General features: G+C 64.6%; 34 protein-coding genes, 1 tRNA gene and 6 pseudogenes (1 of these 41 running past the window's edge). 22 read left to right on the top strand and 19 right to left on the bottom strand.

All coding sequences use genetic code 11. From position 1 onward, the window contains the following. The 5 genes and pseudogenes from IDM28_RS24245 to IDM28_RS14415 form a co-directional block, all read right to left on the bottom strand. On the bottom strand, nt 1-2178 hold a 2178-nt coding region (locus IDM28_RS24245), incomplete at its 3' end, for an AMP-binding protein (protein ID WP_410524674.1). Nucleotides 2179-2310: 132 nt separating this feature from the next. Next, nucleotides 2311-13536 (bottom strand): annotated as a pseudogene (locus IDM28_RS14400) (amino acid adenylation domain-containing protein); the annotation flags it as partial. Nucleotides 13537-13560: 24 nt separating this feature from the next. Further along, a pseudogene (locus tag IDM28_RS24250) lies at nt 13561-16275 on the bottom strand (amino acid adenylation domain-containing protein); the annotation flags it as partial. Continuing rightward, nucleotides 16242-20798, bottom strand: coding sequence for a non-ribosomal peptide synthetase (locus IDM28_RS14410; RefSeq protein ID WP_188036288.1), 4557 nt, complete (start codon nt 20796-20798; stop codon nt 16242-16244). The pseudogene IDM28_RS24250 and the gene IDM28_RS14410, both read right to left, overlap by 34 nt. Before the next feature lie 167 nt (nt 20799-20965). Next, nucleotides 20966-27334, bottom strand: a complete 6369-nt coding sequence (locus tag IDM28_RS14415; RefSeq protein WP_188036289.1) for a non-ribosomal peptide synthetase — start codon at nt 27332-27334, stop codon at nt 20966-20968. Nucleotides 27335-27749: 415 nt separating this feature from the next. Between IDM28_RS14415 and IDM28_RS14420 the strand changes: the two genes are divergently transcribed. Together IDM28_RS14420 and IDM28_RS14425 are read left to right on the top strand one after the other, a co-directional pair. Then, the gene (locus tag IDM28_RS14420; RefSeq protein WP_150569940.1) at nt 27750-28532 is read left to right on the top strand and encodes a helix-turn-helix transcriptional regulator; all 783 of its coding nucleotides are present in this window, start codon (nt 27750-27752) and stop codon (nt 28530-28532) included. 17 nt (nt 28533-28549) lie between these two features. After that, on the top strand, nt 28550-29980 hold the full coding sequence (locus IDM28_RS14425; RefSeq protein ID WP_188036290.1) for an efflux transporter outer membrane subunit: 1431 nt from the start codon (nt 28550-28552) through the stop codon (nt 29978-29980). Nucleotides 29981-30181: 201 nt separating this feature from the next. Here IDM28_RS14425 and IDM28_RS14430 read toward each other — a convergent pair whose 3' ends face one another. Both IDM28_RS14430 and IDM28_RS14435 read right to left on the bottom strand, forming a co-directional pair. Beyond that, on the bottom strand, nt 30182-30580 hold the full coding sequence (locus IDM28_RS14430) for a TonB family protein (protein WP_188036291.1): 399 nt from the start codon (nt 30578-30580) through the stop codon (nt 30182-30184). Nucleotides 30581-30854: 274 nt separating this feature from the next. Further along, a pseudogene (locus tag IDM28_RS14435) lies at nt 30855-31138 on the bottom strand (terminase gpP N-terminus-related DNA-binding protein); the annotation flags it as partial. Between the two features lie 202 nt (nt 31139-31340). Here IDM28_RS14435 and IDM28_RS14440 point away from each other — a divergent pair. The 6 genes and pseudogenes from IDM28_RS14440 (at nt 31341) to IDM28_RS14460 (ending at nt 33575) form a co-directional block, all read left to right on the top strand. Next, a complete protein-coding gene (locus IDM28_RS14440) occupies nt 31341-31502 on the top strand; it encodes a phage holin family protein (protein WP_401183262.1) in 162 nt (53 codons plus the stop codon). Continuing rightward, complete coding sequence (locus tag IDM28_RS14445; protein ID WP_188036292.1) at nt 31499-32332, top strand: N-acetylmuramidase domain-containing protein; 834 nt, start codon at nt 31499-31501, stop codon at nt 32330-32332. The genes IDM28_RS14440 and IDM28_RS14445 overlap by 4 nt, the downstream gene beginning before the upstream one ends. Next, nucleotides 32329-32571 carry a hypothetical protein gene (locus tag IDM28_RS14450; RefSeq protein ID WP_150569937.1) on the top strand — a complete coding sequence of 81 codons (243 nt, stop codon included), beginning with the start codon at nt 32329-32331 and terminating at the stop codon, nt 32569-32571. The genes IDM28_RS14445 and IDM28_RS14450 overlap by 4 nt, the downstream gene beginning before the upstream one ends. Beyond that, a pseudogene (locus IDM28_RS23905) lies at nt 32568-32939 on the top strand (LysB family phage lysis regulatory protein); the annotation flags it as partial. The gene IDM28_RS14450 and the pseudogene IDM28_RS23905, both read left to right, overlap by 4 nt. After that, the gene (lysC, locus tag IDM28_RS23760) at nt 32860-33126 is read left to right on the top strand and encodes an Rz1-like lysis system protein LysC (RefSeq protein ID WP_220633983.1); all 267 of its coding nucleotides are present in this window, start codon (nt 32860-32862) and stop codon (nt 33124-33126) included. The pseudogene IDM28_RS23905 and the gene lysC, both read left to right, overlap by 80 nt. Continuing rightward, a pseudogene (locus IDM28_RS14460) lies at nt 33110-33575 on the top strand (phage tail protein). The gene lysC and the pseudogene IDM28_RS14460 overlap by 17 nt, the downstream one beginning before the upstream one ends. Before the next feature lie 218 nt (nt 33576-33793). Here IDM28_RS14460 and IDM28_RS14465 read toward each other — a convergent pair. Next, nucleotides 33794-33881: transfer RNA gene (locus tag IDM28_RS14465), tRNA-Ser, on the bottom strand. Between the two features lie 120 nt (nt 33882-34001). Here IDM28_RS14465 and IDM28_RS14470 point away from each other — a divergent pair. The 8 genes from IDM28_RS14470 (at nt 34002) to IDM28_RS14505 (ending at nt 39761) form a co-directional block, all read left to right on the top strand. Further along, entirely contained in the window at nt 34002-34673 is a 672-nt protein-coding gene (locus tag IDM28_RS14470) for a Bax inhibitor-1/YccA family protein (protein ID WP_101320786.1), read from the top strand. A gap of 185 nt (nt 34674-34858) precedes the next feature. Then, entirely contained in the window at nt 34859-36238 is a 1380-nt protein-coding gene (locus IDM28_RS14475; RefSeq protein ID WP_188036295.1) for a nucleobase:cation symporter-2 family protein, read from the top strand. A gap of 73 nt (nt 36239-36311) precedes the next feature. Beyond that, a complete protein-coding gene (tusD, locus tag IDM28_RS14480; protein WP_150569909.1) occupies nt 36312-36704 on the top strand; it encodes a sulfurtransferase complex subunit TusD in 393 nt (130 codons plus the stop codon). Nucleotide 36705: 1 nt separating this feature from the next. Next, a complete protein-coding gene (tusC, locus tag IDM28_RS14485; protein ID WP_188036296.1) occupies nt 36706-37065 on the top strand; it encodes a sulfurtransferase complex subunit TusC in 360 nt (119 codons plus the stop codon). Next, nucleotides 37065-37361, top strand: coding sequence for a sulfurtransferase complex subunit TusB (gene tusB, locus IDM28_RS14490; protein WP_188036297.1), 297 nt, complete (start codon nt 37065-37067; stop codon nt 37359-37361). The genes tusC and tusB overlap by 1 nt, the downstream gene beginning before the upstream one ends. Beyond that, a complete protein-coding gene (locus IDM28_RS14495) occupies nt 37358-37693 on the top strand; it encodes a TusE/DsrC/DsvC family sulfur relay protein (protein WP_101320796.1) in 336 nt (111 codons plus the stop codon). The genes tusB and IDM28_RS14495 overlap by 4 nt, the downstream gene beginning before the upstream one ends. Then, nucleotides 37690-38703: a glycosyl transferase family protein gene (locus tag IDM28_RS14500; protein WP_188036298.1), complete on the top strand. Its 1014-nt coding sequence runs from the start codon at nt 37690-37692 to the stop codon at nt 38701-38703. The genes IDM28_RS14495 and IDM28_RS14500 overlap by 4 nt, the downstream gene beginning before the upstream one ends. A gap of 95 nt (nt 38704-38798) precedes the next feature. Next, nucleotides 38799-39761, top strand: a complete 963-nt coding sequence (locus IDM28_RS14505; protein WP_188036299.1) for a glutathione S-transferase family protein — start codon at nt 38799-38801, stop codon at nt 39759-39761. 36 nt (nt 39762-39797) lie between these two features. Here IDM28_RS14505 and IDM28_RS14510 read toward each other — a convergent pair whose 3' ends face one another. Beyond that, nucleotides 39798-40580 (bottom strand): SDR family NAD(P)-dependent oxidoreductase, encoded by a 783-nt coding sequence (locus tag IDM28_RS14510; RefSeq protein WP_188036300.1) that lies wholly within the window; start codon nt 40578-40580, stop codon nt 39798-39800. A gap of 90 nt (nt 40581-40670) precedes the next feature. Further along, nucleotides 40671-41711 (bottom strand): sigma-54-dependent Fis family transcriptional regulator, encoded by a 1041-nt coding sequence (locus IDM28_RS14515; protein WP_150569904.1) that lies wholly within the window; start codon nt 41709-41711, stop codon nt 40671-40673. A gap of 158 nt (nt 41712-41869) precedes the next feature. Between IDM28_RS14515 and IDM28_RS14520 the strand changes: the two genes are divergently transcribed. Further along, a complete protein-coding gene (locus IDM28_RS14520) occupies nt 41870-42793 on the top strand; it encodes a LysR family transcriptional regulator (RefSeq protein WP_101320804.1) in 924 nt (307 codons plus the stop codon). Nucleotides 42794-42796: 3 nt separating this feature from the next. On the opposite strand, the gene IDM28_RS14525 is transcribed toward IDM28_RS14520, so the two are convergent. The 3 genes from IDM28_RS14525 to IDM28_RS14535 are packed head-to-tail and all read right to left on the bottom strand — an operon-like array spanning nt 42797 to nt 46515. Next, the gene (locus IDM28_RS14525) at nt 42797-43591 is read right to left on the bottom strand and encodes an SDR family NAD(P)-dependent oxidoreductase (protein ID WP_101320806.1); all 795 of its coding nucleotides are present in this window, start codon (nt 43589-43591) and stop codon (nt 42797-42799) included. 12 nt (nt 43592-43603) lie between these two features. Continuing rightward, nucleotides 43604-45484, bottom strand: coding sequence for a TRAP transporter large permease subunit (locus IDM28_RS14530; protein WP_202883886.1), 1881 nt, complete (start codon nt 45482-45484; stop codon nt 43604-43606). Beyond that, nucleotides 45484-46515: a TRAP transporter substrate-binding protein gene (locus tag IDM28_RS14535; protein WP_188036301.1), complete on the bottom strand. Its 1032-nt coding sequence runs from the start codon at nt 46513-46515 to the stop codon at nt 45484-45486. Before IDM28_RS14535 ends, IDM28_RS14530 begins: the two co-directional genes overlap by 1 nt. A 391-nt stretch (nt 46516-46906) precedes the next feature. Here IDM28_RS14535 and IDM28_RS14540 point away from each other — a divergent pair, with 391 nt between their 5' ends. The 5 genes from IDM28_RS14540 (at nt 46907) to IDM28_RS14560 (ending at nt 52014) form a co-directional block, all read left to right on the top strand. Next, complete coding sequence (locus IDM28_RS14540; RefSeq protein WP_188036302.1) at nt 46907-48076, top strand: acetyl-CoA acetyltransferase; 1170 nt, start codon at nt 46907-46909, stop codon at nt 48074-48076. Beyond that, on the top strand, nt 48073-49650 hold the full coding sequence (locus IDM28_RS14545; RefSeq protein WP_188036303.1) for an acyl-CoA synthetase: 1578 nt from the start codon (nt 48073-48075) through the stop codon (nt 49648-49650). Before IDM28_RS14540 ends, IDM28_RS14545 begins: the two co-directional genes overlap by 4 nt. Further along, the gene (locus IDM28_RS14550; protein ID WP_181108605.1) at nt 49647-50198 is read left to right on the top strand and encodes a hypothetical protein; all 552 of its coding nucleotides are present in this window, start codon (nt 49647-49649) and stop codon (nt 50196-50198) included. The genes IDM28_RS14545 and IDM28_RS14550 overlap by 4 nt, the downstream gene beginning before the upstream one ends. After that, on the top strand, nt 50195-50593 hold the full coding sequence (locus IDM28_RS14555; protein ID WP_101320816.1) for a PPC domain-containing DNA-binding protein: 399 nt from the start codon (nt 50195-50197) through the stop codon (nt 50591-50593). The genes IDM28_RS14550 and IDM28_RS14555 overlap by 4 nt, the downstream gene beginning before the upstream one ends. A 110-nt stretch (nt 50594-50703) precedes the next feature. Further along, nucleotides 50704-52014 carry an OprD family porin gene (locus tag IDM28_RS14560; protein WP_150569899.1) on the top strand — a complete coding sequence of 437 codons (1311 nt, stop codon included), beginning with the start codon at nt 50704-50706 and terminating at the stop codon, nt 52012-52014. Between the two features lie 90 nt (nt 52015-52104). Here the strand turns inward: IDM28_RS14560 and cysG are convergent, their stop codons facing one another. The 6 genes and pseudogenes from cysG to ftsK form a co-directional block, all read right to left on the bottom strand. Then, entirely contained in the window at nt 52105-53493 is a 1389-nt protein-coding gene (gene cysG / locus IDM28_RS14565; protein ID WP_150569898.1) for a siroheme synthase CysG, read from the bottom strand. After that, on the bottom strand, nt 53494-54774 hold the full coding sequence (gene serS, locus IDM28_RS14570) for a serine--tRNA ligase (RefSeq protein ID WP_150572326.1): 1281 nt from the start codon (nt 54772-54774) through the stop codon (nt 53494-53496). It lies immediately after the preceding gene. 32 nt (nt 54775-54806) lie between these two features. Beyond that, nucleotides 54807-55178, bottom strand: a pseudogene (gene crcB / locus IDM28_RS14575) (fluoride efflux transporter CrcB); the annotation flags it as partial. Further along, nucleotides 55175-56500, bottom strand: coding sequence for a replication-associated recombination protein A (locus IDM28_RS14580; protein ID WP_101320827.1), 1326 nt, complete (start codon nt 56498-56500; stop codon nt 55175-55177). The gene IDM28_RS14580 and the pseudogene crcB, both read right to left, overlap by 4 nt. A 12-nt stretch (nt 56501-56512) precedes the next feature. Then, on the bottom strand, nt 56513-57136 hold the full coding sequence (gene lolA / locus IDM28_RS14585; protein WP_101320829.1) for an outer membrane lipoprotein chaperone LolA: 624 nt from the start codon (nt 57134-57136) through the stop codon (nt 56513-56515). Nucleotides 57137-57198: 62 nt separating this feature from the next. Then, nucleotides 57199-57671: the end of a DNA translocase FtsK gene (gene ftsK, locus IDM28_RS14590; RefSeq protein WP_178080833.1), read on the bottom strand. 1894 nt of this gene lie beyond the right edge of the window; only the last 473 of its 2367 coding nucleotides appear in the window; its start codon lies off the right edge, out of view; the stop codon is at nt 57199-57201.

Raw genomic sequence — 57671 nt, forward strand, 5'->3', positions numbered from 1 at the left:
TTCGCCACTGCACAGAACGCGCTTCAACGAAGCCGCCGAAGCGTCACCGTGCGCCAGGAACACATCCAGCATCGAGGGCACGAAGTGCAAGGTGGTGACGTCTTCGCTGCGGATCACCTGACGCAGGTACTCCGGATCGCGATGGCCGCCGGAACGCGCCATGACCAGGCGAGCGCCGGTTTGCAGCGGCCAGAGGAACTCCCATACCGACACGTCGAAGCTGAACGGGGTCTTCTGCAAGACCACGTCGTCAGCGCCGAGGTTGTAGGCGTCCTGCATCCACAGCAGGCGGTTGACCACGCCGGCGTGCTCGTTCATCACGCCTTTCGGCAAGCCGGTGGAACCTGAGGTGTAGATCACGTAGGCCAGGTGACGCGGGGTCAAACCGGAGACAACCGGGTTGCTGGACGGCTGGGCGTTCCAGGTCGGCTGATCCAGGTCGATGACCTGGGCCGAATCCGGTACGTGCCGCGTAGCGCTATGCACCAACACTGCAACAGGCGCGCTGTCGCTGAGCATATGCCGCACGCGCTCAGCTGGGTAATCCGGGTCAACCGGCACATAGGCGCCGCCAGCCTTGAGGATGGCCAGCAGGCCAACCACCATCGACAGCCCACGCTCAACGCAGATCGCCACCCGATCGTCAGGTTTGACCCCCAGATCGATCAGGTGATGCGCCAGTCGGTTGGCCTGCTCATTCAGCGCGCGATAGCTCAACTCGCCTTCTTCGGCCTTGACCGCGACCGCATCCGGCGTACGCAGCACCTGCGCCTCGATCATCCCGTGCAGGGTCTGCTCGAGGTCATAATCCACCGCCGAATCGTTGAAGCCCAGCAGCACACGCTCACGCTCCTGCGCTTCCAGCACCGGCAAGCGCTGCAGCGGCAGTTCCGGCGTCTGCTCCAGCGCCTCGACCATGGCCTGCAACACCTGGTTCATCTGCCCACAGATACGCGCCGCGCCTACGTCAGCGGGGGTCATGGCAACCAGACGGAAGCCCTGCCCAAGGTCGTCGACGTTCAACCCCAGCGGGTAGTTGCTGCGCTCCTGGCTTTCCAGGTTGTCGATACCTTGCGTTGCCTGCCGCTGGCTATCAGTGACCTGCGTGCTGTGCCGATAGTTGAGCATCGCGCTGAACAACGGCAAGGGCGCAGCCACGCCACTGCAACGCTGAGCCAAGGCCAGCGAAGCATGCTCGTGGGCCAGCAAGGCACTGAGGCGCTGATGCACGGCCCGTGCCCCTTCGCGCAGGCTCACTGCGCCCAGATCGACCCGCAGCGGCAAGGTGTTGATGAACATGCCCAGCGCCCGCTCGGCGCCTTCACCGCCTTGCAGACGGCCCAACAGCACGGTGCCGAACACCACGCTGTCCTGGCCACTGGCGGCCGCCAGCAGGCGCGCCCAGGCCAGGTGGAACAGGCTGGCGACGCTGATACCCAATTGCCGGCCTTGCTGGCGCAGGCGTTGTGCCAGGTCATCACGTAGCCACAGCTGAGCCTCCTCGATGTCACGCCCGTCACCCTGCACATCGCTTAGACCGAACGGCAGCGTCGGCTCGTCGATGTCCGCCAGTTGCTCGCGGAAGAACGCTTCATGCTCGGCCTGACTGATACCCAGTCGCGCCTGGGCCACGTAGTTGCGATACGGCACCGGTGCCAGCGCCGGCTCGGCCGCACCCTGCAGGTAACCGATCAGCTCCTCGCCGACCACTTCCATTGCGGTGTGGTCGAGCACGATGTGGTGGAACTGCAAGGTGGCTTCGATGCGTGCCGTACCCGGCTGCTGCGTGTACAGCAGGCGAATCAGCGGTGCCTTGCTCAGGTCAAGCATTGCCTCGCCGTCGCTATCACGCTTCATGACCACCAGCGGCGCCTGCCGCCAGACCACCTGCACTGGCTGCGGCAAGCCTTCCCAGAGCACCGCTGTGCGCAGTACGTCGTGGCGGGCGATGACCTTGTCCAACGCTGCCGCAAAATTGTCCAAGTGTTCGCGGCTGGCAAACCCGAAGCGCGACTGCAGCACATAAGGGTCGTGCCCCTGCGCGCTGAGGTGGTGGTAGAGGATCCCTTCCTGCAAGGGTGCCAACGGATAGATGTCCTGCACATTGCGGGCACCGCCAGGTATCTGGGCAATGATACGGTCGATGGCCGCCTGCTCCAGGGCCACCAGCGGCAGCATGCCGGGGGTGATATGCGAGCAACCGGCAGGGATCAGGTTGTCCGGCACCTGCACCTGATGCGCCTGGCCCAGGGTCGTCGCCAGTGCCGCCACCGTCGGCTGGCCAAACAGCGTGCGCACATCCACCTGCACACCATCGCGGCGCAAGCGCGCGGTCAGGTTCACCGCCAGCAACGAATGGCCACCCAACTCGAAGAAGTTATCGTGCCGGCCCACCCGCTCGACGCCCAGCATGTCGGCCCATACCGCGGCCAAGGCCATTTCCACTTCGCCCTGCGGCGCGACATACGCCTGGCCTGCAAGCAGCGCCGGATCCGGCTCGGGCAACGCCTTGCGGTCCAGCTTGCCATGGCTGGTCAACGGCAGTGCTGGCAGGCAGGTGAACGCCAACGGCACCAGGTGGGCGGGCAGGCTTGCCTGCAAGGCCTGGCGCAGTGAGTCCACTGCCACCGGTGAGGTTTCAGTGAACCAGGCCAGCAGCCGCTCGCCACGCACCAGCACAACTGCATCAGCGATACCAGGCTGGGCGGCGAGTACGCTTTCGATCTCGCCAAGCTCCACCCGTACGCCGCGGATCTTCACCTGATCGTCGTTACGGCCCAGGTAATCCAGGGTGCCGTCAGGGTTCCAGCGCACCAGGTCACCGGTGCGGTACAGCCGCGCGTGGCGTTGGGCGTTGAACGGATCGGCAATGAAGCGCTCCTCGGTCAGTTCCGGGCGCTTGAAGTAGCCGCGGGCCACCCCGGCGCCGCCAATGTACAACTCACCTACGGCGCCCACCGGTACCGGCTGGCGGCCCTGGTCGAGCACATACACCTGGGTGTTGGCCAGAGGCTTGCCGATGTGCAGCGCGCCCCCAGCTACCAGTTGCCCAGACGTGGCCACCACGGTCGCTTCGGTCGGGCCATAGTTGTTGACCAAAGCAAAACCTGGGTCGCGCTCGAACTGGCGCAGGCGATCGCCGCCGACCAGCAGCGTGCGCAGGGTCGGGTGCTGACGCTCGCGGCGCAGCGCTTGCTCGGCCACTGGCGTGGGCAGGAAGCTGACAGCCAATGGCTGCTCCAGCCACCAGTCGAGCAGTTCGTCGACGTGCTCACCGGCGATGCGTGCAGGTGGCAGATGCAGCACTGCCCCCGCGCACAGCGCCGGCCAGACCTCCCAGGCCACCGCATCGAAGCCGAAACCGGCCACCGTGCTGGTATGGCTGCCGGCGTTCAAGGCAAACGCCTCACAGTGCCAGTGCACCAGGTTGGCCAGGGTCGCATGCTCGACCATCACCCCTTTCGGCTGGCCGGTGGAACCGGAGGTGTAGATCACATACGCCAGTTGGCGATCATCCAGGCCTGCCACGCAGGGATTGCTGTCGGGCGCGTCTTGCCAGGCATCGCGGTGCAGCTCGACCCGCAGGGTTTCCCCCACCAGCGCCAGAGTCGTCGCATCGACCAGCACCAACGCCGGCGCGCTGTCTTCCAGCAGGTAGGCGATGCGCTCGCCAGGGTATGCCGGGTCAATCGGCACATAGGCCGCGCCGGCCTTGAGGACGGCCAGCAGGCCGACCAGGCGCTCCAGGCTGCGCGGTAAGCACAATGCCACCCGGTCGCCGACCTTCACCCCGCGACTGATCAGGTAATGCGCCAGGCGGTTGGCGCGGCAGTTCAGCTCGCCGTAGCTCAGTGTCTGGCCATCCTGCACCAGCGCTGTCGCTTGCGGCGCGCGGGCCGCCTGGGCCTCGACCAGGGCGTGCACGGTCTGCCCTTTCGGGTAGTCGCGTGCGCTGGCATTGAAGGTTTCCAGCACTTGCTGGCGTGCTAGCGGGTCCAGGATCGACAGCGCCTCGACCGGCTTGACTGCTGACTGGTTCAGCGCCTGCAGCAGCTCGATCAGGGCCTGGTTCATCCAGCCAGCGACCCGCTCAGCCCCCATGCCTGCCTGAGCCAACACACTCAAGGCAAAGCCTTCGCCCAGGTCGTCGACACTCAGGGTCAGTGGGTAGTTGCTGCGTTCCTCGCCGCCCAGCAGGCGAACACCCTGGTGGTCGGCATCCGCGTCGGCAGGCCCCCCTGCCGTGCTGTGGCGGTAGTTGAACAAGGCGCTGAACAACGGCGTGGACGCCGCCACGCCACTGCAGCGCTGGGCCAAGGCCAGCGAAGCATGCTCGTGTGCCAGCAACGCCGAAAGCCGCTGATGGGTGGCACGCACCGCCTGCGCCACCGGTGCGGTAAGGTCGATGCGCAGCGGCAAGGTGTTGATGAACACGCCCAACGCCCGGTCGGCCCCTTCACCGCCCTGCAAGCGCCCCATCAACACGGTGCCGAACACGACATCAGTGCGGTTGGCGAGCACACCCAGCACGCGTGCCCAGGCCAGGTGCGCCAGGCTCGCGGCACTCACCCCAAGCTGCCGAGCCTGTTCGCGCAGGCCACGGGCCAGGCTGGCGTCGAGGGCCAGGTGGGCCTCTTCGATGGCGTGCCCATCACCCTGCACGTCGCTCAGGCCAAACGGCAAGGTCGGGGCATCAAGGTCGCCCAGCATCTCGCGGAAGAACGCTTCATGGCCGGCATCGTCGGCCCCAAGGCGAGCTTGGGCCACATAGGTGCGATAAGGCACAGGCGCGGGCAAGCGTTCGCCCTGGCCCGCCAGCAGCAGCTGCATCTCGCGGGCGATGACTTCCATCGCGGTATGGTCCAAGGCCAGGTGATGGAATTGCACAATTGCCACCACGCGCTGGTTGGCCGGGTCATCGGCATGCAGCAGGCGCAGCAAGGGTGCCCGCGACAGCTCGAGGCGCTGGTGACGGGCGTCGAAGCGCGCCTGCAAGGCGTCGATCACCGAATCGCCAGCCAGGCCGTCGATTGCGCTGACCTGCATCCGCGCTTGCCGCCAGACCACCTGCACCGCGTGAGCCAGCCCTTCGCTGACCACGGCGGTACGCAGAATGTCGTGACGGTCGATGACCTGCTGCAAGGCGCCCGCCCAACGCTGCAAATGCGCCAGGCTATCGAAGGCCAGGCGCGACTGCAGCAGGTACGGATCGCCCTGTGCGGCGCTCAAGTGGTGGTACAGGATGCCCTCCTGCAGCGGGGCAAGGGGGTAGATCTCCTGCACGTTGGCAGCACCGCCGGGCACCGTGGCGACGACACGGTCGATACTGGCCTGGTCGAGCTCGATCAGGCTGAGCATGTCCGGAGTGATGTGGCGGGCAGCGTGCGGCACACGGTTGGCCGGCACCTGCACTTCGCGACCGGTGCCCACGGCCGCAGCCAGCGCCGCCAGGGTGGGCTTGGCGAACAGCACGCGCACATCGGCGCTGAGGCCGGCCTTGCGCATGCGTTCGACCAGGCTCACAGCCAGCAACGAATGGCCGCCCAGCTCGAAGAAGTGATCGTGCCGACCGATCTGCGCGACCTTGAGCAGGTCGGCCCAGATTGCCGCCAGGGTGGTTTCGACCTCGCCCTGTGTCGCCTCGAAGGCGCGGCTGAGTAGCGCCTCGTTGCCCGGTTGCGGCAGGGCACGGCGGTCGAGCTTGCCGTTGCCGGTCAGCGGCAGTGCATCGAGGCAAACGTAGGCCGCTGGCAGCATGTAGTCCGGCAACTGGCCTTGTAGCTGCTGGTGCAGCTCGCCCAGGCCGGGGGCCGGGCTGTTGGCGGTGAAGTAGGCCACCAGGCGCTTGTCACCCGGCGCGTCTTCACGTACCACCACGGCCGTGTCACGGACACCGGCACAGGCGCCCAGGCGCGCTTCGATTTCACCGAGTTCGATGCGGAAGCCGCGCAGTTTGATCTGCTGGTCGGCGCGGCCCAGGTAACGCAACGTGCCGTCAGCCTGCCAGCAAGCCAGGTCGCCACTGCGGTACATGCGCGCACCCGGCTCACGGCTGAACGGGTCGTCGAGGAAGCGCTCGGCGGTGAGTGCCGGCTGGCCGAGGTACCCCAGTGCAACGCCAGCGCCGCCGATGTACAGCTCACCGACCGCGCCAACGGGCAGCGGCTGCTGACGGGCGTCGAGCACATAGCAACGGGCATTGCCGATCGGCCTGCCAATCGGGATGCTGCCCTCGCCGACCGTGACGATCGGGTGGGTGGTGCTGAAGGTAGTGGCTTCAGTCGGGCCATAGCCATTGAGCAGATGTTGCGGGGCGCCTTCGCGCAGCACCCGACCGACGATGGCCGGGTCCAGCACATCGCCGCCCACCATCAGGTAGCGCAGCCTGGCGAATGCCGGCAGCAGGTCATCGGCAAATTGATGGAACAGGCCGGCAGTCAGCCACAGCACGCTGATGCGTTGCTCCAGCAACACATCACGCAAAGCCTCACGCGACAGCACCTGGTCCTGGTCGATGACCACCACCGTGCCGCCGTTGAGCAGCGGCGCCCAGACTTCCAGGGTACTGGCATCGAACGCAGGGTTGGAGGCGAACGCGACGCGGTCCTGGCAGGTGAATTCAGCAAAGCCGTTGTTGACCACCAGGCGCACGATGGCCCGGTGCGGCACTTGCACGCCCTTGGGGGTGCCGGTAGAGCCGGAGGTGTACATGATGTAGGCGGCGCTTTCGGCAGCTACCTCCAGGCCCGGCGAGTGTTGCGGATACCCGCTGAGGTCGAGGTGGTCCAGTTCGACGCGCATGGCATCGCCTACCTGCGGTTCGCTGCTGAAGGTGAGCATGACCCGCGCCTGGCTGTCTTCGATCATGAAGGCCTGGCGCTCGACAGGCGCGTTGCTGTCCAACGGCACGAACACCGCTGCGCATTTGCTGGCCGCCAGTTGTGCGGCCAATAAGGCGACGCTGCGTGGCAGCAGCAGAGCTACACGATCGCCAGGGCGCACGCCCAGGGCCAACAGGTGATGGGCCAGGCGGTTGGCGTGCTGTTCGAGCTGCTCATAGCTCCACTGCCGATCACCGTGCACCACCGCCGTTGCAGCAGGGCTGAGCGCGGCATGGCTGCCAAACAGGGTATGCAGTGCATGGTCCCGTGGGTAATCGCGGTAGGTGGCATTGAAACCTTGCAACACCCGCTCGCGCTCGGCAGGCGCCAGTTGGCTAACGTGATGCAAGGCCTTGGCCGGTGCCTGCGCAAGGGCCTGCGCCAGTTGCTCAAGGGCGGTGCTGAGCAGGCGACAAACCTGTGCGCCATCGACTTGCGCCACCGCTTGCACGGTCAGCACAAAGGCCTCGCCCAGGTCATCGACGTTGACCACCAAGGGGTAGTTGCTGCGCTCATGCGCGGCCAGTTGCTCGATACCCTGCCAGGCCTCGCGCAGCTCAGCCTTGGCGGGTGCACTGTGGCGATAGTTGAGCAGGCTGGTGAACAGCGCCTGGGACGCCGGCACTGCGCTGCAGCGCTGAGCCACTGCCAGCGAGGCTTGCTCATGGGCCAGCAAACGGGCCAGCCGTTGGTGGGTCAGGCGTACGCCTTCAGCCACGGCCATGGCGCCCACGCTCACCCGCAGCGGCAAGGTGTTGATGAACATGCCCAGGGCCCGGTCAGCGCCCTCGCCGCCTTGCAGCCGGCCGAGCAACACCGTGCCGAACACCACTTCTTCGCGTCCTGACAGTTGCGCCAGCACCTGCCCCCAGGCCTGGTGCACCAAGCTGGCAACGCTGATGCCCAGCACACGGGCCTGCTCGCGCAAGCGGCCGGCCAACGCCGGCTCCAGGGCCAGACGGCTGTCCAGTACAGGGCTGGCATCACTGTGTGCATCGCGCAGGCCAAATACCGTGGTGGGTTCGTCGATGTCGCCCAGCAGCTCGCGGAACAGTGCTTCGTCAGCCTGGGTATCGGCACCCAGGCGTGCCTGCGCCACATAGTTGCGGTAGGGCACGCTGGCCTGCGACAGGGCCTGGCCTTGCAGCACAGCAGTGATCTCGGCCACCAGCTGTTCGACGGCGGCGTGGTCAAGGATGATGTGGTGGATCAGCAGCGTAGCTTCCACGCGACCCTCGCCGTGGCCAGGGATCAGGCGGATCAAGGGGGCCTTGTTCAGGTCGAGCGTGGTGCTCCGCTCATCGCCGCGCAAGCTTGCACCGGCGCCAGGCACGCTGCGCCAGACGACCTGCACGGGCTCCTCCAGGCCCTGCCAATGGATGCTGGTGCGCAGGATGTCGTGACGGGCGATGACCTGGTCGAGCGCTGCGGCAAAGGCATCGAGCTCGGCCTGCGTCGGGAAGGCGAAGCGTGCTTGCAGCACGTACGGGTCTGCGCCTTCGCTGGCGAGGTGATGGTAGAGGATGCCTTGTTGCAGGGGCGCTAGCCCATAGACATCCTGGACATTGGCTACGCCACCGGGGATCTGCGTGACCAGGTTGTCGATGGCGCTCTGGGACAGCTCGGCGAGCGGCAGCATGTCCGGAGTGATGCGTGTGACCTCTGCCGAAATGCGGTTGGCGGGCACGCTGATGCGGGTTTCACCGCCTACCGCAGCGGCGAGCGCTGCCAAGGTCGGCTGGCCGAACAGTACGCGGATATCGGCATGCAGGCCCTGTTGGCGCAGGCGCGAAGTCAGGGTCACGGCCAGCAGCGAATGGCCGCCCAGTTCGAAGAAGTTGTCATGCCGCCCTACCCGCTCCACCCCCAGCAGCTCGGCCCAGATCGCGGCCAGCAGGGTTTCGGTTTCGCCTTCTGGGGCTTCGTAAACGCGGCTTTGCAGGGCTTCGGTATCCGGGAGTGGCAAAGCCTTGCGGTCGAGTTTGCCGTTGGGGCTCAGCGGCAGTGCCTCCAGATGCAGGAACAGCGCGGGCACCATGAACTCCGGCAGGTGGGCCAGCAATGCCGTGCGCAGAACGTCTGCGCCCTGCTGCTCACCGGTGTAATACGCAACCAAACGCTGATCGCGAGCCACCACCACGGCTTCCTTCACGCCGTCGATGGCCGTCAGGCCTGCCTGGATTTCACCCAGCTCGATGCGCAAGCCACGCAGCTTCACCTGATCATCGTCGCGGCCCAGGTATTCGATGTTGCCATCGGCCAGGTGCCGAGCCAGGTCGCCGGTACGGTACAGGCGTGCATCTGGGCGGATGCTGAACGGGTCGTCGAGGAAGCGTTCAGCAGTGAGTTCGGCGCGGTTCAGGTAGCCACGGGCGACTTGCACGCCGCCGATGAACAGCTCGCCGGTCACGCCTTGCGGGACCGGCTGGCCTTGGCTGTCGAGCACGTACAGCGTGGTGTTGGCGATGGGTTTGCCGATGGGGGTGTTGTCCGGTGCCGTCACGCAGTGCCAGGCACTGACGTCTACCGCCGCTTCGGTCGGGCCGTACAGGTTGTGCAGCTCGACCGTCGGCAGTTGCGTGTGGAAGCGTCGCACCAGGCTGCCCGGCAAGGCTTCGCCACTGCACAGAACACGCTTGAGACCATCAGCCGATAATTGGCCGTGCGCCAGGAACACATCCAGCATCGAGGGCACGAAGTGCAACGTCGTGACATTTTCGCTGCGGATCACCTGACGCAAGTACTCCGGATCGCGGTGGCCGCCGGGGCGCGCCATGACCAAGCGAGCGCCGGTTTGCAGCGGCCACAGGAACTCCCATACCGAGACGTCGAAGCTGAACGGGGTCTTCTGCAAGACCACGTCGTCTGCGCCTAGGTTGTAGGCCTCCTGCATCCACAGCAGGCGGTTGACCACGCCGGCGTGCTCGTTCATCACGCCTTTCGGCAAGCCGGTGGAGCCTGAGGTGTAGATCACGTAGGCCAGGTGACGCGGGGTCAAGCCGGAGACAACCGGGTTGCTGGACGGCTGGGCGTTCCAGGTCGGCTGATCCAGGTCGATGACCTGGGCCGAATCCGGTACGTGCCGCGTAGCGCTATGCACCAACACTGCAACAGGCGCGCTGTCGCTGAGCATATGCCGCACGCGCTCAGCTGGGTAATCCGGGTCAACCGGCACATAGGCGCCGCCAGCCTTGAGGATGGCCAGCAGGCCAACCACCATCGACAGCCCACGCTCAACGCAGATCGCCACCCGATCGTCAGGTTTGACCCCCAGATCGATCAGGTGATGCGCCAGTCGGTTGGCCTGCTCATTCAGCGCGCGATAGCTCAACTCCCCTTCTTCGGCCTTGACCGCGACTGCATCCGGTGTACGCAGCACCTGCGCCTCGACCATCCCGGGCAGGGTCTGCTCAAGGTCATAGCCCACCGCCGTATCGTTGAAGCCCAGCAGCACACGCTCACGCTCCTGCGCTTCAAGCACCGGCAAGCGCTGCAGCGGCAGTTCCGGGGTCTGTTCCAGCGCCTCGACCATGGCTTGCAACACCTGGTTCATCTGCCCACAGATACGCGCCGCGCCAACCTCGGCGGGGGTCATGGCAACCAAACGGAAGCCCTCCCCAAGGTCGTCGACGTTCAGGCTCAACGGGTAGTTGGTGCGTTCCTGGCCCTCCAGTACGTCAATGCCTTGCCACGCCTGCCGCTGTTCAGCGCTGGCTTCTGCGCCATGGCGGTAGTTGAGCATGGCGCTGAACAACGGCAACGGCGCAGCCACAGCGCTGCAGCGCTGGGCCAACGCCAGGGAGGCGTGTTCGTGCGCCAGCAGCGCACTGAGGCGCTGATGCACGGCCTGCGCCCCTTCGCGCAGGCTCACTGCGCCCAGATCAACCCGCAGCGGCAAGGTGTTGATGAACATGCCCAGCGCCCGCTCGGCACCCTCACCACCTTGCAGGCGCCCCAGCAACACAGTGCCGAACACCACACGGTCGTTGCCGCTGGCAGCGGCCAACAGGCGCGCCCAAGCCAGGTGGAACAGGCTGGCGACACTGATGCCCAGGTGCCGTGCCTGGCGCCGCAGCCCTGCGGCCAGTTCGGCCGACAGCGCCAGCTTGGCTTCTTGCATGCCAAGGCCATCGCCTTGAACATCGCTTAGGCCGAACGGCAGCGTTGGCTCGTCGACATCCGCCAACTGCGCGCGGAAGAACGCCTCATGCTCGGCCTGGCTGATACCCAGGCGCGCCTGGGCTACGTAGTTGCGGTACGGCACAGGGATCTGGACCGGCGGCGTGCCCTGCAGGAAGCCCAGCAACTCCTCACCGACCACCTCCAGCGCGGTGTGGTCGAGGACGATGTGGTGGAACTGCAAGGTAGCTTCGATGCAATGGCTGCCCGGTACCTGACGATGAAGCAGACGAATAAGCGGCGCCTGGCCCAGGTCCAGGCCAGCGTCAGTTGCATCGTCGTCGCGCACTACCTGTAACGACGCCCGACGCCAGACCACTTGCACAGCCTGCGGCAGGCCGTCCCAGAGCACGGCGGTACGCAGCACATCATGGCGGGCGATCACCTGGTCCAGTGCGCTGGCGAAGGCTTGCAGGCGCTCGCCGTTGTCGAAACGCAGGCGGGAATACAGCACATAGGGATCGTGCGCGGCGCTCAAGTGATGGTAAAGGATACCTTCCTGCAGAGGCGCCAGCGGGTAGATGTCCTGCACATTGGCCGCACCACCCGGCACGCGCGCGACGATGCGATCGATCGCGGCTTGGTCGAGCTCGATCAGGCTCAGCAGGTCTGGGGTGATATGGGTGCAATCGGCAGGGATGCGGTCTTCCGGTACCAGCACTTGCAGGTTACGCCCCAAGGTCTCGGCCAGGGCCGCGACGGTAGGCTGGCCGAACAGGGTCCGTACATCGACTTGCAGCCCTTCCAGGCGCAGCCGTGCGGTCAGGCTTACTGCCAGCAGCGAGTGGCCGCCCAGCTCGAAGAAGTTGTCGTGTCGACCTACTCGCTCGACGCCCAGCAGTTGCGCCCACAGTTGCGCCAGCAGGGTTTCGGTCTGCCCCTGCGGCGCTTGGTAGGGGCGCTCATGCAATGCGGCATCCGGCGCGGGCAGCGCTTTACGGTCCAGCTTGCCATTGGGCGTCAACGGCAGCTGATCGAGGTGGATGTACTGTGCCGGCAGCATGTATTCCGGCAGGTCCTGCAGCAGTGCCTGACGCAGGCTGTCCGCCTCGGCCTGCTCACCGGTGAGGTAGGCGACCAGGCGCGGCCCACTGGCCGGGGCGTCGTAAGCCAGCACTACGGCCTCGTGCACACCGGGCACACGCAGCAGGCAGGCTTCGATCTCGCCGAGCTCGATGCGCAGCCCGCGGATTTTGACCTGGTGGTCGTTACGGCCGAGGAAGACCAGCTTGCCATCTTCGCGCTGGCGCACCAGGTCACCGCTGCGGTACAGGCGATCGCCGTCAACGAAGGGGCTGGCGATGAAGCGTTCGGCCTGTTGTTCGGGCAAACCCAGATAACCCCGGGCGACACCCGCGCCGCCGATATGCAGGTGGCCGACCACGCCCCACGGTACCGGTTGGTCGTAGTGGTCGAGTACATACAGCCGGGTATTGTCGATGGCCGTGCCGATCGGCAATGCCCCGTGCGGCAGGTCTGCGCCCGGCTCCAGCGTCCAGGCGCTGCAATCGACGGTGGTCTCGGTGGGGCCGTAAACGTTATGCAGGCGTACACCCGGCAAGCGCTTGCGCACTTGGGCGGCCAGTGCCTGGCTCAACTCGCCGCCACCGCAGACGATATCGCTGAGGCTGACACAGCGAGCGCTGGCAGGTGCTTCCAGGAACTGCTGCAGCAACGCCGGCACGAATTGCACCACGCTGACATGCTGCGCCTGGATCAGTTGCGCGAGGTAGTGCGGGTCACGCTGGCCGTCCGGGCGCGCCAATACCAGGCGCAGGCCGCTGCACAAAGGCCAGAACAGTTCCCACACCGAGGCATCGAAGCTGACCGGGGTTTTGTGCAGCACGGCGCCTGGGCCAGGCACCTGGCAAAGGCGCTGGCTCCAATGCACCAGGTTGACCACGTTGCGGTGTTCGACCATCACCCCCTTGGGCTGGCCTGTGGAGCCGGAGGTGTAGATCACATACGCCAGGTGGCTCGCTGTCAGTGCGACTACGCGAGGGTTGCTGATCGGCTGGGCCTCCCAGCCAGGCTGATCGAGGTCGATCAACTGCACCGGGGTGCCTTGTACGACATCTCGGGTAGCGCCGTGCACCAGTACGGCCAGCGGCGCGCTGTCGCTCAGCATGTGGCGAATGCGTTCTGCCGGGTAACCCGGGTCAACTGGCACATAGGCGCCGCCTGCCTTGAGGATGGCCAGCAAGCCAACCACCATCGACAGCCCGCGCTCGACGCAGATCGCGACACGGTCATCCGGTTTGACCCCCAGGCCGAGCAAATGATGGGCAAGCCGATTGGCCTGCTCGTCGAGCTGGCGATAGCTGAGCTCGCCCTCCTCGGCGACCAGGGCAATGGCAGTCGGCGTGCGCCGGACCTGGGCCTCGAACAGCCCATGCAGCGTTTGCGTCAAGTCGTGAGGCGTTTGCGGGGCATTGGCCAGCAGTCGCAGCCGCTCATCAGGCGTCACTACCGGCACCTGCTGCAACAACGTGTCAGGCGCGTGCTCAAGCGCATCCAGCAAACCGTGCAGCACCTGCAGCAGTTGCTCGCAGACCCGCTGCGCGCCCACCTGGGCACTGACCTGGGCCGTCAGCCGCAGGCCATCGCCCAGGTCGTCCACGTTGACGCTCAACGGGTAGTTGCCATGGCCGCCGCTGGGCAGTGCCTGGATGCCTTCCAGGGCTTCGCGGTGCGCTTGCTGCGCGGGCTGGCTGGCGCCATGCCGGTAGTTGAGCATGGCACTGAACAACGGGGTCGGCGCAGCCACGCCGCTGCAACGCTGGGCCAAGGCCAGCGAGGCGTGCTCGTGCACCAGCAAGGCACTCAGCCGCTGGTGCGTCAGGCGCACCCCAGCGCGCACGCCCAGCCCGTGCAGGTCCAGGCGCAGTGGCAAGGTGTTGATGAACATGCCCAGACCGCGATCAGCCCCGGCGCCCCCTTGCAGGCGGCCCAGCAGCACGGTGCCGAACACCACACGGTCTTGGCCACTGGTGGCGGCCACCAGCCGTGCCCAGGCCAGGTGCAGCATGCTGGCAGCGCTCACGCCCAGCTGCTGGGCCTGGCTGCGCAGGCGCCGGTACTGCTCGGGCGCCAGTTGCACCGTAGCCAATTCGAAGGTACTGGCCTGGCCCTGCAGGTCGACCAGGCCATAGGGCAAAGTCGGCTCGTCGATGTCGGCCAGCTCTGCGCGGAAGAACGCTTCGTGCTCGGCCTCGCTGATGGCCAAACGCGCCTGGGCCACGTAGTTGCGGTACGGCACGGGCGGTTGGCTGGGCTGCTCGCCGCGCAGGTGGTCGCGGATCTCTTCCAGCACCACCTTCATGGCCGTGTGGTCCAGGGCGATGTGGTGGAACTGCAGGGTGGCTTGGAGGCCTTCGCTGCCTGCCTGTGGGGTTTGCAGCAGACGGATCAATGGCGCATGGCTGAGGTCGAGCGGGCCAGGGGCTTCGCTGCTATTGACCAGCACCGAACCCGGCACGCTGCGCCATACCACCTGCACAGGCTGCGCCAGACCGTCCCAGAGCACGGCAGTACGCAGAATATCGTGGCGTGCGATGACCTTGTCCAAGGCCACGGCAAAGGCCTGCAGACGGGCCTGGCTGTCGAATGCGACGCGCCACTGCAGCAGGTAGGGGTCTTCGTCTGCAGCACTCAGGTGATGGTAGAGAATGCCTTCCTGCAGCGGTGCCAATGGGTAAATGTCCTGCACGTTGGCAGCGCCACCTGGCACCGTGGCGACGATGCGCTCAACCGCGCTGGCGTCCAACGTCAGCAAAGGCAGCATGGCTGGGGTGATGTGGGTGCAGCCCGCTGGAATGCAGTTCTCGGGCACGCTGACCTGGCGCCCCTTGCCTAGCGCGGCAGCCAGGGCAGCCACGCTGGGCTGGCCGAACAGCACCCGCACGTCGGTCTGCAGGCCCTGTTGGCGCAAACGTTCGATCAGCGTCACGGCCAGCAGCGAGTGGCCGCCCAGCTCGAAGAAGTTGTCGTGCCGCCCTACCCGTTGCACGCCCAGCACGTCGGCCCAGACGCTGGCCATGGCCGCTTCTGTTTCGCTGGCCGGGGCTTCATAGCCCTGGCAGATCAGTTGGGCCGGGTCCGGTTCAGGCAGGGCCCGGCGGTCCAGCTTGCCATGGCTGGTCAACGGCCATTGGTCCAGGCGCATGAACGCCTGCGGCACCATGTGCCCCGGCAAGCTGGCCTGCAGCGCTTGACGCACAACCTCTAGCGCGACCGGCGCCTGTTCGGTGAACCAGGCCAGCAGACGCTCGTCGCGGACCAGTACCACGGCATCGGCGATACCGGCCTGAGCCGTCAGCGCGGCCTCGATTTCACCCAACTCCACACGCACGCCGCGGATCTTCACCTGGTCGTCATTACGCCCGAGATATTCCAGGGTGCCGTCAGTGTTCCAGCGCACCAGGTCGCCAGTGCGGTACATGCGCGCGCCGGGCTTGCGGCTGAACGGGTCGGCGACAAAGCGCTCTGCGCTCAGCTCAGGGCGATTGAAGTAGCCCCGCGCTACCTGTGCGCCACCGATGTACAGCTCACCCACCACGCCCACCGGCACCGCTTGGCGATGGCCGTCGAGCACATAGACGCGGGTATTGGCGATCGGCTTGCCGATGTGCAACGCCGCGCCCGGCAAGACCTGGCCAGACGTGGCGACAACCGTGGTCTCGGTCGGCCCATAGTTGTTGACCAGGGCGAAGCCTGGATCGCGGTCGAACTGGCGCAGGCGGTCGCCACCGATCAGCAAGGTGCGCAACGTCGGGTGTTGCCGTTCGCGGCGCAACGCCTGTTCGGCCACTGGCGTGGGCAAGAAACTGACGGCCAGCGGCTGTTCGAGCCACCAGTCGAGCAGTTCATCGACATGTTCATTGCCGATGTGCGCGGGTGGCAAGTGCAACGTGGCACCGCCACACAGCGCCGGCCACACTTCCCAGGCCATGGCGTCAAAGCCAAAGCCGGCAACGCTCGAGGTGCGCACACCGGCCTCCAGCGCGAACGCGTGGCAGTGCCAATGCACCAGGTTGGCCAGGGTGTGATGCTCGATCATCACGCCCTTGGGCTGGCCGGTGGAGCCGGAGGTGTAGACAAGGTAGGCCAGCTGCTGCGCATCCAGCCCCGGTACGTGCGGGTTGCTGCCCAGAGAGTCATCGGCTGCGGCCTGGTCGAGGTTCAGCCGGGGTATGCCACCAGGCAGGCCTCCCAGATGGCCTCGCCGGTGGCCTCGTCGGCGCTGTGCCGATAGTTGAGCAAGGCACTGAACAACGGCGCGGACGCGGCCACGCCACTGCAGCGCTGGGCCAACGCCAGCGGCGCGTGCTCATGGCCCAGCAAGGCCGAGAGGTTGCGGTGGGTGGCGCGCACGGCAGCACGCACGGCCAGCGTGGTGTCCACCCGCAGTGGCAGGGTGTTGATGAACATCCCCAACGCCCGGTCGGCGCCCTCGCCGCCTTGCAGGCGACCCATCAGCACCGTGCCAAACACCACATCATCGCGGTTGGCCAGCACGCCCAATACGCGCGCCCACGCCAGGTGCATGAGGCTGGCGGCACTGACGCCCAGTTGCCGGGCCTGGGTGCGCAAACCGTGGGCAACCTCCCCGTCCAGTGCCTGGAACGCCGTTTCGATGCCGCGCCCATCACCCTGTACATCGGCATAGCCCAGCGGCAAGGTCGGTTCTTCGACATCCGCCAGCATCTCGCGGAAGAACGCCTCATGGCCCGCCTGGTCACCCAGCCGAGCCTGGGCCACGTAATTGCGGTAAGGCACCGCCGCCGGCAGCGTGTGCCCTTGGCCGAACAGCAAAGCGCGCATTTCGCGAGCGACCACGTCCATGGCCGTGTGATCGAGGGTCAGGTGATGGAACAGCAGAATCGCCACCACCTGCTGGTTGGCGGGGTCCAGGCTGTAATACAGGCGGGTCAATGGCGCCTGAGTCAGGTCCAGCCGGTGATGCCGCGCATCGAAACGGGCATGCAACTGCTCGACCCGCGCCCGACCATCGTCATCGGCCAGGTCGTCGATTTCGCTGACCAGCAGCTCGGCCTTGCGCCAAACCACTTGCAGCGGCTGCGCAAGCCCTTGCCAAAGCACGGCGGTGCGCAGGATATCGTGGCGGTCGATGACCTGTTGCAAGGCACCAGCCCAGGCCAGCAAGCGCTCGACACTATCGAAGGCCAGGCGGGTCTGCAGCAGGTAAGGGTCGCCCTGCTCGGCGCTCAGGTGGTGGTAGAGAATGCCTTCCTGCAGCGGCGCCAGCGAGTAGATTTCCTGCACATTGGCGGCGCCACCCGGCACGGTTGCGACGATGTCGTCGATGGCTGCCTGGTCCAGCTCGATCAGGCTGAGCATACTCGGGATGATGCGTTCGGCCTGCGCAGGCACGCGGTTGGCCGGCACTTTCACTTCGTGGCCGATGCCCGCCGCGCCGGCCAGGGCGGCCAGGGTCGGTTGGGCGAACAGCACCCGCACATCAACCAGCAGGCCAGCCTTGCGCAAGCGCTCGACCAACGTTACCGCCAGCAGCGAGTGGCCACCCAGTTCGAAGAAGTTATCGTGGCGCCCTACCCGCTGCACGCCCAACACGTCGGCCCAGATCGCCGCCATCGTCGCTTCGGTTTCGCCACTGGGCGCCTCAAAGGCCTGGCCGAACAACTGCGAGGCGTCCGGGTCAGGCAGCGCACGGCGGTCGAGTTTGCCATGACTGGTCAGCGGCAGCTCATCGAGGCGCACCAACGCCAGCGGCACCATGTGCGCCGGCAAACGGGCCTGCAGGGCCTGGCGCAAGGCGTCGAGGGCGACGGGGGCGGTCTCGCTGAACCAGGCCAGCAAACGCTCGCCGCGCACCAGCACCACGGCGGCGTCGACCCCCGGCTGCGCCGCGAGGGTGGCCTCGATTTCGCCAAGCTCCACCCGCACACCGCGGATCTTCACCTGGTCGTCAGTGCGGCCGAGGTAGTCGAGGGTGCCGTCGGCGTTCCAGCGCACCCGATCACCGCTGCGGTACATGCGTGCATTGGGCTGCTCGCTGAACGGGTCGGCGAGAAAAGCCTGTTCGGTCAACGCCGGGCGATTGAAGTAACCCCGCGCCACTTGCGCGCCGCCGATGAACAGCTCACCCGCGACACCGATCGGTACCGGCTGCAGGCCTTCGTCCAGGACATAGACGCGGGTGTTGGCGATTGGCCGGCCGATGTGCAGTGCGCCGCTGGGCAAGACCTGCCCAGAGGTCGCGACCACGGTGGTTTCGGTCGGCCCGTAGTTGTTGATCAAGGCAAAGCCCGGCGCTCGCTCGAACTGACGCAGGCGGTCCCCGCCCACCAGCAAGGTGCGCAGGGTCGGGTGCTGATGTTCGCGGCGCAGGGCCTGTTCCGCTACCGGAGTGGGCAGGAAGCTGACCTTCAGTGGCTGTAGCAGCCACCAGTCGAGCAGTTCATCAACATGCTCGTTGGCGATGTGCGCGGGTGGCAGGTGCAGCGTGGCACCGGCGCACAGGGCTGGCCAGACCTCCCAGGCCATGGCGTCGAAACCGAAGCCGGCCACGCTTGAGGTATGCGCATCGGCGTCCAGCGCAAAGGCCTGGCAGTGCCAATGCACCAGGTTGACCAGCGTATGGTGCTCGATCATCACGCCCTTGGGCTGGCCAGTGGAACCGGAGGTGTAAACCACGTAGGCCAGTTGCTGCGCGTGCAGCCCAGGTCGCTGTGGGTTGCTGTCGTGCGCAGCGCAGGTGTTGATCTGATCCAGGTCCAGGCGCGGCACCTCGGCCGGCAGCCCGGTCACCACAATCTCGCTCACAACCAGTGCCGGGAGGCTGTCAGCCAGCAAGTAGGCAATACGCTCGGCTGGGTACCCCGGGTCCACCGGCACATAGGCCGCGCCCGCTTTAAGCACTGCCAGCAACGCAACCACGCGCTCGCTGTTGCGCGGCAGGCACAGCGCCACGCGGTCGCCCACCTGAACGCCGCGTTCGATCAGCTGGTGAGCCAGTTGGTTGGCACGCCGGTTCAGTTCGTCGTAACGCAGCGCCTGGCCATCCTGCAACAGCGCGACCGCGGCCGGTGCAGTGGCAGCGCGGGCCTCGACCATGGCGTGTACGGTCTGCCCCTGCGGGTAAAGCTGAGCGCTGCGGTTGAACCCTTGCAGTACCTGATCACGCTCGGCTGGCGGCAATACCTGCAACCCTTGCAGCGCTGCTGTGGGGGTGTACTCCAGGGCATCGACCAGGCTTGCCAATACCTGTTCGAACTGGACACACAGGCGCGCCGCGCTCCACTCCGGCAGGCTTTGTACCGTAAGGCGCAGCGCGTCGCCCAGGTCGTCGACGCTCACAGTCAGCGGGTAATCGGTGCGCTCCTCGGCACCGACGATATCGATGCCAGCGGCCACCGGGATGACCTCGGCGGCATCACCGGCGTCACTGTGCCGGTAGTTGAGCAGGCTATTGAACAGCGGCGCCGGCGCGGCCACGCCGCTGCAGCGCTGGGCCAAGGCCAGCGAAGCCTGTTCGTGGCCGAGCAAGGCGCTGAGCCTGCGGTGGGTGGCCAGCAGGGCATCACGCACGCTGATTGAGCCCAGGTCGATGCGCAACGGCAGGCTGTTGATGAACATGCCCAGCGCCTGCTCGCTGCCGTCGCCGGTGGTCATGCGGCCTAGCAGCACGCTGCCGAACACCACCTGCTGGCGGCCCGACAGCTGCCCGATCAGGCGGCCGAAGCCCAAGTGCAAGACGCTTGCCGGGCTCACCCCGAGTTGCCGTGCCTGGCTGCGCAGGCGCAGGCACAGCGCAGGCGGCAGGGTCAGGCGTGCTTGTTCCAGTTGCGCATCACCTTTGTCCTGCAGGGCGAAGGCAAGCGTGGGCTCATCGATGTCGCTCAGCATCTCGCGGAAGAAGCGCTCATGGGCGTCCTCATCCAGTGCCTGGCGAGCGGCGGCCAGCACGTTGCGAAACGGCATGGGGGCAGGCAGAAGGTCGGACTGGCCGGCGATGTGCGCCTGGATTTCCCGGCGCACGATATCCAGGGCGGTATGGTCCATCACCACGTGGTGGAACATCAGCAGCGCCACCCACGTCTCGCCCTCGCCTTGCGCGTGCATCAGTTGCATCAGCGGTGCCTGACGCAGGTCGACGCGATACTGGCGCGGGTCGAAGCGCGCGCACAACTCGGCCAGGGCCGTACTGCCCGCCACCGGCACGGCTTCGCGGACCAGCGTCGCTTCTTGCCAGACCACCTGCACCGGTTGGTCGAGGTATTCCCAGTGCAGCGCGGTGCGCAGGATGTCATGGCGCTGGATCACCCACTGCAGCGCCTCGGCGAAGGCTTCCAGGTGGGTTTTGCTGGCGAAGCGCAGTTGCACCTGCGCTAGGTACGGGTCGCCCTCGGTGGCGGACAGGTGCTGGTACAGCATGCCCTGCTGCAGCGGGGCGAGCGGGTAGATGTCCTGAACGTTGGCCGCACCGCCTGGCACACTGGCGACGATGCGGTCGATGGCTTGCTGGTCCAGGGTGACCAGCGGCAGCATGTCGGGGGTAATCCGGAAGGCTGGGCTCAGCCAGTCGTCATCGCGTTCGGCGAGCATCTTCAGCAGCGCCGGCTTGTGCCGTGACAACGCCTCCCACAAGCTGTCGTCCAGGGTATCGTCATCGCCGAGGACGATCAGGTCCTGGTCTTCACGCTGGAGTCGGATCGCATGGGTGGAAAGAGCAGCCATCAGTTCGCTGAAGTGCATCGGTAAACATCCTGCTTTGCCTGGAATGGGAATCGGGTACACGCTAAAGGAACGTGACCGGTCGGTCTGACATGGGAAGCGGGGACAACAGGCGCACGCCTGGGGTGCAGGATCGGCCTTGCCGGGCCGCTCCTGCACTCGCTGCAAACGCAAATGGCAGTAGCCGGTTAGATGCGCCTGCGCTTGCCCAGGCTGGGGATGGTGGTCTGCGGTATGACCACCTCGATGTGCTCAAGCCGGGTGCTGGCGGCCAGCGCGGCCAGGGTCGGCTGGCTGAACAAGGTGCGGGCATCTACATGCAACCCAGCCTGACGCATGCGTGCCACCAGGCTGACCGCCAGCAGTGAATGGCCGCCCAGTTCGAAGAAGTTGTCGTCGCGCCCAACCTGCTCGATCTTCAGCACATCGGTCCAGATCTCGGCCAGCGCTGTTTCCAGCTCGCCGCGCGGGGCTTGGTACTGGCGGCTGATCACCGACTCGGTCCCGGGCGCTGGCAAGGCCTTGCGGTCGACCTTGCCGTTGGTGCTCAACGGCAGCTCGGCCAGGGCGACGAACGCCTGCGGCACCATGTAGTCGGGCATGCGGCCCACCAGGTGGCTGCGCAGCACTTCAAGCGCCGGAGCGCTGCTGCCCTCGCGGCAGGTGAAGTAAGCCACCAGGCGCTCTTCGCGCATCAGCACCACGGCTTGCCCGATGGCCGGATGCGCCGTTAGCGACGCTTCGATCTCTCCAAGTTCAACCCGCAACCCACGCAGCTTGACCTGGAAGTCGTTGCGACCGACAAAATCCAGCTCACCGTCCAGGCGGTAGCGCACCAAGTCGCCGGTGCGGTACAGGCGGTCGCCTTCGACGAACGGGCTGGCGATGAAGCGCTCAGCCTGCAACGCCGGTAGCCCAAGATAACCACGGGCGACGCCGACGCCGCCAATGTGCAACTGGCCCACTGCGCCGAGTGGCACCGGGCGGTCATGCGCATCGAGCACATACAGGCGGGTATTGGCGATCGGCCGGCCAATCGGTGGTGCGATAAGCGGCAGCGGTTCATCGGGCTGCAGAGTCCAGGCGGTGCTGTCTACCGTTGCTTCGGTCGGGCCATAGACGTTGTGCAGGCGCACCGCGGGTAGGCGTTCACGCAGGCGTTGCACCAAGGCCAACGTCAGTTCACCGCCGCCGCAGAAGATGTCGGTCAGGCTGGTGCAACGTTCAACACCCGGTTCTTCAAGAAACTGATGCAGCAGCGCCGGGACGAATTTGATTGTGGTCACCTGCCTGGCCTGCACCAACTGCACCAGGTACGCAGGGTCACGGTGCCCGTCAGGGCGTGCCAGGACCAGGCGCAAACCGGCGGTCAGCGGCCAGAACAGCTCCCAGACCGAACCGTCGAAGGTGAACGGCGCCCGTTGCAGCAAGGCATCGCCCGGGCGTGGCGGGCAGATGCGCGAACCCCAATGCATCAGGTTGCACAGGCCACGGTGTTCGACCATCACCCCCTTCGGGGTGCCAGTGGAGCCCGAGGTGTACATCACATAAGCCAACTGGTCCGGCCCCAGACCCGGCACGTGCGGGTCGGCTGCCGAGCAGGTCTGCCAATCGCCACGGTCAAGGTCGAGTACAGGAACCGGCATTTGCTCGAACAGGCCCAGGGTAGCGCCGTGCACCAGCAGCACCGACGGCGTGCTGTCTTCGAGCATGAAGCGCAGCCGTTCGGCCGGGTAAGCGGGGTCGAGTGGCACGTAGGCGCCGCCTGCCTTGAGCACGCCCAGCAGCGCGACCATCAGTGCAACGCCTCGTTCGACACACACCGCCACCCGTGCGTCTGGCCTTACTCCCTGAGCGATCAGGTGGTGGGCCAGGCGGTTGGCCTGGGCGTTGAGGGCCTGGTAATCGAGGCAGCCGTCCTCGGCCTGCAGCGCGATGGCATGGGGTGTGCGTCGCACCTGAGCCTGGAACAGCGCAGGCAAGGTATGCCTGATCGGGCTTTGCGGGTCTTCGGTGGCGTTGAAGCCATGCATCATGCGGTCCAGTTCGCCGTCAGGCACCGCGCAGAGTGCCTCCAGGCGGGTGCTGCGGCGCTCGGCCAGGGCATTGCCCAGTTGGCGCAAGGTGGTCATCAGGTAGCTCAGCACCCGCTGCGGGCCAATCGCACGCGGTGCGCGCAGGGCGAGCTGGAGCCCGTCGGCATGGTCGTCCACCGTGAGCACCAGGGCATGGCTTTGTACTTCACTGGCTTCGGCCAGCTCCACGCCCGGCAATACCGGGCCGAACGTCACTGCCCCTTGGCGGTAGTTGATCAGGCTGTCGAACAGCGGCGTGCCAGCGGGCAAGCCACTGCACTGCTGGGCGAGGATCAACGGCGCATCTTCATGGCCGAGCAAGGCGGCCAGCCGCGCATGGGTCTCGCTCAGCGCCTGGTCGACCGAGCGGTTCACAAGGCCTATCCGCAAGGGCACGCTGTTGATGAACATGCCCAGCGCACGATCAGCCCCGTGGCCAGCCATGCTGCGGCCCAGCAACACGGTGCCCAGGGTGACCTCATCACGCCCGCCGAGGGCGCCAAGCACCTGAGCCCAGGCCAGGTGTAGCAAGCTGGCGATGCTCGCGCCATGTTGCCGGGCCTGGCTACGCAACAGGCCCGCCAGCGCCGCGTCGATGGCCTGGCTGTGGCTGTGCAGGTCCCGCTCATCGACCGGCTCGCCCCCAAGCCCGGCAATCGGCGTTGGCGGTTCGATGCCTGCCAGTTGCTCGCGGAAGAAGGCTTCGTGCTCGGCCTGGCGCTCGCGGGCAGCGCTCAGCGCAACGTAATTACGATACGGTACAGGCGCCGGCAACTGCTCGCCGCGCCCCGCCATGAAGGCTCCCAGCTCGCCCAACAGCACCTGCAGCGAAACGGCATCGTTGACCAAGTGATGGAAGCGCAGCAAGCCCAACCAACGCCCCTGCTGGGCATCCTCGGCGCAGGCCAGCGCCATCATCGGTGCCTGGCGCAGGTCCAAGGGCCGTTGCTGCGGGTCGAAATGGCTGCGCATTGGCCCGGCAATGCTGCCGTCGTGTGCCGCCCCCGCCCAGTTATCCACTGTCAGCAGCGCCTGGCGCCAGACCACCTGCTGGGGCTGCTCAAGCCCCTCCCATGCCAGGCTGGTGCGCAGGATGTCGTGACGGTCGATCACCTGCTGCAACGCTTCGGTGAAGGCCTGCAACTGCCCGTGGCTGGCAAAGGTAAACAACGCCTGCTGCTGGTACGGGTCGCGTGCATCAGTGACGTGGTGGTAAAGCAGGCCCTGTTGCAGCGGCGCCAGCGGATAGATTTCCTGTACGTTGGCTGCGCCGCCCGGCACCGTGGCAACGATGCGGTCGATGTCGGCTTGCGACAGTTTGCCGAGGGTGAGCATGCCAGGCGTGATGTGCTGGCACCCTGACGGAACGCGGTTGGCCGGTACGCTCGCGGCTTCACCGACCACGGTGCTGGCGGCAAGGCTGGCCAGCGTCGATTGGCCGAACAGCACCTGCACGTCGGCTTGCAGGCCTTGCTGGCGCATGCGCTCGATCAGTTGCACGGCCAACAGCGAGTGGCCGCCCAGCTCGAAAAAGTGATCGTGGCGCCCTACCCGCTCGACCTGCAGCAGTTCGGCCCAGAGCAACGCCAGGCGCTGCTCGAGGTCTCCCTGCGGCGCCTCGTGTTCACGGCGCACCTTGGCGGTTTCGTCCGCTGTCGGTAAGGCACGGCGGTCGAGTTTGCCATTGGCGGTCAATGGCCAGCTGGCCAGGTTGACATAGGCCACCGGCAACAAGGCGACTGGCAGCCGCTCGCGCAGGTGGTCATGCAGCGCCGTGGGCAACACTGCCGCCTCGCCAATGAACCAGGCCTGCAACTGACCTTCGCGCAGCATCACCACACACTCGCGCACCGCCGCATGGCTGCTCAGGGCAGCCTCGATTTCGCCCAACTCCACCCGCACACCGCGGATCTTGACTTGGTCGTCATTGCGCCCGAGGTACTCCAGCGTACCATCGGCCAGCCAGCGCACCAGGTCGCCCGTGCGGTACATGCGCGCGCCGGGCAGCGAGCTGAAGGGGTCGTCGAGAAAGCGCTCGGCAGTCATCTGTGGCCGGTTGAGATAGCCTCGGGCCACGCCCTTGCCGCCCACATACAATTCGCCTGGGGCGCCGATCGGCAGCAGACGACACTGCTCATCAAGCACATACACCTGGGTGTTGGCCACCGGGCCGCCGATATGCAGCGCGCTGCCAGGGGTCACTTCGCCCGACGTCGCGACCACGGTAGCTTCGGTCGGGCCATAGTTGTTGATGACACGGTAGCGCCACTCGCGCGCCAGGCGCCGCAGACGGTCGCCGCCAATCAGCAGGGTCTGCAAGGTTGGGTGCAGCTCGCCCTGTGCGAAGGCGTATTCGGCCACCGGGGTGGGCAGGAAGCTGACATCCAGCGGCTGCGCGCGCCACCAGCAGAGCAAGGCGTCGATGTCTTCAGCACCGTCACGCACCGGCGCCAGGTGCAGGGTCGCGCCACTGCACAGCGCCGGCCAGACCTCCCAGGCCATGGCGTCGAAACCGAAGCCGGCCAGGCTCGACTGGTGGCGCCCGGGGCCCAGGTTGAAGGCATGGCAGTGCCAGTCGACCAGATTGGCCAGCATGTGGTGTTCGACCATCACGCCCTTTGGCTGGCCCGTGGAGCCGGAGGTGTAGATGACATAAGCCAAGTCGCTTGGTTGCGGGTGCACAGGCGCGAGCTGGGCGACGGGTGCCGTGTTCCAGTCCCAGCAGTCCAGCGTAATCTGTGGCAGACCATGGGGCGGAAGGCGGTCCAGCAGCCGCGACTGGGTCAGCACCACAACCGGCGAGCTGTCTTCCAGCAGATAGGCCAGGCGCTCCTGCGGGTGGGCCGGGTCGATCGGTACGTAGGCGGCCCCGGCCTTGAGCACAGCCAGCAGGCCAACCAACGTGTCCAGGCCGCGCTGGGCGACCACCGCTACCCGCTGTTCAGGCTTGGCGCCAAGGGCTGCCAGGTGCAGTGCCAGCGCATCGGCACGTCGATCGAGCTCGCCATAGCTCAGGCGCTGGCCGTCGTGCAGCGCCGCCACTGCGTGTGGCGTGGCGCTGGCCTGGGCCTGGATGCGACGATGGATCAACCCCTCACCTTGTTCAGGCGCTGCTTGCGCGGTTGCATTCCACTGGCGCAGGCGGGCGTGTTCGCGGGCGGTCAGCAGGTCGAACGCCGCGATGCTTTGCTCGGGCTGCTCCAAGCCTTGCTCCAGCACATGCAGCAGGCGCTCAGCCAGCGCCGAAACGTCCTCTTCGCTGAACCAGGCGCGGTTGTGCACCAGGTGCAGGCACGCGCTGTTACGTTGGCTGTTGCACCGCAGGTGGATACTCAAGGGCGTGGGCTCGTGGCCATTGCAGATCATCACCGTGTGGCCGGGCACGTCAGCGAAACGCAGGTCGTTGCCATCCTCCTCGAACGACACCATCAGCTCGAACAGTTGCGGCCGCTCTTCACGCAATGCGCCGAGGTTGCGGTTGAGTTCGCTGAGGGCGAACCGCTGATGGCGAAAGTCCTGCTTGAGCGCATCGCGGATCCCCTGCACCAGCGCCGCAAACGAGCGTTCACGGCCAAAATCCATGCGCAGTGCGCTGACTTGGGTAAACAGCCCAAGGGTTGACTTGAACTGGGCGTTGCCACGGTTGCGCACCGGCAGGCCAACCACCCATTCGTCACGCTGCCAGGTCCGTGCGCTGCACACATGCAGCGCTGCCAACAGCACATGGAATGGCGAGGCCTGCAAGGCGGTGCCCAGGGCCCGCATACGCGCCAGCAAGTGGCTGTCGAAGGGCTGTTCAAGTGCCGCACTGGGCGGCGACAAGTGCTGCGCATTGCGTTCGCGGGGCGCCAGCAAGGCGTCGGGTAACTGCTGATACTTCGCCAGCCAGTAATCGCGGTCGCGGTCATGGCGTGGCGAACCCTGGTACTGCGCATCGTCCTCGATGAACGCGCGGTAGGACGGTGCGCTGTCTGGCAATGCCAGCCCCTGTTCAAGCAAGCGGTAATGCTCGGCAATCTGCTTGAACCACTGGTCCACGCCCCAGCCATCGAGCACCAGGTGATGGGCCTGCACGGCTAACAGATAGCGTTGTTCGCCCAGGCGGATCAATGTCGCCCCCCACAGCGGGCTGGCGTCCAGGCGGTACGGCGTCTGCATCTGTGTTTGCAACAGGCCTTGGGCAGCGCCGAAGGGGTCATCCACACCGCGGACATCATGCTGCACCAACTGCACATCGAGGGATTCGGCGAAGTACTGACGGGCTATCCCACCCTGGCCCGCTTGCATCACCAGCACTGAGCGCAGGCCATCATGCTGGGCGACCAAGTGCGCCAGTGCCCGGCTCAGGCGCTCGGCATCCACCCCGCCGGCCAGTTCGACGTAGGCGCCGATGTTGTACAGCGGCGAGTCGCCGTGGCTGATCTGATCCAGCCAGATGTCGCGCTGGGCAACGGTCAGGGCAAAGGTTTGGGCGGCAGGCATGATTCGGCAGGTCCTTCTGGTTGATCATCCGCGGATTCAAGCACTCCACTTTCAGACTGTATGGCCCCCGAAACCCGGACACGCATCCGCGCTGTCGCTGGTTGCTGAAAAACATGTAGGACATTCGCCACAGCGGCTGCCCGGCTTGGCCTACGCCAGGGGTAATCGGTAGAGATCAGGCGTTGATCGCCACGATTACGACGTCAATTTGCTGGCCTACCCGCTCATGCGCAGCGTCAGCGCTGTGAGTCAGCTGACCCGCTGATCCGCAATCGGTGGCACCTTCTGTCCCTGTTTTCCATTACAGACGCTCCTCCCAGGCCGCGCTTGAATACCGCCACAACCCGCTCCTTACCCGGAGGACTCCCCTGCGCCACCACCGGCCGTAACGCTTTGGATCAAGGATGATGACCCTATGAAGCTTACCGACAGCCTCGTACACCTCCCCGACCCCCAACTGTATCTGCAACTGGGTGAACTGATCGCCAGTACCGGCGCCGAAGGCTTTGCCGAACAGATGTTGCACCTGGTCGATGCCCAAGTGCCGATCCACAGGCTCGAGCTCAGCGAATGGACCCTCGACCCACGCGGGGCCAGCATCAGCCGCATCAGGGTACTCGGCAGCGCCGGCCCAGCACCCGAACTGCCCGCCATCGACCCTCTGCACCACCCACTGCTGCAGAGCATCATGCAGATGGACGACCCGCTGTTGATCGAGTTCAAGGCCCCCCCGGTCACTGCCCACCAGCGCCACAGTGCCCACCAGTGCAACCTGGTGTCTTGCAGCGGTGCCCGGCGCTGGGTCATTTGCTTTCATCGCCTGCCCAGCCAGCGTGGCTTTTCATTGGGCGAGTTGTCGCAGTTGAAAAGCCTGTCCGACACCTTGCTGCCCCTGGCGGAACACCACGGCCAGTTGTTCCACCAAAGGGCTGCGCGACATATCGGGTCGCCGCTGTGCGATCTGCAGGCAGGCACGCTACGGCAGTCCTTTGGCAAACGACTGATCCAGGCAGACGTGCGGCTTTCGACGCGTGAGCAGGAAGTCTGCCTAGGCCTGCTGACCGGCGGAACGGTGCCAGAAATGGCTCAACGGCTGAACGTGAAGAACAGCTCGATCGAAACCTACCTCAAGCGCGCCACCGCCAAGCTGGGGGTCAGTGGCCGCCATGGCTTGACCAAATGGATGGCCGGCGCCTGACCCTGCGAGACCCTCTGATGCCCCGATTCAACCTTCTCCTGTGCGCTGCGCTGTTGTGCGGCTGCTCGTTGGCCCCTGACTACCAGCGCCCAGGCCTACCCGTCGCCCTCCACTACCCGCAAGGGCCGGCCTACCCCGGCGATGTGCACAAGCACCCGGCCGTCGAGGACTGGCGCCAGGTGTTCCACGACCCAGCGCTGCGCCAACTGATCGACAGCGCCCTGGCCAATAACCGCGACCTGCGCAGCGCGGCGCTCAATGTCCAAGCCTACCGCGCCCAATACCGCATTCAGCGCGCCGAGCTGCTGCCAAAGGTCTCGGCCAATGGCCAGGGCCAACGCGAGTACCTGCCGCGGCGCATGACCGGTGCCGATCAGGGCATGATCCGTTCCACCTCGGCGGCGACGCTCGGCGTGAGTGCTTATGAGCTGGACCTGTTCGGTCGCTTGCGCAGCCTCAGTGACCAGGCGCTGCTGACCTACCTGGCCAGCGACCAGGCCCGCCGCAGCACCCAATTGAGCCTGATAGCCAGTGTCGCCAGCGTGTACCTGACCTGGCGTGCCGACCAGGAACTGCTGCTACTGGCCAACCAAACCCTGGCTGCAGACGAGCGCAGCCTGCGCCTGACCGCCAACCAGCGCCGCGCCGGCACGGTGTCGGCCCTGGACCAGATCCAGGCGCGGACCAGCGTCGACAGTACCCGCGCGGCCGTCGCCCGCTACAAACGCCAAGTCGCCCAAGACCTCAACCAACTGACGTTACTGGTGGGCGCCCCTGTGGCCGACGACCTCGGCGCCTTGCCGCTGGCCGACGAACAAATCGCCGGCTTGCAGGCCGGACTGCCGTCAGACCTGCTGCAACGGCGCCCGGACATCCTCCAGGCCGAGTATCAGCTGCGCGCCGCCAACGCCGATATTGGCGCCGCCCGTGCGGCATTCTTCCCGAGCATCAGCCTGACCGCCAATGCCGGCAGTACCAGCCCAGCGCTCGGCGGGCTGTTCGACGCAGGATCAGGGACCTGGTTGTTCCAGCCACAGATCAACCTGCCGATCTTCACCGCCGGCAGCCTGCGCGCCAGCCTGGACTATGCCAAGTTGCAGAAGGACATTCAGGTGGCGCAATACGAAAAAGCAATCCAGGGCGCTTTCCAGGAAGTGGCAGACGGCTTGGCGGCGCGAGCGACTTATCAGCGGCAGTTGCAGGCACAGCGCGACTTGGTGACCTCTAGCCAGCGTTACTACAACCTTGCTGAACACCGCTACCGGATCGGCGTGGACAGCAGCCTGACCTTTCTCGATGCGCAACGCTCGTTATTCAGTGCCCAGCAGGGGTTGATCAATGACCGCCTGGCGCAGTTGGTGGCAGAGGTGAATCTGTATGCGGCGTTGGGAGGTGGGTGGCGAGAGAACTTGGACTTGCGGGGGGCTTCGGCTGTGAGGGCGAACTAAGCGGCGCTGGCGGTGCGTACGTGGGTCTTAGACTAAATAGGCCGCGTTTTGTTGTTCCAAGGACAATGCGACTCAAGAAATCGGGAGCACATCCAGAGTGGATAGAGTGGATGCAGAGCGGCTCAGGGTAACGCAGTGGCGACAGTGCGCATGCAAACAGCCCAGCGCGAGGCTGGGCTATGGCGTTTCAGCCTACACGGTCTACAGGCAGAGGCCGCAAGGATCTTTACCAGGAACGAAAACAAAGGGCGCTACCACTTCAATCTCGCCGTTTTCCAACACCCATGAAGGGGGGGCAGGCATAGGCGATGCATCTGTGACAATCTGCTGCGCGACTGCGAGAAAAAAAGGTGAACCTGAGTGCTCAGTTATTCTTTGTCGCAACAGATTGCCCTTGGCATCGAGGACAAAAGCAACCTTGACGATTCCGCGTAAATTTCGAACACGCGCCTCTTCCGGGAACGTCTTGAATAGAGCAATTTGGTGTAGTACCTGGCTTACCCACAGGTTTTGCTCGGCCTGCTCCTGTGGGCTCGGCCCGCTTTGGCACCCTGCGAGTACGGCCACCATCAAGGCTAGAGCTGGTATCAAGTTGCGCATGCGTTCTCATTTTCCCTAAAAGTCACAGAGTAACTCTGCTCCAAGTGTTGCGAGCGTCCGGTGAACCCACCTCGTGTAAGGCAGGCCGGCCCCAGTGTAACGTGATAGCAATCGCAGGATCCCACTTGACCGAGCCCACGCAGGCAAATCATTACATCCTCCAGCGCGCTCTGCTGCGGAGTGACCCATGCGGGTAAACGAGTGACCACGTCGATGCTACGCCACAGTTGGGATGACGCGCGCGCGGAGGCAGTCAGGAGGCGACCGAAGCGGGGGCTATATTCGGATTCAGCTCGGTTTCGGTACCGCCACCCTGGAAGCGCTGAATCCTGGCTTGGCGCTCAACTGGCGGCGCAGCAGATCGATTTCCTTGAAGTCCCCGGCACTCTTACCGTCCTTGAGGATCAGCTGCACGAGTCGGGCTTCCAGGGCGCCGCCGATGCGCTCTACGTTGTCTGCCCGGTCCCACTCGTCTCGGGCCTTCCAGCTGTGGACGGTCTTCTCCTTCTCGTCCAGGTAATCGGCAATATCAGTGATGCGCCAACCGGTCCAGTACAGGAACTTGGCGTGTCGGCGCTAGTCGGTGGTCGGTTGGGCTGTAGTGTTCATGGCGCCGATGCTGACGCTCACGCGCGCGCTGCCCCACTGGCGCACCCTGTAGCCCACCCTCCTACAAAGCCGCCGCGTTGCCGTACAGCAGCGCTTTGCGGACCATGCCCTCATCGCTAGGCACAACGCCACTGCACTGAGGACAGCCCGAATGGCCGCAAGCACCGCACCCGCCAAGAAACTTCGTTCCGACTGGTTCCGCATCCCAATCAGTGCTGCTCCGTTTTCCGGCGGTGTCATTGGCCTGCTGGGCGTCGAGTTCACCCGCGCCACCGCGAAGAAGTTCTTCACACGCAAAGAGGGAACCGCATGACCACACTTCGACACGGCGATCGCTCACAGGCTGTTCGCGAGCTGCAGCGCCTGCTCAACGCCAACGGCGCCGAATTGGACGCCGACGGTGCCTTTGGCGATGCAACCGAGGCGGCAGTCCGGACCTACCAGGGGAAGGTCGGGCTCGTCTCCGACGGCAAAGCCGGCCCGAAGACCATGGCCAGTCTGCAAGGCCTGGACATACGCAAGCTCCTCAAACATTCGGATCTGCTGCAGGCCTCCGCTCGCCTCGGCGTGCCGGTCGCGGCTGTGTACGCCTTGAACGAAGTTGAATCGAAGGGCCGCGGCTTCCTGGACAATGGAAAGCCGGTGATCCTCTTTGAGCGCCACGTCATGTACAAGCGTCTGCAACTGGCTGGTTCGCCGGGCGATGACCAGGAGCAGTTGCTCCACCGCGCCGATCTGCTGGCCAAGCAGGCGCCGAACCTGGTCAATCCAAAAGCCGGCGGCTACATCGGCGGAAGCGCCGAGCATCAGCGCCTTGCTCAGGCCCGGCAGCTGGATGAAGTAGCGGCACTGGAGTCCGCGAGCTGGGGTGGCTTCCAGGTAATGGGCTACCACTGGCAGCGTCTGGGTTACTCCAGCGTGCATGATTTTGTCGACGCAATGATCCGCAGTGAAGCAGACCACCTGGAAGCCTTCGTCCGCTACATCGAAGCCGACGCCAATCTGCTCAAAGCCTTGAAAGCCCAGAAGTGGGCAACGGTAGCCAAGCTCTACAACGGCCCGGACTACCAGCGGAACCTGTACGACGTGAAGCTGGAGCGCGCTTTCGAGCGGCACCAGAACCGCGCTTTGGTGGCGGCATGAGCGAGCGAGGGCAGAAACATCGCTTCCCATATCGAGAACTTATCCAGCGCATGACGAGCCTGTCACCAACTGGGGGATGCAGGGCTGTGCTTCTGCCGGCGGGGACTGACATCGAGGAATGTCAGAAGATCGCCGACGCACTAAAACAGGTGATGCCTACCCCGCCATTGGTGATCTGCGGCGATCTGCAGGCTCTCGATGAAGCAGACATGAACGCAGCCGGCTGGTATCGAAAATGATTGGCTTGCGCGAAGGGCTGTTGGCCGGAGCTTTGTTTGCTGCGGTTTCGGCTGGCCTGTGGGGGTGGGGCCAGCAGGTCTTGCTAGGGACTGAGAAGGGAAAATCAAAGGCCCTCCAGGACCAACTCACCACAGCCCAGGGCGAAGCCCGCGACAACCTGGCCGCTGCCAACACATTGAAAACCACCCTGGAGCGTGAACGCGAGAGCCAAGCCAAGCTGCTGCTGATACAGGGCGAGCTCCGCGCAGGGCTGGCGAACCGCGAAAGCCAGATCGAGGACCTCAAGAATGAGAACGAAGAACTTCGCAACTGGGCTGGTCAGCCTATTCCTGGTGCTGCTCGCCGGCTGCGGCAGCGTCCTGCGATCACCGGAGCCGCCGCCTACCGTCAGTGGCTGTCCCGTGGTGGTCCCTTGCCAACTGCCGGCGACGAAGCCAGCCCGGAACGGCCATCTACTGACTGATCAAGAGCGTACCGAGCTGGCCTGGGCCGAATGCGCTGCCCAAGTCGACGCGGTATTCCAGTACCAGGTGACCCATGAACAAACCCGATAGTCTTCGTGACCTCCTGCTGCAGGCCGTGCCCGGGCTGAGGAAAAACCCCGAGCGTCCGTTGATGTTCATTGATCAAGGCAAGGTCCGCTGCGCGGCGGCTGCGAGTCTGTCGTTCGAATACAGCTACACCCTGCAGATGATCTTGACCGACTTCGACGGGCACACTGACAGTGTGATGATCCCAATCCTAGACTGGCTGCGGGTCAATCAATCCGAATTGCTCGTAAACACGGACAAGTCTGCCGAGGGTCTCAAGTTTGAGGCCGATATGCTTGACCGCAGTAAGGTGGATCTCAGCCTCACCCTGCCATTAACTGAGCGCGTGATCGTGACTCGCAGAGGTGGCGGCGGCTTTTGATGTCGCGCACGCCGCCGAGCCCCAATACGAGGGCTACGCCGAGCAGGGGTCTGTCACTCTATTTGCGGATGGCGAACCGATCACCACCTGACATCGACGGCGATGATCTTCAAGCACTACGCGAAGTGGATCAGCGAGGACGGCCCTGATGTGGTGGGGTTGTTGAATCAGACGCTCAGGTTGACCTGAGCGCACAAAAAAGGGGCCGCAAGGGCCCCTTTCTTCTGCCTGTCATTCCCAAAGTGTTCCCAAAACGCTCCCATTTGCGGGTTCAGCGGTGGCGAACATCAATGAAATCAAGCACTTGTGTGGCGGAAGCGTAGAGATTCGAACTCTAGGATAGTTGCCCATCGACGGTTTTCAAGACCGTTGCCTTAAACCACTCGGCCACGCTTCCGGATACAGCGGGCGCCATAATACCGTAATGAAACACGCTGTCAAACTCTCTGTGTCGCGGCCTGCGGTGGCTCTGGTATGCTCTCAGCATCCATAGGTTTCTACCCACAGGAGTGTCGCCATGCGCGAACAGGATTATGCCCTACAACACGGCCAGCAGGCCGAGCAGCTGGAGGTCAGCAAGGTCCTGCGTAACACCTACAGCTTGCTGGCGCTTACCCTCGCATTCAGCGGTCTAATGGCGTTCGTTGCGCAGCAGATGCGTGTCGGCTACCCGAACATCTTCGTGGTGCTGATCGGCTTCTACGGCCTGTTCTTCCTCACTGCCAAACTGCGTGACTCGGTCTGGGGCCTGGTCTCGACCTTCGCTTTGACCGGCTTCATGGGCTTCATCCTTGGCCCGATCCTCAACCGCTACCTCGGCATGGCCGGTGGTGCGGAAGTGGTCAGCTCGGCATTTGCCATGACTGCACTGGTGTTTGGTGGTCTGTCGGCCTACGTGCTGATCAGCCGTAAAGACATGAGCTTCCTCAGCGGTTTCATCACTGCTGGCTTCTTCGTCCTGCTGGGCGCGGTGGTTGCGAGCTTCTTCTTCCAGATCAGCGGCCTGCAGCTGGCGATCAGCGCTGGTTTCGTGCTGTTCTCGTCGGTCTGCATTCTGTTCCAGACCAGCGCGATCATTCACGGCGGCGAGCGCAACTACATCATGGCGACCATCAGCCTGTATGTATCGATCTACAACCTGTTCATCAGCCTGTTGCAGCTGTTCGGCATCATGGGTCGTGATGACTGATCGTTGATTGACCGGTAACGCAAAAAAGCCCGCTTCGGCGGGCTTTTTTGTGGGCGACGTTTGGCGGTGGCCGACATTACCAGCCGTATCCAGCCAGACGCTGGGCTGAACCGCTGCATTTAGGCTACCCGAATCAGCCAGCGGCCCTTAGAATGCGCTCCTTTTTTCTTCCGGGGCAGCTACCCATGAGTTCGATCGAACAAGGGCCCGGCGCGGCAGCGCCTGACAATGAACTGGTCCTTGACCTGGAGGACAAGCCACGGCCGCTGATTGCCATGCTCGCTGCCCTGCAGCATCTGCTGGCGATCATCGTGCCGATCGTTACCCCGGGCCTGCTGATCTGTCAGGCGCTGGGCGTTTCAGCGCGGGATACCAATCTTATCGTATCCATGTCGCTGGTGATTTCGGGGATTGCCACCTTTGTTCAGTGTCGGCGCTTCGGGCCGTTTGGTGCGGGGCTGTTGATCGTACAGGGCACCAGTTTCAACTTTGTCGGGCCGTTGATTGCCGGTGGTGCATTGATGGTCAAGCAAGGCACGCCGGTTGAGGGTGTGATGGCGGCGATCTTTGGTGTGGTGATTGCCGGCTCCTTCGTCGAGATGGGCGTGTCGCGCATTCTGCCGTTCATCAAACGCCTGATCAGCCCGCTGGTGACCGGCATCGTGGTGCTGATGATCGGTCTGACCTTGATCAAGGTCGGCTTGATCAGCATGGGCGGTGGCTTCACGGCAATGGCCAATGGCACTTTTGCCAACGGCGAAAATCTGCTGCTGTCGGGCGTGGTGCTGGCGATCATCGTGCTGCTCAACCGCATCCCGGTGGTGTGGATGCGCAGTTGCGCCATCGTCATCGCGCTGGCGGCGGGCTATGCCCTGGCCGGTTACATGGGCCGGCTGGACTTTACCGGAATGCATGAGGCGGCACTGTTCCAGGTACCGACGCCGTTGCACTTTGGCCTGAGTTTCTCGTGGGCGTTGTTCATTCCGATGCTGGTGATCTATCTGGTGACGTCGCTGGAAGCCATAGGTGACGTAACGGCGACCAGCAAGGTTTCGCGTGAGCCGGTCGAAGGCCCGGTTTGGATGCAGCGGATCAAGGGTGGCGTGCTGGTCAACGGCGCCAACTCGCTGCTGGCTGGGGTGTTCAATACCTTCCCGAGTTCGATCTTTGCGCAGAACAATGGCGTGATTCAGCTGACCGGGATTGCCAGCCGCCACATTGGTATCTGGATCGCTGCCATGCTGGTATTGCTGGGTTTGTTCCCGAGCGTTGCCGGGGTGATTCAGGCAGTGCCGGAGCCGGTGCTCGGTGGCGCAGCGATGGTGATGTTTGGCGCCGTTGCTGCTTCGGGGATCAATATCCTCGCCAGCACGCGGCTGGACCGGCGTGCCCTGCTGATCATCGCGGTATCGCTGGCCTTGGGCCTGGGCGTGGCGCAGGTGCCGGAGTTTCTTGCGCACATGCCGTCGGCGCTGCGTAACGTGCTGGAATCGGGCGTGGCCACCGGTGGCATCTGCGCGCTGGTACTGAACTGGTTCTTGCCCGAGAGCAAGGCGCAACAGTGAGCATTGCCCCGCCGGTAGCGGTGGCGGGGTTGTTTTGCTTTATCATGGTCGGATCACGTTGCAAGAGCCTCCCATGAAATTCGCCATCGCGGTTTTTTCCCCGGCCCATGCGCCCTCCTCGCGTCGCGCCCTGCGCTTCGCCGAGGCGACGCTGGCCGGCGGGCATCAGATTGCCCGCCTGTTCTTCTATCAGGACGGGGTGCACAGCGCCTCGGCCAACGTTGTCACGCCGCAGGATGAACTGGATGTGGCTGCGCAGTGGCGTGCGTTCATCGAAGGCAACCAGCTCGACGCGGTGGTGTGCATCGCTGCCGCCCTGCGCCGCGGCGTGCTGGATGCGACCGAAGCCAACCGCTACCAGCGCCCTGCCGTGAACCTGCCGGCACCCTGGGAGCTGTCGGGGCTGGGCCAGTTGCACGAGGCGGCGCAGGTTGCCGACCGTCTAGTCTGTTTTGGAGGCGATTGAAGTGGCCAAATCCTTGTTGATCATCAGCCGCCAGGCACCGTGGAGCGGCCCGTCCGCACGCGAAGCGCTGGACATCGCCCTGGCTGGCGGCGCCTTTGATCTGCCGCTGGGCATGCTGTTCATGGATGACGGCGTGTTCCAGCTCGCCGCTGCCCAGCAGCCGGCCTCGCTGCAGCTCAAAGACCTCGCCGCCAACCTGCAGGCGCTGCCGATGTTTGGCGTAGAAGAGCTGTTCGTCTGTGCCCACAGTGTGGCTGAACGCGGCCTGGACCCGGCCAGCCTGAGCTTGCCGGTCGAGCTGCTGGATGATGCAGCGCTGGCGGCATTGATTGGCCGTTATGACCAGGTGGTAACGCTCTGATGACGACCCTGCATGTACTCAGCCATTCGCCCTTTGGCGACAATCGCCTGGCCAGCTGCCTGCGTTTGCTCGGCGCCAACGACGCCATCCTGCTCTGCGGCGATGCGGTTTACGCACTGCGCGCAGGCACCGCGCCGCAGCAACTGTTGCAAACGGCACGGTTGCAGCACCGCCTGTTCGCCCTCGCTGAGGATGTCCAGGCGCGTGCCATCGACAGCACCTTGGCCGAAGCGGTGGACTACCCCGCCTTCGTCGAGCTGTCGTTGCGCTTCGACAAAGTGAACAGCTGGCTATGAACGCATTGACTGTCGGCGAGCATCACATCGCCCTGGACAAGGACGGCTTTCTGCTCGACCTGCAAGACTGGTCCCCCGCCGTCGCCGAGGCTCTGGCCGAGCGCGAAGGTATCGCGCTCAGCCCCGAGCACTGGGAAGTGCTCGAGGTGCTGCGTGGGTTTTACCAGGAATACCAGCTGTCACCGGCCACGCGCCCGCTGATCAAGTACACCGCGCTCAAGCTGGGCGTGGAAAAAGGCAACAGCCCGCACCTCAATCGCCTGTTCAATGGCACTCCCGCCAAACTTGCCGCCAAGCTGGCGGGCCTGCCCAAGCCGACCAATTGCATATGACCGAGCAACTCCCCGAACCGCGCCCGCTGACCCTGCATACCCCTGCCGAGCACCCGTTCGCCGAATTCGTGCGCATCCTCGGCAAAGGCAAGCGCGGCGCCCGCGGCCTGAGCCGTGAAGAAGCCCGTGCGGCGATGACCTTGCTGCTTGAAGGCAAGGTCGAGGACACCCAACTGGGTGCCTTTCTCATGCTGCTGCGGCACAAGGAAGAAAGCGCTGAGGAGCTCGCCGGCTTCACCGAAGCCCTGCGCGCGCAACTGCAAGCCCCGCAGATCGCGGTCGACCTGGACTGGCCGAGCTATGCCGGCAAGAAGCGTCACCTGCCGTGGTACCTGCTGGCCGCCAAGTGCCTGGCAGGCAATGGCGTGCGCATCATGCTCCACGGTGGCGGCGCGCATACCGCCGGGCGTATGTATACCGAGCAGGTGCTGGACCTGCTGGAGATTCCGCTGTGCCGCGACTGGGCATCACTCGCGCGCGCCTTGGACGAGCAACAGTTGGCGTTCTTCCCACTGCAGGACTGGGCGCCGCAGTTGCAGCGCATGATCGACTTGCGCAACACCCTTGGCCTGCGTTCGCCGATCCACTCACTGGCACGGGTGCTTAACCCACTGGCGGCGCGCTGCGGCCTGCAGAGTATCTTCCACCCGGGTTATCAGGCCGTGCACCGTGAAGCCAGCCGCTTGCTTGGCGATCACGTGATTGTGGTCAAGGGCGATGGTGGTGAGATCGAGATCAACCCGGACGTGGCCAGCCACCTGTACGGCACCAGCGGCGGCGAGAACTGGGACGAAGAATGGCCCGCCATGAGCGCCCAGCGCCATGTCAAACCGGCCTCCCTGCAACCCGAGCATCTGCTGGCGGTCTGGCGCGGCGAGGCGCAGGACAGCTATGGCGAAATGGCCGTGGTCGCCACCATGGCGCTGGCCCTGCGTGGTCTGGGTAAGGATCGCGATCAGGCCTTTGCCGACGCGCAGCGATTGTGGGCGGATCGCAACAAGATCGACTAATTCGATAGATCCCACGCAGTCTTTGCGCTATTTATTCGAACGCTAGTCCCTAGACTGGGCTCCAAGACAAATCACTTTTGTACAAGGAGCTCGGCATGGGCCTTTTGATTGACGGTCGCTGGCATGACCAGTGGTACCAGACCAGCAAGGACGGCGCGTTTCAGCGCGAGAACGCACAACGGCGCAATCAGCTGCCCAAGGCCGAAGCCGGTCGCTATCACCTGTATGTGTCGCTGGCCTGCCCGTGGGCGCATCGCACGCTTATCGTCCGCGCGCTCAAAGGCCTTGAGCCGTTGATCGATGTCTCGGTGGTGAGCTGGCTGATGGGCGAGCACGGCTGGACCTTCGATCAGCAGCAAGGCTCCAGCGGTGATCACCTCGATGGCCTGCAGTACATGCACCAGCGCTACACTCGCGACGACCCCAACTATACCGGTCGCGTCACGGTGCCGGTGCTGTGGGACAAGCAGGAACAACGCATCGTCAACAACGAGTCAGCCGAGATCATCCGCATCTTCAACAGCGCCTTCAATGCGCTGACCGGCAACCACCTCGACCTCTATCCCGAAGCGCTGCGCCCTACCATCGATGCGCTCAACGAGCGGATCTACCCGGCCATCAACAATGGTGTCTACCGGGCGGGCTTCGCAACTTCGCAGGAAGCCTACGAAACCGCGTTCGATGAGGTGTTCAACGAACTGGAGCATCTCGAGCAGCTACTGAGTGGCCAACGCTACCTGGCGGGCGAGTACCTGACCGAAGCCGACGTGCGCCTGTTCACCACGCTGGTGCGCTTCGATGCGGTGTATCACGGCCACTTCAAGTGCAACCTGCGCCGCCTCAGCGATTACTCGAACCTGTCCAACTGGCTGCGCGAGCTGTATCAGTGGCCGGGCGTGGCCGAAACGGTAAACATGGAGCACATCCAGAAGCACTACTACCTCAGCCACAAAACCATCAACCCCAACGGCATTGTGCCCAAAGGCCCGCTGCAGGACTTCAATGCAGCGCATGATCGTCAGCGTCTGCCAGGTAGAGGTATCTACCAAGGCGTTTGAACCGAGCCTGCCACCGCGGTGGCAGATCAGCAAAGGTCAGTCGCGCATGAAGCCGCCGTCCACGTCCATGATCTCGCCGGTAACAAAGCCCGCCTCGACCGACGCCAGAAAGCACACCGCGGCAGCAATATCCCGCGGCGTACCCGCCCGGCCCAAGGGCATCTGCGCCAGCACCTGAGCGCGTGCCTGCGGTGCCAGCGCAGTAGTCATTTCAGTGTCGGTGAGCGCCGGTGAGACTGCATTGACTGTGATATCGAAAGGCCCGGCCTCGCGCGCCAGACCTTTGGTCAGTGCGATCACCGCGCCCTTGGCGGCGGCATAGCAGCTGTTGCCCAGCAACCCTCCTCCACGCTTGCCAGCCACCGAAGCGATATTGATGATGCGCCCGCAGCGGCGGTCCATCATGCCCGGCAGCACCGCCTTGGCGCAGAAGAACACACTGTTGAGGTCGATCGCCATGACCCGGTTCCACTCTGCCGTGGTCAGCTCCAGCAGCGGTACGGTGGAGACGATGCCGGCATTGTTGACCAGGATATCGACCGGCCCAAGCAGCCGCTCGACCTCATCGACCATCGCCAGCACCTGCTCCTCCTGAGCCACGTCCACGGCCACGCCGATGGCCTGAATGCCCTGCGCACGCAGTGCTTCGGCAGCTCGTTCGGCTGCAATCGGATCAAGGTCGGCCAGGGCCGCCTGGGCCCCGCAATGACCAAGCGCGACGGCAATCGCATGGCCGATACCGCGGGCGGCACCGGTCACCAAAGCGGTGCGGCCAGCGAGGCTGAAGTTCATCGGGGCGTAGGCGGCAGCTGTACTCATTATTGTTATGTCCTTGATGAAGGGCGAACTCGGGCTCACCCCCTGCGCAGCAAGGGGTGTTCAAGCAAAGAGGATCAGGTGGAATGCGGCTCAGGCGCGGCGGCAGGCGTCCAGCGCCAGCTGTTCCTTGAGCGGCGGGATATCCAGCCGACGCAGTACCCGGTACAGCGAGGGCCGGCAGATGCCCAGTTCGCGTGCGGCCGCCGACATGTTCCAACGGCAGGTCTGCAGCACTTCCAGCACATCGGCGCGCTCGTCACCGGCGCGGCTCGGGCGGATCGGTGTCACGTTCGGCACCACCACGCGCACTGGTGCGCTAGCGGCCGGCAGCTGGGCGATAAAGTCCACTGGCAGGTCGGCGCGGGTGATCCGCGCGCCTTCCATCACCGCACAGGCATAGCGAATCACCGCACGCATCTGGCGCAGGTTGCCCGGCCAGGCGTGGGTCAACAGCAGCGACCAGACCTCGGCGCTGATCACCTGGCGTGGATCACACCCCGGCAGTTCATGGGCGACCATGTTGCACAGCAGTTCGCCGCGGTCAGTGCGCTCGCGCAGCGGCGGCAGTTCGACCACGCCGGTGGCGATGCGATAGAACAGGTCTTCACGGAAACTGCCGTCGGCTACCCGCGCCGACAAGTCCTGGTGGGTGGCGCAGACCAGGGCAAAGTTGACCGGTACGCTGCGTTCGGCACCCAGCGGGGTCACCTCACGTTCGGCGATTACCCGCAGCAGGCGAGTCTGCTGCTCGTAAGGCATGTCGCCGATCTCGTCGAGAAACAAGGTGCCGCCATCCGCCTGCTGCACCTTACCCTTCTTGCCGCCGGGCAATGCCCCGGAAAACGCACCACGGCTGTAGCCGAACAGCTCGCTCTCGATCAGCGTCTCCGGGATCGAGGCACAGTTGAGCGCCACCATCTGTGCGGCGCGACGTTGACTGTGGGCATGCAGGGCGCGGGCGAGGATCTCTTTGCCGGTGCCGGTTTCACCGCGGATCAATACCGCGATGCCGCGCTCCATCAAGCGCAGCGCCCGGCGAAACGCCTGGCGCACTTGCGGGTCACTGTCGTGGGCGATATCGGTTTCGGCAACTTCGGCGTGGCAAACAGCAGGGTCGGTCAGGGAATGCATCAGCGTCACCTTTTATTGTTCTATAGCTTGTGACTATGTCGGCGGGCGACGCTTGTGGCGTGGCCGGGGCCGATGGGGTGTGGCCTGATCACATTAGGTAGGCAGACTTATATTTTCCAATACATAATCAAGCATCCACTGATACCTTTGCGAGCATCATGATCGAACTTCGCCATCTGCAGTACTTCCGCACCCTGGCCGAGACCCTGCACTTCGGCCGCGCCGCCGAGCGCCTGCATATCTCCCAGCCGCCGCTGTCGCGGCAGATTGCCCTGCTGGAAGAGGAACTTGGGGTGAAGCTGTTCGACCGATCACGGCGGAGGGTCGAGCTGACCGAGGCCGGGCAGCGCTTTTACCTGGATACCGGCACGGTGTTCGCCGCCTTCGAGCAGGCCAAGCGTAACGCCCTGGCAGCGGCACGCGGCGCTGCGGGCGAGTTGTCGGTGGGGTTCATGATGTCGACCGCCTACAGCATCACCCCGGCCATCACCCGCCGGTATGCTGCGTTGTTCCCGCAGGTCAATCTGAAGCTGACCGAGACCCTGCCGCTGGACCTGGCACAGGACATCAGCAGCGGCCACAAAGACGTCGCCATCATGTACCGACCGCAGGACTGCAGCGGGCTGGAGACGGTCACGCTGTACCGCGAAGAGATGACCCTGGTGCTGCCACCCGGCCACCGCCTGATGCAGCAGGAGCTGATCGAGCCGCAATCATTGGCGGGCGAGCCGTTCATCATCGTGCCGCGGCGAATCGCCCCGGCGCTGCATGACATGATCTGCAACTACTGCCTGCAACACGGCGTGACGCCCAACATCGGCATGGAGATCAACCTGCAGCAGACCATCGTCAACTTAGTTGGCGAAGGCCTGGGCGTGGCCATCGTGCCGCGCTCGATGCGCAACATGCGCCTGGCCACCACCAGCTTCAAGCCGCTGCGCGATGCACCGGTGATCGAAGTGGTAGCGGTATGGAAGGCAGACAACCACAACCCGTGCATTGCCACCTTCGTCGAGGCGGCGCTGCAGGCCGGCGAGCAGGCTACGCGCGAGGACCACGCGCAGCGGCTGCTGGAGGGATAACACTCAGATTTCGAGGATGCCCGAGGCCATGAACCCGCCGTCCACCGGGATCACATGGCCACTGATGTAGGAGGCATCCTCGGACGCAAGAAACGCCACCGCACCAGCCATCTCCGCCGGCGTGCCATAGCGGCGCAGCGGCACCGCGCGGGCATACGACTCACGGGTGGCCGCCGAATGCAGCGCCTGGGTCAGCGGCGTATCCACCGGCCCTGGCGCGATGCCGTTGACAGTGATGCCGTGCTCGGCCAGCTCCACGGCCATCTGCCGGGTCAGGCCGATCACCGCCGCCTTCGACGTGCCATAGGCGGTACGGCCCATGCTGGCGCGCATGCCGCTGATCGAGGCGACGTTGACGATCCGCCCCCAGCCCCGTTCGCGCATCAGCTGCGCGGCGTGCTGGCTGCAGAGCAAGGTGCCGGTCAGGTTGATATTCATCAGGCGCTGCCAGCCTTCAAGCTCGGTATCGAGAAACGCCTGGGTGCGCGCCACGCCGGCATTGTTGACCAGCACATCGCAGCGGCCGAAGCGCTCGCGCAGCGCGGCGAACAATGCCCTGATCGACTGCGCATCACCGACATCGATGGCCATCGCCTGGGCCTCGATGCCCTGCACCCGCAGCCCGGCGACCATCTCCTCTGCCGCCGCCAGGTTGATATCGGCCACCACTACCGTGTGGCCATCGTGGCCGAGGCGCTCGGCAATGGCAGCGCCGATGCCCATGGCAGCCCCGGTCACCACGGCCACCCGACCATAGCCCGGCGCGTTGCGTGTTGTTGTTTTCGCAGCTTGGCTCATGACAGGACTCTCTTAAAGGAAACCAATGGAAATCCACGGGAAGCAGGCCACTACCGCCAGCGCTACCAGCAGCGCCCCGAGGTAACCCCAGACGCGGCGAATAACGTGGTCGGACGAGGTTTTGCTGATGGCGCAGGCGGCGTAGAAACCGACCCCCAACGGCGGCGCGAACAAGCCCACGCCCATCGCCAGGATCACCACCATGGCGTAGTGCACCGGGTGAATGCCGAGCATCTCTGCCAGCGGGAACATCAACGGGCCGAACAGGACGATGGCCGGAATGCCTTCGAGCACGCTGCCCAGAATCAGGAACACCAGAATCGTCACCACCATGAAGCCGAAGGTGCCGCCCGGGATTTCCTCGATCAGCTCCACCAGCGAGGCGGAGAAGCCAGATTGAGTCAGTGCCCAGGCCATCGCCGAGGCCATGCCGATGATCAGCAGGATCGCCCCCGACAGCGACGCCGCTTCCAGCAGCATCGGATACAGCCGGGCAAAGTCGATATGGCGCATGAACAAGTGCATGACCAGGCCGACCAGCACCACGTAGGCGACACCAATCGTCGACACCTCGGTCGCGGTCGCCGCGCCTTCGAGCACTGCCACGCGGATCAGCAACGGCAGGGCCAAGGCTGGCAAGGCGATGAGGAAGGTCTTGCCGACCCGCGACATCGGCGCGCGCTCGATCTTCGGCGCGTCTTCCTTGCGTGAACGCCACCAGCACACCGCCGCAATGGCAATGGTCGCGACCACGGCAGGCATCAGGCCGCCGATGAACAGCGCGGTAATCGAAACGCTGCACACCGCACCGATGGTGATCAGCACCAGGCTCGGCGGAATGGTCTCGGTCATGGCCCCGGTAGCGGCCAGCAGCGCCGCCAGTTCCTCGGGCTTGGAGCCGCGTTTTTTCATTTCAGGGAACAGCGCCGGTGCGACTGCAGCCATGTCGGCCACTTTCGAGCCGGAAATCCCCGACACCAGAAACATCGCCCCCAGCAGCACATACTGCAGGCCGCCACGGACATGACCGAGCAGCGAGGCCATGAAGTCGATCAGCGTGCGAGCCATGCCCGACAGCTGCAGCACCACGCCGAGCAGCACGAACAGCGGCACCGCCAGCAGGACCAGATGCGACATGCCCTCGTCCATCCGGCCGACCACGATCGACAGCGGCGCATGGGTCACCAGCGCCAGATAGGCCATGGTCGCAGTGCCGAATGCGAAAGCAATCGGGATACCGCCAAACACGCAGGCGCCGAGCAACACCAGGAAGAACACCACCAGATTGTAGTTACCCATCGCCGCCAGCAGCGGCTGCGCCAGCCACAACACCGCGGCCACTGCCGCAACCACCACTAGCCCAGCCATGAACTGGCGTACCGTCGAATAACGCGCCATTCGCGCCACCGCAGCCAGCAGCATCAAAACCGCGCCAACCGGCAAGGCCGCCGCCCGCACACCGTCGGGAATGCCCAGCGCCGGCGTGGTGATCGACATCTGCTCGTGGGAGTGTTCCATGGCCGGTGAGATGATCATCGCCACGAACAAACATACGATCAGCGCCGACAACGTCTCGCTGAACCCGCGCCAAGCAATCGGCAGCTTGTTGACCAAGGCCGACATGCGCATGTGCTCGCCGCGGTCCAGCGCCAGCACTGCGCCGAACATCGACAGCCAGATAAACAGCGACGAGGCCAGCTCGTCGGTCCAGATCAGTGGGCTGTGCAGCACATAACGGGAGATCACCCCCGCCAGCAGCACCAGCGTCTCGATTACCATCAAGGTAACGGCGAGTGCGCCAACCACGCGCATGATCCAGCTGTTCAGACAGATCAGCGCCCGGGCCGGCAGGCGCAGCGATTGATTGGGGGCCATGACGGCTGGCGCGCTCATCAGGCCAGCTTCCCGGAGAATTGCTCAAGAATCGCCCACGCCTCGTCACCAAACTTGCCATGCCAGTCGGCATAGTAATTGGCGCTGCGCAGCTTCTCGCGGAACGGCTCTGCCGGCGACTCGACCAGCTCCAGGCCTTTGCTCTTGAGGGTGTCGCGGGTGCTGCCTTCAAGGGTGGCAAGGTCGGCGCGCTGGGCCATCACTGCCTTCTCGATCTGCTTGCGCAGCACCTCTTGCAGTTCCGGTGGCAGGCGCCCGATCGAAGCGCTGTTGCCCAGCATCCAGAAGCCGTCCCAGACGTGGTTGGTCAGCGAGCAGTATTTCTGCACTTCATACAGCTTGGCCGATGACACCAGGGTCAGCGGGTTTTCCTGCCCTTCGACGATGCGCGTCTGCAACGCCGAATACACTTCGGCAAAGTTGATGCTGGTCGGCGCCGCATCCAGCGCACGGAAAATCGACATGATGATCGGGCTTGGCGGCACCCGCAGCTTCATCCCGCGCAGGTCATCCGGGGTGGCCACCGGGCGCGTGCTGGTGGTGGTCACGCGGAAGCCGTTGTCCCACATCCGCTCGTAGGCGAACAGGGTGCCGGTCTTGGCGATCTCGCTGCGCACGTGGGCTCCGAGCGCGCCGTCCATGGCACTCCAGACCTGCTGATAGTCCTTGAAGGCAAAGCCCACGGCGCTGATCTGCACCGATGGCACCATGGTGCCGAGGATCACCGGCGACAGTGAGAACAGGTCAACCGCCCCCGAGCGCACCTGCGCCAGGGTGTCGGTGTCGCTGCCCAACTGGCTGCTGGGGAACACCTGCACGCTCAAAGCGCCGTTGGTTTCCTCCTTGATCGCCTTGGCCATTTCCCGGGCGCGGATATTCATCGGGTGGCTGATGGGCAGGTTGTTGGCAAACTTCAGTTTGAAGTCGGCGGCGCGGCTGTTGCCGCTGTACAGGCCCATCCCGGCAGCGGCGACAGCAGCCCCTGCCAGCGAGGCGGTCTTGATAAAGGAACGGCGGGTGAAATCGCTCATGAAGCTCTCCTGACCTATTTGTTCTTATTGATCGAGTTGCGGCGATGATAGGCATGTTGTTAGCAATACGGGTGCCACGCTTGAGTAACAGCGCTCAGCAGGCCCCTTTGCCGGCTCGCAAGAACCGGGCAAGCGACTGATTTATCTTGAGAAAATATTTATCCGAGGGCTTGTTAGATTTTGTGACAGGCCTGCCAGAGACGCCCAGCAGGTGTAACAGGTGTCTCCTTGAACTGTCGCCCTGGCAGCCAGGGCGACACCTGTAGACCGGCATTCGCTACCGACAACCACCCTCTTGCGCCAGCAAAGCCCCAGCCTAGAGGGCTATTACCGAGCTTGGCACCGCCCTTGCTATTGACCTCGCAAACAACATCATGCGAGGACGCACCTCATGGATTCCCCGGTAATCAGCGGTTGGTACCACTCCCAATTCGGCAAGTTTCCCGATATCGACCCCGAGCAGATGATGGCCGATGCCGCCATCGGCGCCCTGCAGCACGCCGGGCTCGACGCCGAGCAGATCGACTCGGTTCACGTCGGCCACTTCAATGCAGGCCTGATCTACCAGGACTTCCCTTCCGCGCTGCTGGCCAATCATCTGCCGGCGCTGCGCTTTACCCCGTCGGTGCGGGTTGAAAACGCCTGTTCCACAGGCTCCGCAGCGATTCACTCGGCGCTGCAGGCCGTGCTCAGCGGCCAGGCCCGCCATGCCCTGGTGGTGGGCTTCGAGAAGATGAACGGGCTGCCCACCGCCGAAGTCGGCAAGATCCTGCTCAAGTGCTGTTATGCCCGCGAAGAAGCGCAGATCGAAAACGGCTTTGCTGGTGTGTTCGGCAACATCGCTCAGGCCTACTTCCAGCGCCACGGCGATCAGTCCGACGCGCTGGCGATGATCGCTGCAAAAAACCACGCCAACGGCGCCCTCAACCCGTTTGCTCATATGCGCCGGGATGTCGGCTATGACTTCTGCCGTAACCCGTCCGAGAAAAACCCGTTTGTGGCCGGCCCGCTCAAGCGCAGCGACTGCTCGCTGATTACTGATGGCGCTGCGGCGCTGGTGATCAGCCGTGCCGAACAACTGCCCGGGCAACAACCGGCTGTGCGCTTGCGCGCTGCGGTACAGGTCAACGATTACCTGCCGCTGTCACGCCGCGACCCGACCGTGTTCGAAGGCGCCGCACGCGCCTGGCAGCAGGCCCTGAGCGAGGCCGGCTTGAGCCTGGCCGACCTGTCACTGGTCGAGACCCATGACTGCTTCACCATCGCCGAACTGCTCGAATACGAAGCCATGGGCCTGGCCCCGCGCGGCCAGGGCGCGCGGGTGATTGCCGAAGGCATCAGCCGCAAGGATGGCCGCCTGCCGGTCAACCCGTCGGGCGGGCTCAAGTCCAAAGGCCACCCGATCGGCGCTACCGGCGTGTCGATGCACGTAATGGCCGCCATGCAGCTAACCGGCCAGGCTGGCGACATGCAGCTGCCACGGGCTGACCGTGCCGGGGTGTTCAACATGGGCGGCGCGGCGGTAACCAACTACGTCAGCATCCTGGAGGCTGTGCAATGACCGGGATCGACAATGTCATGAACCTCGGCGAGCTGCTCGCCCAGATCGCCCGGCGCCTGCCCGATGCCCCCGGCTTCATCCGCGGTGCCGACAGCTACAGCTGGCAGCAACTGCTGACCCGCGTCGACAGCGTCGCCGCGGCCCTGCGCGAGCGTGGTCTGGGCAAGGGCGACAAGCTGCTGGTGCACTCGCGCAATAATTTGCAGCTGTTCGAGAGTGCCTGGGTAGCGTTCCGCCTGGGCATGGTCTGGGTGCCGACCAACGTGCGCATCACCCCGCCCGAAGCGGCTTACCTGGGCAGCTCCAGCGGCGCGGTGGCGATGCTCTACGACGATGGCATGGCGGCCTATGTCGACGCGGTGCGCGAAGCTTCGCCAGCACTGCGCGTGGTCATCGCCATCGGCGCCCCGCGTGACGGCGAGCTGAGCTACGACGCCCTGCTCGACCAAGGCGCGCCACTGCAACCAGCGTTTCGCCCAGCCGAGGTCAGCTATCACGACCCGCTGTGGTTCTTCTACACCTCCGGCACCACCGGCCACCCCAAGGCGGGCATCCTCACCCACGGCCAGATGGCATTCGTCATCAACAATCACCTGGCCGACCTGATGCCCGGCCTGAACCCAAACTCGCGCTCGCTGGTGCTGGCGCCATTGTCCCATGGCGCCGGCATTCATGCCCTGATCAATGCCGCCCGCGGCGCCGCCTGCGTGCTGCCGGCCGGCGACCGGCTGGACTGCGACGAAGCCTGGCGGCTGGTCGAGGAGCACCGGGTCGACAACCTGTTCACCGTGCCAACCATCGTCAAGATGCTCACCGAAGACCCGGCCGTCGACCGTTACGACCACAGCAGCCTGCGCTATGTGATCTACGCGGGCGCGCCGATGTACCGCGCCGATCAGTGCCACGCCCTGCGCACCCTGGGCAAGGTGCTGGTGCAGTACTACGGCCTTGGCGAAGTGACCGGCAACATCACCGTGCTGCCGGCGGACTGCCACGATGCCGAGGACAGCCCCCAGGCCAAGGTCGGCTCCTGCGGCTACCCGCGCACCGGCATGCAGGTGGCCATCCTCGATGAGCACGGCACTGAACTGCCAACCGGCAGCGATGGCGAGATCTGCGTACGCGGCCCGGCCGTATTCGCCGGCTACTACAACAATCCCAAGGCCAACGCCGAGTGCTTCCGCCATGGCTGGTTCCACACCGGTGACCTCGGCCACGTTGACCAGGAGGGTTATCTGTTCATCACGGGGCGCGCCTCGGACATGTACATCTCCGGCGGCTCCAACGTATATCCACGCGAGATCGAAGAGGCGCTGCTGACTCATCCGGCAGTCACCGAAGTCGCAGTACTGGGGCTGCCCGACGAGAAGTGGGGCGAGTGCGGCTGCGCCGTGATCGTGGTCACTGCCGAGGTCAGCGACGAGCAACTGTTGGCCCACCTGGAGCCACGCCTGGCCCGCTATAAATGGCCGAAGCGTTTTGTGCGCTGGACCGAGATGCCCAAGTCCGGCTACGGCAAAATCGTCAAAAAACAGATCCGCGCCCTGCTCGACGCCAGCGAGGCGGTGCTATGAACCCGCATTTTGAAGAGCGCAACGGCGTGCGCGTATTCATCCACGGCGGCCAACCGCAACAGCCGCGCTTGCTCGACTGTGAAGTGCCGGACTGCGAAGAACTGCGCGTAGTGCTGCCACTGGCCTGCAACGTTGCCCAAGGCCTGCTGCAGGCGCTGCAGGGCCGCCGCTATCGCAGTGCAGTCGGGCGCATTCTGTGTGGCGGTGCAGCGCACCTGAGCTATCACCGCATGGTCACCACCACTGACCAGCAGCGGCCCTACGACTACGGCCAGGCGGTGGTGCTGGACGGCTATATCACCTTTGTCAGCGGCGCCATCACCGTCGGCCGCGATGCCCACGGCGCGCCGCTGCTGCACTGCCACGCCGGCTTCATCGACCGCGACGGCCAGCAGCATGGCGGCCACCTGGTGCTCGACCGGTTGGTGGTCGGCAGCGAGCCGCTGGTGCTGCGCCTGTGCCTGTTCGACCAGGTCGCGTATCAGGTCAAGCCTGATGCCGAAACCCACTTCAACCTGCTTCATCCGGTGTTCCAGGAGGCGTCATGAACACTGCAGCAATCCAGAGCGAAGCGCAGGTACAGAGTGGCCGGCTTGGCCGCCTTGTAGTGGCCCGGCTCAAACCCAACGAAGACATCATCGACAGCGCCGAAGCCCTTTGCGCCAGCCACGGCATCAGCCTGGCGGTGGTCCGTGGCGGCCTCGGCAGCCTGATCGACGGCGAGTTGCAGTACCTGGGCCGCAGCGGCATGCAGGACATCCATGTGCCAGGCCCAGGGGTGGAAATCCTCAGCCTCAGTGGTGAAATCGCCCCCGGCGCGAGCAGCCTGCAAGCGGTGCTGGCCGACGCCGACGGCAAGATCTTCGCCGGCCGCCTGCAGCGTGGCCGCAACCTGTCGTTCATCACCGTCGAGCTGACCTTGCAGGAATGGCTGCCTGACTGACTGCCCTCACTGAAGAGCATCACCCGGGCGTTGCCGCGCCCGGCTTTCTTGCGCCCGCGCGTTGGGCGCCCCACTGCATCAGGAAAACAACAATGACAAGAAAGCCCTTAATGCACCTTTCACTGCTGACCGCTACCAGCGCCCTGCTCGTCCCCGCCGCCCAGGCGGCCTTCATCGAAGATGGCAAGGCCACGCTCAACCTGCGCAACTACTACTTCAACAATGACATGCGCGACCGCGCCGGTGCCGCCGGGCAAAGCAAGACGGCCGAATGGGCGCAAGGCTTCATGCTCGACTACAAGTCAGGCTTCACCGACGGCACGGTCGGCTTTGGCGTGGATGCCCTCGGCCTGCTTGGGGTGCGCCTGGACGGCGGCGCCGGCAATCATCGCGGCAGCTCGATGATCCCCGACGACAGCGACGGCAGCGCTGTCGACGAATGGAGCCGGCTGGGCCTGACCGGCAAGATGCGCTTGTCCAAAACCGAAGCGCGCTACGGCACCTTGCAGCCCAAGCTGCCGATTCTGGTGGCCAACGATGGTCGGGTACTACCGCAGACTTTTGAAGGCGGCATGATCACCTCGCAAGAAATCGACGGCCTGACCCTCATCGGCGGGCGCCTCGAGCATGCCACCGGACGCGCCTCGACCAACCGCTCAGGGCTGGCCGTGGCGGGCGGCACCGAGCAAAGCAACGAGTTCATCTTCGCCGGTGCCGACTATCAACTGAGCAAGGCGCTCAAGCTGCAGTACTACGCCGCCCAGCTCGAAGACTATTACGTGCAGCACTTCGGCGGCCTGGTGCATGTATGGGCACTGAGCGACAACCAGTCGCTGACCACCGACCTGCGCTACTTCAAGACCGATGCAAGCGGACGCAACGATTCGGCCAGCGGGCGCGGCGAGGGTTATCGCGTCAGTGGCCTGGCCGATACGCCGGGCAAGATCGACAACGATACCTGGAGCGCCATGTTCACCTATGCCATTGGCGGCCACAGCGTACTGCTCGGGCATCAGCGCGTGTCCGACAGTGGCAACTTCGTTCAGCTCAACCAGGGCAATACCGGCGAAGGCGCCGCAGGGTCGAGCATCTACCTGTTCACTGACCGCCTGGTGACCAGCTTTACCCGCGCTGGCGAGCGCACCACTTTTGGTCAGTACGGCTACAATTTCGCCGCACTCGGTGTGCCAGGGCTGGTGGCATCGGTCACCTACCTGAAGGGCACGAATATTCGCATGGCCTCAGGCGGCGACGAAAAGGAATGGGAGCGCGATATCGCCCTGGATTATGTGGTGCAGGGCGGCACCTTCAAGGGGCTGGGGTTCAGCTGGCGCAATGGCATGTTGCGCAGTGGTGTGCCCAGCGAGTGGGATCAGGATCAGAACCGCTTGACCGTCAGCTATTCAGTGCCGCTGTTCTAGGCCCACAACCCTGAAACGACTCGGGGCCATTGCAGCAGGTTTTTACAACCTGATCGCAATGGCCCCGAGTTTCAAACAGAACAGCGCAGCTTAGTCCTGAGTGCCTTCGAACCAGGCCAGCTTCTCGCGCAACTGCACCACCTCACCCACGATCACGAGAGTAGGCGCATGCACTTCATGCTCAGCCACCATCGCCGGCAGATCTGCCAACGTGCCGGTGAACACTCGTTGATTACGCGTGGTGCCCTGCTGCACCAAGGCCGCTGGCGTAGTCGCCGCACGGCCATGGCGGATCAGTTCGGCGCAAATCGTCGGCAAGCCGACCAGGCCCATGTAGAACACCAGAGTCTGCCCAGGTGAAACCAGATCGTGCCACGGCAGGTTGCTGCTACCGTCCTTCAGGTGACCGGTGACGAAGCGCACTGACTGCGCGTAATCACGGTGAGTCAGCGGAATCCCGGCGTAGGCCGAGCAACCGCTGGCAGCGGTGATGCCTGGGACTACCTGAAACGGAATACCATGCTCGGCCAGCTCTTCGATCTCTTCGCCACCGCGGCCGAAGATGAACGGGTCGCCGCCCTTGAGCCGCAGTACGCGCTTGCCCTGCAAGGCCAGCTCAACCAACAGCTGATTGATCTGTTCCTGCGGCACCGAGTGATCGGCGCGGCGCTTGCCGACGTAGATCCGCTCGGCATCGCGCCGGCACATGTCGATGATCGCCGGTGCCACCAAGCGGTCGTACAGCACCACATCGGCCTGCTGCATCAGGCGCAAGGCACGGAAGGTCAGCAGGTCCGGATCACCCGGACCAGCCCCCACCAGATACACCTCACCGCCCTGCTGTACCGGTGCGCCGTCGACCATCGCCTGCAACAAACGCTCGGCTTCAGCGCTCTGCCCGGCCAGCTGACGCTCGGCAATCGGGCCCTGGAATACCGTCTCCCAGAAGCCGCGGCGCTGATTGACGTCCGGGTACAGCGATTTCACCTGATGGCGAAACCGCGCGGCAAGCCCGGCAAGCTCCCCATAGGCCGCCGGAATCCAGGCTTCCAGCTTGGCCCGGATCAGCCGCGCCAACACCGGCGCATCGCCGCCACTGGACACTGCTACCACCAACGGCGAGCGATCGACGATGGCCGGGAAGATCACCGTACACAGCGCCGGCGCATCGACCACATTGACCGGCAGGCTGCGTGCCTGCGCTTCGGCCGACACCTGAGCATTGAGCTGCGGATCGTCGGTGGCAGCGATCACCAGCCGGCACCCTTCCAGGTCCGTGACCTGGTAGCCACGCACCAGCACCTCGCCGCCGGTTGCCTCGGTCAAGCTGATCAGCTGGCTGTCGACCTGCGGCGCCACCACGCGCAGCGCGGCGCCGGCATCGGCCAGCAAGCGCGCCTTGCGCAGGGCGATTTCGCCACCGCCGACGACCAGTACCCGGCCGCCCTGCAACTTGTGAAACAGCGGCAGGTAATCCATTTAACCGATGACCTCGACGCCGCCCATGTACGGCTTGAGCACTTCCGGCACACGGATCGAACCGTCGGCCTGCTGGTAGTTCTCGAGCACTGCAACCAAGGTCCGGCCTACCGCCAGGCCGGAGCCGTTGAGGGTGTGTACCAGCTCGGGTTTACCGGTTTCCGGATTGCGCCAGCGCGCCTGCATGCGGCGCGCCTGGAAGTCGCCACAGTTGGAGCACGAGCTGATCTCGCGGAACTTGTCCTGGCTCGGCACCCACACTTCCAGGTCATAGGTCTTGACCGCACTGAAGCCCATGTCGCCGGTGCACAGGGCCAATACCCGGTACGGCAGCTCCAGCAGTTGCAGGACGCGCTCGGCGTTGGCGGTCAGGCCTTCCAGCGCTTCCATCGACTTGCTCGGCTCGACGATCTGGACCATCTCGACCTTGTCGAACTGGTGCTGACGGATCATGCCGCGGGTATCGCGGCCCGACGCACCGGCTTCACTGCGGAAGCACGGTGTGTGCGCAACGAACTTGATCGGCATTTGCTTGGCGTCGAGGATTTCGCCGGCAACGATGTTGGTCAGCGACACTTCGGCGGTCGGGATCAGGTAGAAGTCGGCTTCGCCTTCGCGGCTGATCTTGAACAGGTCTTCCTCGAACTTCGGCAGCTGGCCGGTGCCCTGCAAGGCAGGCGCCTGCACCAGGTACGGGGTATAGGCTTCTTCGTAGCCATGCTCGCTGGTGTGCAGGTTGATCATGAACTGCGCCAGGGCGCGGTGCAGGCGGGCGATCGGGCCACGCAGCAGGGCAAAGCGTGCGCCGGAGAGCTTGGCCGCGGTCTCGAAGTCCAGGCCACCGCTGATTTCACCCAGGGCAACGTGGTCTTTGACCTCGAAGTCGAAGGCACGCGGGGTGCCCCAGCGGCGCACTTCGACGTTGCCGTCTTCATCGGCACCGATCGGCACGCTGGCGTCCGGCAGGTTGGGGATGGTCAGCAGAATGCCATCCAGCTCAGCCTGGATCTCGTCCAGCTCGGTCTTGCCGGCCGCCAGTTCGTTGGCCATGCGCTCGACATCAGCCATCAGCGGCGCGATGTCTTCGCCCTTGGCTTTGGCCTGGCCGATCGACTTGGAACGGGCGTTACGCTCAGCCTGCAGCTGTTCGGTACGGGTCTGCACCGCCTTGCGGCGCTCTTCCAGTGATTCGATGCGCGCGACATCCAGGCTAAAGCCACGGGAGGCCAGGCGATCCGCCACTTCCTGAAGTTGGCCGCGTAACAGTTTGGCATCGAGCATATCGTTCTCTCGTTATAGGTGTGTTGGTTCAGAATTTTGGTTAGCGACAGGCCGGCCCAGGTGGCAAGCAACCCGCCGCATACGCTAATAGCGGTATAGCCCAGGGCCAGCGGTATCTGGCCGTTTTCCAGCAGGCGCACGGTATCGAGCGAAAATGACGAAAACGTGGTCAGCCCGCCGAGAAAACCGACGATCAAACCAGCGCGTAGCTCGACCGGGACCATCGGTTTGTACAGAAACAGCCCATACAGCAGGCCGATCAGCAAGCAGCCGACCAGATTGACCGCCAGCGTACCGAGATAGAAGTGCCGTGGCCAGTGGGCGCTGACCCAGTTGCTGGTGGCAAACCGCAGCAGGGTGCCGGCGACGCCGCCGGCGCTGACGGCCGCAATCAAGGCAATCATGGTTTTCTCCGCTGGCGAGGGCTGTTGCGATCGAGCTCGGCGAGGTGGCGCAGCTTCTCGCCGATCTTCAGTTCCAGGCCGCGTGGCACTGGCTGATAGTAAGGTCGTGGTTCGAGTTGGTCCGGGAAATAGTCTTCGCCTGCGGCGTAGGCATCCGGCTCATCGTGGGCGTAGCGGTATTCTTCGCCGTAGCCCAGTTGCTTCATCAATTTGGTCGGCGCATTGCGCAGGTGCAGCGGCACTTCCAGCGAGCCGTGCTCGGCTGCTTCGCGCATGGCCGCCTTGAAGCCCATGTACACCGCATTGCTCTTCGGCGCGCAGGCGATGTAAGTGATGGCCTGGGCCACCGCCAGCTCGCCTTCCGGGCTGCCAAGGCGCTCCTGCACGTCCCACGCCGACAGGCACAGGCTCAGCGCCCGCGGGTCGGCGTTGCCGATATCTTCGCTGGCCATGCGCACCACGCGCCGGGCGATGTACAGCGGGTCGCAGCCGCCATCGAGCATGCGCGCGTACCAGTACAGCGCGCCATCCGGGTTGGAGCCGCGCACTGATTTGTGCAGCGCCGATATCTGGTCGTAGAACGCTTCACCGCCCTTGTCGAAGCGCCGGCGGCTGTCGCCGAGCAGGCTCTGCAGCAGATCAACGCCGATATCAGCGCCGTCTTCGGCCAGGTCCGAAGCGTTTTCGAGGAAGTTGAGCATGCGCCGGCCGTCACCATCGGCAGCGGCCATGAGCATCTTGAAGGCTTCATCGCCCACCGTCAGCTGACGCTTGCCCAGGCCGCGCTCTTCGCTGAGGGCGCGATTGACCAATTTGCGCAACGCATCCTCATCCAGGCTTTTGAGCACATAGACGCGCGCCCGCGAGAGCAAGGCGTTGTTCAATTCGAATGAGGGATTCTCGGTGGTCGCACCGATAAAAATCAGCGTGCCGTCTTCAACGAACGGCAGAAATGCATCCTGCTGCGACTTGTTGAAGCGGTGCACTTCATCGACGAAGAGGATGGTCCGCCGGCCGTATTGAGCCGCCTGCTGCTTGGCCACCTCAACCGCCTGGCGGATCTCCTTGACCCCGGCCAGTACTGCCGAGACCGTTTCGAAGTGGGCATCACAGAACTGCGCCAGCAGCCGCGCCAGGGTGGTCTTGCCAACCCCCGGCGGGCCCCAGAAGATCATCGAGTGCAGCGCTCCCTGCTCCAACGCCTCGCGCAGCGGCTTGCCGCGCGCCAGCAGGTGCTCCTGGCCTACATACTCGTCCAGGTTGGACGGACGCAGCCGGGCAGCCAGTGGCTGAGAGACGGGTTCGCTACGAAACAGGTCCATGACGGCCTCTGATTACTCCTGGATAACGTCCGCGCCTTGCGGAATCTTGAAGTTGAAGCGGTCAGCAGGCACCGGCTGGTTGGCCTTGACCCCATTGAACAGGATGTTGGTGCGCTGGCCGACGCTGTCGATCAGTTGCATGTCGTTGATCAGGCCTTTGCGGAACGACACGCGCAGCGAATCGAACAGGGTGTCCTTGGTTTTAGGCTTGAGGGTGAAGTCCATCACCTCGCCCTGCTCCTTGGAGGTGATATCGAAGCTTTGGCTGATCTTGGAGACATCGCCCGACAGCAACAGCGCCGGGGTCTGGTTCAAACGTACATCGAGCTTCTTCACCGTGGCCTGTTCCAGGTCCGGGTCCCACAGGGTGACCTTCTGGCCGTCGGAGACCACCACCTGCTCCTGCGGCGCATCGGTATGCCAGTAGAAGAGGCCCGGACGCTTGACGGTCATCTTGCCCGTGGTTTCCTGCAGACTGGTACCGCCGGCATCCAGGGTCAGCTGGGAGAAATTGGCTTCGATGGTCTGCGACTTCTCGAGCAGATCGGTCAGGCGCTTCACATCGTTCTCGCCGGCATGCGCCGACAGGGTGCCCAGAGCCAGGGCGGAAACCAACAGCATGCGAATCGCGCGCATGGAAATCCTCGTTGAACAGTAGATGGGCCGGGCGCCGTGATTGGCGCCCGGCAGGGTGATGATCAATCGCGTGGGCCGCCCGGCGCAATCACTTCGCGCGAGCCGTTGGTGTTCATGGCGGTAACTACCCCGGCCATTTCCATCGACTCGATCATCCGCGCGGCGCGGTTATAGCCGATTTTCAGCTTGCGCTGCACCGCCGAGATCGAGGCGCGGCGGCTTTCAAGTACGAACTGCACGGCTTCGTCATACAGGGCGTCGGTTTCGGCATCGTCATCACCGCCACCGCTGCTGCCTTCAAAGCCGCTGCCGGCCTCTTCGACACCGTTGAGGATGTCGTCGTTGTAGTCCGGCGCGCCACGCAGCTTCCACGCTTCCACCACGCGGTGGACTTCTTCGTCGGAAACAAAGGCACCGTGCACGCGGATCGGCAGGCTGGTGCCCGGCGGCATGTAGAGCATGTCACCGTGACCCAGCAGCTGTTCGGCGCCACCCTGGTCGATGATGGTCCGCGAGTCGATCTTGCTCGACACCT

It is taken from the genome of Pseudomonas sp. EZ-C24 (assembly GCF_014525325.1).
GTDB classification, from domain to species: domain Bacteria; phylum Pseudomonadota; class Gammaproteobacteria; order Pseudomonadales; family Pseudomonadaceae; genus Aquipseudomonas; species Aquipseudomonas shirazensis.

What these genes read in the sequence shown, in the direction of transcription:
- IDM28_RS14410 (WP_188036288.1), bottom strand. Translation starts at nt 20,798, where the DNA reads ATGCACTTCAGCGAACTGATGGCTGCTCTTTCCACCCATGCGATCCGA.
- IDM28_RS14415 (WP_188036289.1), bottom strand. Translation starts at nt 27,334, where the DNA reads ATGCCTGCCGCCCAAACCTTTGCCCTGACCGTTGCCCAGCGCGACATC.
- IDM28_RS14420 (WP_150569940.1), top strand. Translation starts at nt 27,750, where the DNA reads ATGAAGCTTACCGACAGCCTCGTACACCTCCCCGACCCCCAACTGTAT.
- IDM28_RS14425 (WP_188036290.1), top strand. Translation starts at nt 28,550, where the DNA reads ATGCCCCGATTCAACCTTCTCCTGTGCGCTGCGCTGTTGTGCGGCTGC.
- IDM28_RS14430 (WP_188036291.1), bottom strand. Translation starts at nt 30,580, where the DNA reads ATGCGCAACTTGATACCAGCTCTAGCCTTGATGGTGGCCGTACTCGCA.
- IDM28_RS14440 (WP_401183262.1), top strand. Translation starts at nt 31,341, where the DNA reads ATGGCCGCAAGCACCGCACCCGCCAAGAAACTTCGTTCCGACTGGTTC.
- IDM28_RS14445 (WP_188036292.1), top strand. Translation starts at nt 31,499, where the DNA reads ATGACCACACTTCGACACGGCGATCGCTCACAGGCTGTTCGCGAGCTG.
- IDM28_RS14450 (WP_150569937.1), top strand. Translation starts at nt 32,329, where the DNA reads ATGAGCGAGCGAGGGCAGAAACATCGCTTCCCATATCGAGAACTTATC.
- lysC (WP_220633983.1), top strand. Translation starts at nt 32,860, where the DNA reads ATGAGAACGAAGAACTTCGCAACTGGGCTGGTCAGCCTATTCCTGGTG.
- IDM28_RS14470 (WP_101320786.1), top strand. Translation starts at nt 34,002, where the DNA reads ATGCGCGAACAGGATTATGCCCTACAACACGGCCAGCAGGCCGAGCAG.
- IDM28_RS14475 (WP_188036295.1), top strand. Translation starts at nt 34,859, where the DNA reads ATGAGTTCGATCGAACAAGGGCCCGGCGCGGCAGCGCCTGACAATGAA.
- tusD (WP_150569909.1), top strand. Translation starts at nt 36,312, where the DNA reads ATGAAATTCGCCATCGCGGTTTTTTCCCCGGCCCATGCGCCCTCCTCG.
- tusB (WP_188036297.1), top strand. Translation starts at nt 37,065, where the DNA reads ATGACGACCCTGCATGTACTCAGCCATTCGCCCTTTGGCGACAATCGC.
- IDM28_RS14495 (WP_101320796.1), top strand. Translation starts at nt 37,358, where the DNA reads ATGAACGCATTGACTGTCGGCGAGCATCACATCGCCCTGGACAAGGAC.
- IDM28_RS14500 (WP_188036298.1), top strand. Translation starts at nt 37,690, where the DNA reads ATGACCGAGCAACTCCCCGAACCGCGCCCGCTGACCCTGCATACCCCT.
- IDM28_RS14505 (WP_188036299.1), top strand. Translation starts at nt 38,799, where the DNA reads ATGGGCCTTTTGATTGACGGTCGCTGGCATGACCAGTGGTACCAGACC.
- IDM28_RS14510 (WP_188036300.1), bottom strand. Translation starts at nt 40,580, where the DNA reads ATGAGTACAGCTGCCGCCTACGCCCCGATGAACTTCAGCCTCGCTGGC.
- IDM28_RS14515 (WP_150569904.1), bottom strand. Translation starts at nt 41,711, where the DNA reads ATGCATTCCCTGACCGACCCTGCTGTTTGCCACGCCGAAGTTGCCGAA.
- IDM28_RS14520 (WP_101320804.1), top strand. Translation starts at nt 41,870, where the DNA reads ATGATCGAACTTCGCCATCTGCAGTACTTCCGCACCCTGGCCGAGACC.
- IDM28_RS14525 (WP_101320806.1), bottom strand. Translation starts at nt 43,591, where the DNA reads ATGAGCCAAGCTGCGAAAACAACAACACGCAACGCGCCGGGCTATGGT.
- IDM28_RS14530 (WP_202883886.1), bottom strand. Translation starts at nt 45,484, where the DNA reads ATGAGCGCGCCAGCCGTCATGGCCCCCAATCAATCGCTGCGCCTGCCG.
- IDM28_RS14535 (WP_188036301.1), bottom strand. Translation starts at nt 46,515, where the DNA reads ATGAGCGATTTCACCCGCCGTTCCTTTATCAAGACCGCCTCGCTGGCA.
- IDM28_RS14540 (WP_188036302.1), top strand. Translation starts at nt 46,907, where the DNA reads ATGGATTCCCCGGTAATCAGCGGTTGGTACCACTCCCAATTCGGCAAG.
- IDM28_RS14545 (WP_188036303.1), top strand. Translation starts at nt 48,073, where the DNA reads ATGACCGGGATCGACAATGTCATGAACCTCGGCGAGCTGCTCGCCCAG.
- IDM28_RS14550 (WP_181108605.1), top strand. Translation starts at nt 49,647, where the DNA reads ATGAACCCGCATTTTGAAGAGCGCAACGGCGTGCGCGTATTCATCCAC.
- IDM28_RS14555 (WP_101320816.1), top strand. Translation starts at nt 50,195, where the DNA reads ATGAACACTGCAGCAATCCAGAGCGAAGCGCAGGTACAGAGTGGCCGG.
- IDM28_RS14560 (WP_150569899.1), top strand. Translation starts at nt 50,704, where the DNA reads ATGCACCTTTCACTGCTGACCGCTACCAGCGCCCTGCTCGTCCCCGCC.
- cysG (WP_150569898.1), bottom strand. Translation starts at nt 53,493, where the DNA reads ATGGATTACCTGCCGCTGTTTCACAAGTTGCAGGGCGGCCGGGTACTG.
- serS (WP_150572326.1), bottom strand. Translation starts at nt 54,774, where the DNA reads ATGCTCGATGCCAAACTGTTACGCGGCCAACTTCAGGAAGTGGCGGAT.
- IDM28_RS14580 (WP_101320827.1), bottom strand. Translation starts at nt 56,500, where the DNA reads ATGGACCTGTTTCGTAGCGAACCCGTCTCTCAGCCACTGGCTGCCCGG.
- lolA (WP_101320829.1), bottom strand. Translation starts at nt 57,136, where the DNA reads ATGCGCGCGATTCGCATGCTGTTGGTTTCCGCCCTGGCTCTGGGCACC.